Origin of the sequence: Curtobacterium sp. VKM Ac-2889 (genome assembly GCF_015350855.1) — a bacterium.
GTDB lineage: Bacteria > Actinomycetota > Actinomycetes > Actinomycetales > Microbacteriaceae > Curtobacterium > Curtobacterium poinsettiae.
The window spans coordinates 171305-225669 of sequence record NZ_JADKSC010000001.1 but is presented as its reverse complement, the minus strand read 5'-3'; the positions used below and the strand labels follow the sequence as shown (position 1 = coordinate 225669).

Annotated in this window: 63 protein-coding genes and 3 tRNA genes (2 of these 66 running past the window's edge); 24 read left to right on the top strand and 42 right to left on the bottom strand. The window is 69.2% G+C overall.

Going from position 1 to position 54365, the window contains the following annotated elements:
- From ITJ50_RS01120 to ITJ50_RS01095, 6 genes are all read left to right on the top strand, one after another.
- Positions 1–63: the end of an Rv2578c family radical SAM protein gene (locus ITJ50_RS01120; RefSeq protein ID WP_194589753.1), read on the top strand. The gene continues 1068 nt to the left of window position 1, outside the view; 63 of the gene's 1131 nt are visible here — the last part of the coding sequence; the start codon falls outside the window, past its left edge; its stop codon occupies positions 61–63.
- A gap of 170 nt (positions 64–233) precedes the next feature.
- Positions 234–1454, top strand: a complete 1221-nt coding sequence (locus ITJ50_RS01115; protein WP_194589752.1) for a sensor histidine kinase — start codon at positions 234–236, stop codon at positions 1452–1454.
- Complete coding sequence (locus ITJ50_RS01110) at positions 1451–2680, top strand: hypothetical protein (RefSeq protein WP_159556707.1); 1230 nt, start codon at positions 1451–1453, stop codon at positions 2678–2680. The genes ITJ50_RS01115 and ITJ50_RS01110 overlap by 4 nt, the downstream gene beginning before the upstream one ends.
- 61 nt (positions 2681–2741) lie before the next feature.
- Positions 2742–3368, top strand: a complete 627-nt coding sequence (locus tag ITJ50_RS01105; RefSeq protein WP_017888687.1) for a response regulator — start codon at positions 2742–2744, stop codon at positions 3366–3368.
- The gene (locus tag ITJ50_RS01100) at positions 3368–3994 is read left to right on the top strand and encodes a thymidine kinase (RefSeq protein ID WP_017888688.1); all 627 of its coding nucleotides are present in this window, start codon (positions 3368–3370) and stop codon (positions 3992–3994) included. Before ITJ50_RS01105 ends, ITJ50_RS01100 begins: the two co-directional genes overlap by 1 nt.
- Positions 3995–4443: 449 nt before the next feature.
- On the top strand, positions 4444–5505 hold the full coding sequence (locus ITJ50_RS01095; protein WP_017888689.1) for an LLM class flavin-dependent oxidoreductase: 1062 nt from the start codon (positions 4444–4446) through the stop codon (positions 5503–5505).
- An 85-nt stretch (positions 5506–5590) separates the two neighbouring features.
- On the opposite strand, the gene ITJ50_RS17715 is transcribed toward ITJ50_RS01095, so the two are convergent.
- The 5 genes from ITJ50_RS17715 to ITJ50_RS01070 form a co-directional block, all read right to left on the bottom strand.
- The gene (locus tag ITJ50_RS17715) at positions 5591–6208 is read right to left on the bottom strand and encodes a response regulator (protein WP_017888690.1); all 618 of its coding nucleotides are present in this window, start codon (positions 6206–6208) and stop codon (positions 5591–5593) included.
- Complete coding sequence (locus tag ITJ50_RS01085; protein ID WP_194589751.1) at positions 6205–7230, bottom strand: sensor histidine kinase; 1026 nt, start codon at positions 7228–7230, stop codon at positions 6205–6207. Before ITJ50_RS01085 ends, ITJ50_RS17715 begins: the two co-directional genes overlap by 4 nt.
- A gap of 270 nt (positions 7231–7500) precedes the next feature.
- Positions 7501–7574 (bottom strand) — tRNA-Pro (locus tag ITJ50_RS01080).
- 93 nt (positions 7575–7667) lie between these two features.
- Positions 7668–8624, bottom strand: a complete 957-nt coding sequence (locus ITJ50_RS01075) for a metallophosphoesterase (protein ID WP_194589750.1) — start codon at positions 8622–8624, stop codon at positions 7668–7670.
- Positions 8621–11182: a transglycosylase domain-containing protein gene (locus tag ITJ50_RS01070; protein WP_052481775.1), complete on the bottom strand. Its 2562-nt coding sequence runs from the start codon at positions 11180–11182 to the stop codon at positions 8621–8623. The genes ITJ50_RS01075 and ITJ50_RS01070 overlap by 4 nt, the downstream gene beginning before the upstream one ends.
- A gap of 50 nt (positions 11183–11232) precedes the next feature.
- Here ITJ50_RS01070 and ITJ50_RS01065 point away from each other — a divergent pair, with 50 nt between their 5' ends.
- Positions 11233–11391 carry a DUF4177 domain-containing protein gene (locus tag ITJ50_RS01065; RefSeq protein ID WP_017888699.1) on the top strand — a complete coding sequence of 53 codons (159 nt, stop codon included), beginning with the start codon at positions 11233–11235 and terminating at the stop codon, positions 11389–11391.
- Positions 11388–11849 carry a RidA family protein gene (locus tag ITJ50_RS01060; RefSeq protein WP_042538874.1) on the top strand — a complete coding sequence of 154 codons (462 nt, stop codon included), beginning with the start codon at positions 11388–11390 and terminating at the stop codon, positions 11847–11849. Before ITJ50_RS01065 ends, ITJ50_RS01060 begins: the two co-directional genes overlap by 4 nt.
- Before the next feature lie 78 nt (positions 11850–11927).
- Here ITJ50_RS01060 and acs read toward each other — a convergent pair whose 3' ends face one another.
- Entirely contained in the window at positions 11928–13880 is a 1953-nt protein-coding gene (gene acs, locus ITJ50_RS01055; RefSeq protein ID WP_194589749.1) for an acetate--CoA ligase, read from the bottom strand.
- A 765-nt stretch (positions 13881–14645) separates the two neighbouring features.
- On the opposite strand from acs, the gene ITJ50_RS01050 reads away from it, so the two are divergent.
- The 10 genes from ITJ50_RS01050 to ITJ50_RS01005 all read left to right on the top strand — a co-directional run bounded on the left by ITJ50_RS01050 (position 14646) and on the right by ITJ50_RS01005 (position 22895).
- Positions 14646–15575 (top strand): CpaF family protein, encoded by a 930-nt coding sequence (locus ITJ50_RS01050; RefSeq protein ID WP_194589748.1) that lies wholly within the window; start codon positions 14646–14648, stop codon positions 15573–15575.
- On the top strand, positions 15572–16405 hold the full coding sequence (locus ITJ50_RS01045) for a type II secretion system F family protein (RefSeq protein WP_042538868.1): 834 nt from the start codon (positions 15572–15574) through the stop codon (positions 16403–16405). Before ITJ50_RS01050 ends, ITJ50_RS01045 begins: the two co-directional genes overlap by 4 nt.
- Positions 16406–16489: 84 nt before the next feature.
- Positions 16490–16729 (top strand): DUF4244 domain-containing protein, encoded by a 240-nt coding sequence (locus ITJ50_RS01040; protein WP_071251849.1) that lies wholly within the window; start codon positions 16490–16492, stop codon positions 16727–16729.
- Between the two features lie 10 nt (positions 16730–16739).
- Positions 16740–17045, top strand: a complete 306-nt coding sequence (locus ITJ50_RS01035) for a TadE family type IV pilus minor pilin (RefSeq protein ID WP_161598126.1) — start codon at positions 16740–16742, stop codon at positions 17043–17045.
- Position 17046: 1 nt separating this feature from the next.
- Positions 17047–17526 carry an Rv3654c family TadE-like protein gene (locus ITJ50_RS01030; RefSeq protein WP_056070758.1) on the top strand — a complete coding sequence of 160 codons (480 nt, stop codon included), beginning with the start codon at positions 17047–17049 and terminating at the stop codon, positions 17524–17526.
- Positions 17502–20318, top strand: coding sequence for a type I DNA topoisomerase (gene topA, locus ITJ50_RS01025; RefSeq protein WP_194589747.1), 2817 nt, complete (start codon positions 17502–17504; stop codon positions 20316–20318). The genes ITJ50_RS01030 and topA overlap by 25 nt, the downstream gene beginning before the upstream one ends.
- Positions 20315–20950: a dTMP kinase gene (gene tmk, locus ITJ50_RS01020; RefSeq protein ID WP_017888708.1), complete on the top strand. Its 636-nt coding sequence runs from the start codon at positions 20315–20317 to the stop codon at positions 20948–20950. Before topA ends, tmk begins: the two co-directional genes overlap by 4 nt.
- Positions 20951–20975: 25 nt before the next feature.
- A complete protein-coding gene (locus tag ITJ50_RS01015) occupies positions 20976–22118 on the top strand; it encodes a DNA polymerase III subunit delta' (RefSeq protein ID WP_017888709.1) in 1143 nt (380 codons plus the stop codon).
- Positions 22119–22142: 24 nt separating this feature from the next.
- Positions 22143–22778: a TetR/AcrR family transcriptional regulator gene (locus tag ITJ50_RS01010; protein WP_017888710.1), complete on the top strand. Its 636-nt coding sequence runs from the start codon at positions 22143–22145 to the stop codon at positions 22776–22778.
- A gap of 44 nt (positions 22779–22822) precedes the next feature.
- Positions 22823–22895: transfer RNA gene (locus ITJ50_RS01005), tRNA-Thr, on the top strand.
- Positions 22896–23040: 145 nt separating this feature from the next.
- Here the strand turns inward: ITJ50_RS01005 and ITJ50_RS01000 are convergent.
- A complete protein-coding gene (locus ITJ50_RS01000; RefSeq protein WP_194589746.1) occupies positions 23041–23343 on the bottom strand; it encodes a hypothetical protein in 303 nt (100 codons plus the stop codon).
- Between the two features lie 123 nt (positions 23344–23466).
- On the opposite strand from ITJ50_RS01000, the gene ITJ50_RS00995 reads away from it, so the two are divergent.
- Together ITJ50_RS00995 and ITJ50_RS00990 are read left to right on the top strand one after the other, a co-directional pair.
- On the top strand, positions 23467–24177 hold the full coding sequence (locus ITJ50_RS00995) for an Ltp family lipoprotein (RefSeq protein ID WP_194589745.1): 711 nt from the start codon (positions 23467–23469) through the stop codon (positions 24175–24177).
- Entirely contained in the window at positions 24177–24488 is a 312-nt protein-coding gene (locus tag ITJ50_RS00990) for a hypothetical protein (RefSeq protein ID WP_194589744.1), read from the top strand. The genes ITJ50_RS00995 and ITJ50_RS00990 overlap by 1 nt, the downstream gene beginning before the upstream one ends.
- A 352-nt stretch (positions 24489–24840) precedes the next feature.
- Here the strand turns inward: ITJ50_RS00990 and ITJ50_RS00985 are convergent, their stop codons facing one another.
- The 26 genes from ITJ50_RS00985 to ITJ50_RS00860 form a co-directional block, all read right to left on the bottom strand.
- Positions 24841–25851 carry a hypothetical protein gene (locus ITJ50_RS00985; RefSeq protein ID WP_194589743.1) on the bottom strand — a complete coding sequence of 337 codons (1011 nt, stop codon included), beginning with the start codon at positions 25849–25851 and terminating at the stop codon, positions 24841–24843.
- 91 nt (positions 25852–25942) lie between these two features.
- On the bottom strand, positions 25943–27178 hold the full coding sequence (locus ITJ50_RS00980; RefSeq protein WP_194589742.1) for a GDSL-type esterase/lipase family protein: 1236 nt from the start codon (positions 27176–27178) through the stop codon (positions 25943–25945).
- A gap of 14 nt (positions 27179–27192) precedes the next feature.
- Entirely contained in the window at positions 27193–27549 is a 357-nt protein-coding gene (locus ITJ50_RS00975) for a hypothetical protein (protein ID WP_194589741.1), read from the bottom strand.
- Entirely contained in the window at positions 27549–27734 is a 186-nt protein-coding gene (locus ITJ50_RS00970) for a hypothetical protein (RefSeq protein ID WP_194589740.1), read from the bottom strand. Before ITJ50_RS00970 ends, ITJ50_RS00975 begins: the two co-directional genes overlap by 1 nt.
- Positions 27731–28156: a hypothetical protein gene (locus ITJ50_RS00965; protein ID WP_194589739.1), complete on the bottom strand. Its 426-nt coding sequence runs from the start codon at positions 28154–28156 to the stop codon at positions 27731–27733. The genes ITJ50_RS00970 and ITJ50_RS00965 overlap by 4 nt, the downstream gene beginning before the upstream one ends.
- Before the next feature lie 2 nt (positions 28157–28158).
- Complete coding sequence (locus ITJ50_RS00960; protein WP_194589738.1) at positions 28159–28524, bottom strand: hypothetical protein; 366 nt, start codon at positions 28522–28524, stop codon at positions 28159–28161.
- Positions 28525–28526: 2 nt separating this feature from the next.
- Entirely contained in the window at positions 28527–29288 is a 762-nt protein-coding gene (locus tag ITJ50_RS00955) for a hypothetical protein (RefSeq protein WP_194589737.1), read from the bottom strand.
- Positions 29289–29305: 17 nt separating this feature from the next.
- The gene (locus tag ITJ50_RS00950; protein ID WP_194589736.1) at positions 29306–30799 is read right to left on the bottom strand and encodes a hypothetical protein; all 1494 of its coding nucleotides are present in this window, start codon (positions 30797–30799) and stop codon (positions 29306–29308) included.
- Positions 30799–32385: a hypothetical protein gene (locus ITJ50_RS00945; RefSeq protein WP_194589735.1), complete on the bottom strand. Its 1587-nt coding sequence runs from the start codon at positions 32383–32385 to the stop codon at positions 30799–30801. The genes ITJ50_RS00950 and ITJ50_RS00945 overlap by 1 nt, the downstream gene beginning before the upstream one ends.
- Entirely contained in the window at positions 32385–33344 is a 960-nt protein-coding gene (locus ITJ50_RS00940) for a hypothetical protein (protein WP_194589734.1), read from the bottom strand. The genes ITJ50_RS00945 and ITJ50_RS00940 overlap by 1 nt, the downstream gene beginning before the upstream one ends.
- 15 nt (positions 33345–33359) lie before the next feature.
- Entirely contained in the window at positions 33360–34409 is a 1050-nt protein-coding gene (locus ITJ50_RS00935; RefSeq protein ID WP_194589733.1) for a hypothetical protein, read from the bottom strand.
- Positions 34406–38086 carry a tape measure protein gene (locus ITJ50_RS00930; protein WP_194589732.1) on the bottom strand — a complete coding sequence of 1227 codons (3681 nt, stop codon included), beginning with the start codon at positions 38084–38086 and terminating at the stop codon, positions 34406–34408. Before ITJ50_RS00930 ends, ITJ50_RS00935 begins: the two co-directional genes overlap by 4 nt.
- Positions 38087–38089: 3 nt before the next feature.
- Positions 38090–38506 carry a hypothetical protein gene (locus ITJ50_RS00925; RefSeq protein ID WP_194589731.1) on the bottom strand — a complete coding sequence of 139 codons (417 nt, stop codon included), beginning with the start codon at positions 38504–38506 and terminating at the stop codon, positions 38090–38092.
- Complete coding sequence (locus ITJ50_RS00920) at positions 38458–38793, bottom strand: hypothetical protein (RefSeq protein ID WP_194589730.1); 336 nt, start codon at positions 38791–38793, stop codon at positions 38458–38460. The genes ITJ50_RS00925 and ITJ50_RS00920 overlap by 49 nt, the downstream gene beginning before the upstream one ends.
- Positions 38794–38875: 82 nt before the next feature.
- A complete protein-coding gene (locus ITJ50_RS00915; RefSeq protein ID WP_194589729.1) occupies positions 38876–39073 on the bottom strand; it encodes a hypothetical protein in 198 nt (65 codons plus the stop codon).
- Between the two features lie 2 nt (positions 39074–39075).
- The gene (locus tag ITJ50_RS00910; protein WP_194589728.1) at positions 39076–39630 is read right to left on the bottom strand and encodes a hypothetical protein; all 555 of its coding nucleotides are present in this window, start codon (positions 39628–39630) and stop codon (positions 39076–39078) included.
- 109 nt (positions 39631–39739) lie between these two features.
- Positions 39740–40150, bottom strand: a complete 411-nt coding sequence (locus ITJ50_RS00905) for a hypothetical protein (RefSeq protein WP_194589727.1) — start codon at positions 40148–40150, stop codon at positions 39740–39742.
- Between the two features lie 8 nt (positions 40151–40158).
- Entirely contained in the window at positions 40159–40416 is a 258-nt protein-coding gene (locus ITJ50_RS00900) for a hypothetical protein (protein ID WP_194589726.1), read from the bottom strand.
- Complete coding sequence (locus tag ITJ50_RS00895) at positions 40409–40747, bottom strand: hypothetical protein (RefSeq protein WP_194589725.1); 339 nt, start codon at positions 40745–40747, stop codon at positions 40409–40411. Before ITJ50_RS00895 ends, ITJ50_RS00900 begins: the two co-directional genes overlap by 8 nt.
- A complete protein-coding gene (locus ITJ50_RS00890) occupies positions 40747–41310 on the bottom strand; it encodes a hypothetical protein (protein ID WP_194589724.1) in 564 nt (187 codons plus the stop codon). Before ITJ50_RS00890 ends, ITJ50_RS00895 begins: the two co-directional genes overlap by 1 nt.
- 13 nt (positions 41311–41323) lie before the next feature.
- A complete protein-coding gene (locus ITJ50_RS00885) occupies positions 41324–42301 on the bottom strand; it encodes a P22 phage major capsid protein family protein (protein WP_194589723.1) in 978 nt (325 codons plus the stop codon).
- A 59-nt stretch (positions 42302–42360) separates the two neighbouring features.
- Positions 42361–42852 (bottom strand): hypothetical protein, encoded by a 492-nt coding sequence (locus tag ITJ50_RS00880; protein ID WP_194589722.1) that lies wholly within the window; start codon positions 42850–42852, stop codon positions 42361–42363.
- A 62-nt stretch (positions 42853–42914) separates the two neighbouring features.
- Entirely contained in the window at positions 42915–43763 is an 849-nt protein-coding gene (locus tag ITJ50_RS00875) for a hypothetical protein (protein ID WP_194589721.1), read from the bottom strand.
- Entirely contained in the window at positions 43744–45084 is a 1341-nt protein-coding gene (locus tag ITJ50_RS00870) for a phage portal protein (RefSeq protein WP_194589720.1), read from the bottom strand. Before ITJ50_RS00870 ends, ITJ50_RS00875 begins: the two co-directional genes overlap by 20 nt.
- Before the next feature lie 10 nt (positions 45085–45094).
- On the bottom strand, positions 45095–46744 hold the full coding sequence (locus tag ITJ50_RS00865) for a terminase (RefSeq protein WP_194589719.1): 1650 nt from the start codon (positions 46742–46744) through the stop codon (positions 45095–45097).
- Positions 46744–47214 (bottom strand): hypothetical protein, encoded by a 471-nt coding sequence (locus tag ITJ50_RS00860; RefSeq protein WP_194589718.1) that lies wholly within the window; start codon positions 47212–47214, stop codon positions 46744–46746. The genes ITJ50_RS00865 and ITJ50_RS00860 overlap by 1 nt, the downstream gene beginning before the upstream one ends.
- Before the next feature lie 756 nt (positions 47215–47970).
- Between ITJ50_RS00860 and ITJ50_RS00855 the strand changes: the two genes are divergently transcribed.
- A complete protein-coding gene (locus ITJ50_RS00855) occupies positions 47971–48294 on the top strand; it encodes a hypothetical protein (protein WP_194589717.1) in 324 nt (107 codons plus the stop codon).
- 8 nt (positions 48295–48302) lie between these two features.
- Here ITJ50_RS00855 and ITJ50_RS00850 read toward each other — a convergent pair whose 3' ends face one another.
- Together ITJ50_RS00850 and ITJ50_RS17575 are read right to left on the bottom strand one after the other, a co-directional pair.
- Entirely contained in the window at positions 48303–48461 is a 159-nt protein-coding gene (locus ITJ50_RS00850; protein WP_194589716.1) for a hypothetical protein, read from the bottom strand.
- A 2-nt stretch (positions 48462–48463) separates the two neighbouring features.
- Positions 48464–48598, bottom strand: a complete 135-nt coding sequence (locus tag ITJ50_RS17575; protein ID WP_267237810.1) for a hypothetical protein — start codon at positions 48596–48598, stop codon at positions 48464–48466.
- A gap of 328 nt (positions 48599–48926) precedes the next feature.
- On the opposite strand from ITJ50_RS17575, the gene ITJ50_RS00845 reads away from it, so the two are divergent.
- A complete protein-coding gene (locus tag ITJ50_RS00845) occupies positions 48927–49289 on the top strand; it encodes a hypothetical protein (RefSeq protein WP_194589715.1) in 363 nt (120 codons plus the stop codon).
- Positions 49290–49291: 2 nt separating this feature from the next.
- On the opposite strand, the gene ITJ50_RS00840 is transcribed toward ITJ50_RS00845, so the two are convergent.
- Positions 49292–49363, bottom strand: a tRNA-Arg gene (locus ITJ50_RS00840).
- A 158-nt stretch (positions 49364–49521) separates the two neighbouring features.
- Here ITJ50_RS00840 and ITJ50_RS00835 point away from each other — a divergent pair.
- Positions 49522–49755 (top strand): DUF3263 domain-containing protein, encoded by a 234-nt coding sequence (locus ITJ50_RS00835; RefSeq protein ID WP_194589714.1) that lies wholly within the window; start codon positions 49522–49524, stop codon positions 49753–49755.
- On the opposite strand, the gene ITJ50_RS00830 is transcribed toward ITJ50_RS00835, so the two are convergent.
- Positions 49752–50684 (bottom strand): hypothetical protein, encoded by a 933-nt coding sequence (locus ITJ50_RS00830; RefSeq protein WP_194589713.1) that lies wholly within the window; start codon positions 50682–50684, stop codon positions 49752–49754. The two genes, ITJ50_RS00835 and ITJ50_RS00830, sit on opposite strands and share 4 nt — an antisense overlap.
- A 195-nt stretch (positions 50685–50879) precedes the next feature.
- On the opposite strand from ITJ50_RS00830, the gene ITJ50_RS00825 reads away from it, so the two are divergent.
- Entirely contained in the window at positions 50880–51440 is a 561-nt protein-coding gene (locus ITJ50_RS00825; RefSeq protein WP_194589712.1) for a hypothetical protein, read from the top strand.
- A gap of 166 nt (positions 51441–51606) precedes the next feature.
- Here the strand turns inward: ITJ50_RS00825 and ITJ50_RS00820 are convergent, their stop codons facing one another.
- The 5 genes from ITJ50_RS00820 to ITJ50_RS00800 all read right to left on the bottom strand — a co-directional run.
- Positions 51607–51789: a hypothetical protein gene (locus tag ITJ50_RS00820; RefSeq protein ID WP_194589711.1), complete on the bottom strand. Its 183-nt coding sequence runs from the start codon at positions 51787–51789 to the stop codon at positions 51607–51609.
- Between the two features lie 98 nt (positions 51790–51887).
- A complete protein-coding gene (locus tag ITJ50_RS00815; protein WP_194589710.1) occupies positions 51888–53417 on the bottom strand; it encodes an AAA family ATPase in 1530 nt (509 codons plus the stop codon).
- Positions 53410–53571, bottom strand: coding sequence for a hypothetical protein (locus ITJ50_RS00810; protein ID WP_194589709.1), 162 nt, complete (start codon positions 53569–53571; stop codon positions 53410–53412). The genes ITJ50_RS00815 and ITJ50_RS00810 overlap by 8 nt, the downstream gene beginning before the upstream one ends.
- Positions 53555–53902: a hypothetical protein gene (locus ITJ50_RS00805; RefSeq protein ID WP_194589708.1), complete on the bottom strand. Its 348-nt coding sequence runs from the start codon at positions 53900–53902 to the stop codon at positions 53555–53557. The genes ITJ50_RS00810 and ITJ50_RS00805 overlap by 17 nt, the downstream gene beginning before the upstream one ends.
- On the bottom strand, positions 53850–54365 hold the 3' portion of the coding sequence (locus ITJ50_RS00800) for a helix-turn-helix domain-containing protein (protein ID WP_194589707.1). Its footprint extends 249 nt past the window's final position; the window shows 516 of its 765 coding nt (coding positions 250–765); the start codon falls outside the window, past its right edge — the gene reads right to left on this strand; it ends in the stop codon at positions 53850–53852. Before ITJ50_RS00800 ends, ITJ50_RS00805 begins: the two co-directional genes overlap by 53 nt.

The following is a 54365-nucleotide window of genomic DNA, read 5'->3' as shown; positions in this document are numbered from 1 at the left end:
CGTGCCGACCCCGGGTTCGACCGACGGTCGCTCCGGCCCCAGGTGTCGCAGACGCTCTTCTGATCGGTGATCCGCCGGGCGCTGGCCGGTCCACGTTCGGGGGACAGCAAGACCCGGGGTCGGGTGGCTATCATCGAGCGGGTCGCCGTACGGCCCGGGTTTCGGGGTACACGGCCGCTGCTCCGGTGGTTGGATCGTGGACGGCGCCCTCGCCACCCGAAAGGACTCACCTCGTGCTCGGCATCCCCACGCACCTCGCGCCGCGAGTGAACGCGTGGTCGACCGTGCGCGCCTTCCACGCCGGCGCCGTCGGGTCCCTGGTGGCCGCGGTGATCACGCTCGTGCTCTACGGCCTGTCCGAGCCCGGGGTGCAGGTGGTCGGCACCGCGCTGGCGGTCGTCCCCATGCTCGCCATGATCGGCGTGCACGTGCAGTTCGGCACCCGGCTCTCGGCGATCGCGTTCCTGGCGGTCGGCGGCGTCTGCGCCTGGTGGTTCGCCGTCGGGGTCCAGCAGCAGGTCCCGACCGGCTGGGTGACCTCGTACCTGATGTCCCTCGCGGTGATCCCGCTCATCCTGGTCGGGGGAGCCGGTGCCGTGCCGCGCCGCGTCGTGCTGTGGTCGTTCGTGGGCTTCCTGACCGGGCGACTCGCCACCTGGATCGCCATCGCGCAGGACGGTGCGCCGCCCCGGCCGCTCATCCTGGCCTGGATCACCCTGGGCTTCGTGGTCTCGCTCGTGCTCTTCACGACCCGCAGCACGGGGCGGAGCGAACGGGTGCAGCCCGAGCTCCTGCGCTCGGCCCGTGAAGAGCACGTCTCCGCCTACCGTGCCGGGGTCGAGGCCGAGGCGTCCGCGATCCTGCACGACACGGTGCTCAACCACCTCGGCGCCATCGCGCTGGCACCGGACGGTCCGATGGACCCGCACCTCGCCGAGACCGTCGACGCCGACGTCGCGGTGCTCACCGGCAAGGGCTGGCTCGCCCCGGCCGCCCGTCCGCGCCCGGGTGCGGCGGCCGAGACGTTCGGCAGCATGGTCGACGAGCACCGTGCGCTCGGACTCGACGTCACCGTGTCCGGTGACACCTCGGCGCTCGACCGCCTCGACCAGCGCGCACTCTCGGCGATCGTCCGGGCCGTCGCGCAGTGCCTGGCGAACGTGCGGAAGCACGCCGGCACCGACGCAGCCGAGGTCAGCGTCTTCGACGACAGTGCGTCCTGCACCGTCATGGTCGTGGACGACGGTCGTGGGTTCGACGAAGACGCCACCGGCGCCGACCGGATGGGGCTCCGCGGGTCGGTCCGCGACCGCATCGGACGGGTCGGGGGTGACGTCCAGATCTGGTCGTCACCGGGTTCCGGGACGAGCGTGATGATGACGGTGCCGTACGTGCCGGCCACCGGTGCCGTCACCGTGCCGGCCGCCGCCGACGACCGAGGGGCTGTGCGGTGACCGCGGTCCGTCCGGGCCGGGCGACCCGCCCTGGTCCCCGCCGCACCGCGCAGCAGTACGACCCGCTCGGCGCGATGGGGTCCCGTCCGCTCGTCGTCGTGCTCGGGGCGGGCAGCGTCGTCTGGGCCCTGCTCGTGTCGATCTTCGACCGCGACGTCGTGGGCAGCCCCACGCTGAGCGCCCTCACGGTGCTGCTCGTCGCGGCCTCGGCGGTGGTGGTGTTCACCGCCTCGAGTCCGTTCCGCGCACCGTTCCCCCGTTGGGCCTTCATCGCACACGTCGGGTTGCTCGGCCTGGCCTCGGTCGCGAGCATCGCCGCGCAGTGGGGGCCGGACCGCAGCGCCCTGAACGACTTCATGTCCCTGCTCACCGCGACGGGCATCGTGATGGTCGCCCCGTACCGACCGTGGACGGACCTGACGATCGGCGGGCTCGTGCTGGCCGCGGTCAACGCCGTCGCCTGGGGGGCGGGCGCAGCGGAGTTCCCGCACGAGGTGCCGGTCGCCGTCGCGGCGTTCCTGGCCGCGGCCCCGACACTCGTGCTGACCGCTGCTGCGGCGGTGTTCGCACGGACCTTCACGGGGCTCGCCGAGCGGGTGCAGATCCGTGCCGGGTCGTACTCCGTCGCTCGCGCCGAGCGGGACGGCATCGCGGCGAGCGTGCAGCTGGACCGTTCGACCATCCTGTCCCGTGACGTCGCCCCGTTCTTCGCCGAGCTCCGCACGCGCGACGTCATCACCGACGCCGACCGTGCCCGTGCGCGTGCGATCGCCGACGGCATCCGGGCATCGATGGTCGCCGACGCGGACCGCACCTGGTTCGAGCTCGCCGTCCGGGTGGACGGCGGTGCAGCACCGCTGGTCGACGACCCCGACGGCCTCATCGCGACGCTCGACACCGACCAGCGGACGGTGGTCCGCACCTTCGTCCGAGCGGCCCTGCGCGCCTCGACGGTCGACCCGGCCGGGTTCCGGACGACGGTGCGACGAGCCGACGATACGTCAGGCCCCACGCCGGGCCCCGCGTCGCCGGCTGGTGCGCCGACGCCAGCCACGCCACCAGCCCGCGTGGAGGTCGACATGGAGCTCGCCGTCGCGGACTCCGACATCGGCATCCACCGCACCTTCGACCCGTACTTCGCCGTCCTCCGCGTGACGTTCCCCGACCTCGACGTCGCAGTCCGTCCTTCCGCCCTCGCACTAAGGTTCTCCTATGACCAGCACTGACCCGAACAGGCTCTCGGAGGGGTCGCCGTCCCTCCCGAACCCGGGAGCACGACGTGTTCGGTTGGCCATCCTCGACGACCACGAGGTGCTGCTGGACAGCCTGTCGAGCTGGATCGCGGTGAACGCGTTCGACTTCGACCTGGCCCTGACCGCGCACACCTGGCTCGAGATGGTCCACAGCGACAGCTTCCCGACCGACCTGGTGTTCCTCGACTTCCAGCTCAAGGAACCCGTCTCCATCGAAGCCCGCGTGCGCACCTGCCGTGCCGCCGGAGCGAAGGTGATCGTGCTCTCGAGCGTCGACAGCCGTGAGTCCCGCGACCGCGCCCTGGCCGCCGGCGCCGCGGCGTTCCTGTCGAAGTCGCTGCCGATGCGCGAGGTCATGGACGTCGCGCGCGAGATCATGGGCGTCGCCCGCGAGACCCCGCAGCCCCGCGAGTGGCGTCCGCTGCCGACGGGGGCCACCGCGCACCAGCGGCCGAAGCTCAGCGCCGGTGAGGAAGAGGCGCTGCGGCTCTACGTGTCCGGCTACTCGACGAACGAGGTCGCCGCGCAGATGAACGTGCAGTACGAGACCGCGAAGACCTACCTGCGTCGCGTGCGCGAGAAGTACAGCAAGGTGGGCCGCCCCGCCTCGAAGAAGTCCGACCTCATCCGTCGGGCCGCCGAGGACGGGTTCCTCGCGTAGTGGCGAAGCTCTACTTCCGCTACGGCGCGATGAACAGCGGCAAGAGCACGGGCTTGCTGCAGGCCGCCTACAACTACGAGGAGCGCGGGCACCGGGTGCTGCTCGCCAAGCCCGCGGTGGACACCAAGGGCGACCGTGAGATCGTCTCCCGCCTCGGCGTCACCCGGACCGTCGACATCGTGTTCTCGCCGGATGCCGACGTCCGCGACGCCGTCACCGCCGCCGGAGCCGTCGACCCCGAGTCGGACCGCCTGGACGGCATGGTGCGTCCGGTCAGCTGCGTGCTCGTCGACGAGGCGCAGTTCCTCACCCCGCGCCAGGTCGACGACCTGCTGCGCATCGCGGTCCTCGACCAGGTCCCCGTGATCACCTACGGCATCCGCACGGACTTCCGCACCGAGGCGTTCCCCGGCAGCGCCCGCCTGCTCGAGGTCGCGCACTCCCTCGAGGAACTCAAGACCATCTGCCGCTGTGGCCGCAAGGCTGTCTTCAACGCCCGCACGGTCGACGGCCGCTTCGTCTTCGACGGCTCCCAGGTCGCGATCGACGGTGTCGACGTCGCCTACGAGTCGCTCTGCGCCAACTGCTACCTGACGGAGTCCGGCGGCCGCCTCGACGGCGCCTGACCGCTCGTGCCGGCTGGCGACGACACGACGTCGGATTCGTCGAGTGGTCGCGTCCCGTCGATGATGCGCCCTGATCGTGTCCACTTGCCGGTCACGACACCCCGCTTGGGTTCGCCGCGCGGTCACGCCGCGTCGGCGGTGCGCCCGTCGAGCGACCGTCCGTGACCGGTCCGAAAGGCGCGCGCGGCACGTCGTGACCGCTCGGCGTCCGAGACGGAACCGAAGGCAGGCCGGGAGGCGCGGCGCGGCCCCGCCACGGGCCTCCCGGCCGTCGCATCGCGCGTCCAGGGCACGCCGCGTGCGTCAGCCGAGTGGTCGCGGACTGTCGGTGCCGCAACCTCCAAGCGTCACCTGGTGACCGGTCGGCGGCGGTGTGGCGGCATGTCCTGACCGGTCGAGGTCCCGGTGCCGCGTGGAATGCAGGTGCGCCGGAGCGCGTTGGTGACCACATGACCGACGACACCCTGCACCTGTCCGTCCTCGACCTGGCCACCCGCGAGTACGGCCAGTCCAACACCGAGGCCCTGCAGGGGTCCATCGACATGGCCGTGCACGCCGAGCAGCTCGGGTACGAGCGGTTCTGGGTCGCCGAGCACCACGGGATGCCGGGCATCACGTCCTCGGCCCCGGCGGTGCTGCTGAGCGCCGTGGGCGCGGCCACCTCGACGATCCGCATCGGATCCGGTGGCGTCATGCTGCCGAACCACGCGCCCCTCGTCGTCGCCGAGCAGTTCGGTACCCTCCGTGCCCTGTACGGCGACCGGGTCGACCTCGGGCTCGGGCGCGCTCCCGGCACCGACGGCGCGACCGCCATGGCGCTGCGCCGAACCGACCGACTCGACGTCGACGACTTCCCGCAGCAGCTTGCCGACCTCATCGGCTTCTTCACCGGGATGGACGAGGCGAACCCGCTGTCCCGCATCCGCGCCGTGCCCGGGTACGGGGACGTGCCGGAGTTCTGGCTGCTCGGGTCCTCCGGCTACAGCGCCCAGGTCGCGGGTGCGCTCGGCATCTCGTTCGCCTTCGCCCACCACTTCGCGTCGGACAACACCGAGGCGGCGCTCGCCCTGTACCGCGACTCGTTCCGTCCGTCGCGCTTCCGGCAGACGCCGAACGCGCTGATCGGCGTGCAGGTCGTCACCGACGAGGACCCTGCCGTGATCGAGGAGCAGAGCGCGCCGGGCATGATCTCCTTCATCCGGATGCGCTCCGGCCGGAAGCCCGAGCCGGTGTCGATGGACGAGGCGCGTGCGTACGAGTTCAACGACCTGGAGCGTCGGTTCATCGCGGCTCGCACCGAGCGTCAGGCCTACGGCAACGCCGAACAGGTCGCGGAGAAGATCAACGCGCTCGTGGCGTCGACGGGGGCGAACGGTGTGATCGTGTCGCCCGGCGCTGCGCAGGCGCGGTACCGGCACCAGGCGCTCGACGTCGTGGCCGGGCTGCACGCCGCCGGCAAGCTCGTGCCCGCGGGTGCGTCAGCTGGCGCCGGGGCGTCGTCCGTCGGCTAGTCCGGGTTCGTTCGTCGAGTGAGCAGAAGATGTCGGGCCACCGCTCGTGACTCGACTTCTTCTGCTCACTCGTTCGTGTGGTGCCTCAGGTGAGCAGGCCCAGGCGCGTGGCTGCAGCGACCGCCCCGACGCGGGACCCGACGTCGAGCTTGCGGAAGACGTTGTAGACGTGCCGCTTGACGGTGCCGATCGCGAGTTGCAGGTCGGCGGCGATCTCGGCGTTGGTGCGCGCGGCGGCGAGGAGTCGCAGGACCTCGAGCTCGCGGTCGCTCAACGGTGAGCCGGCACGGGCCTCGGTGACCAGGTCGACGGGGAACGTGACGGGTGCCGCATCGGCCTGGGCTGCCCGGGCGATGCGGTCGACGAGTTCGCGGCTCGGGGTGTCCTTCGTGACGAAGTCGACCGCACCGGCGTCGAGCAGGGTACGACGGAGAACGGCGTCGCGGTGCATCGTGAGCACCACGACGCGGATGTCCGGGCGGGTGCGGCGCACGGTGGCGATCGTGGTGCGCGCCGGCGGGCCGTCGAGCTCGACGTCGAGGAGCAGGACGTCGATGGCGGCGGCCTCGGGGGAGTCGAGGACGTCGGACGGTCGTTCGCCGTGTGCGACGACGCGGATCGTGGGGACGGCGGCCAGGATCGTGGCGAGTCCTTCGCGGAACAGCCGGTGGTCGTCGACGATGGCGACGTGGGTGACGGTCACAGGGTGCCCTTCGGGATCGTCAGGCGGACGGTGGTGCCGGTGCCCGGGGAGCTCTCGACGGCGAGCCGAGCGCCGATCACCGCGGCGCGCTCGCGCATCGTCTGCTGCCCGAGGCGACCGCCGGCGTCGCCCTGCACGTCGAAGCCCGGGCCGTCGTCGGCGACCGTCACGACCACGGCGGCGGCGGACCACGCGAAGCGCACCGAGGTCGTCGAGCCCGGGGCGTGCTTGCTGCGGTTCGTGAGCGCCTCGAGCAGGATCGTCAGCGCTTCCTCGGCCTGCCAGTTCGGCAGCGCAGCGGGCGTCCCCGTCGACTCGATGGACAGCCGGTCGTCGTCGGGGAACAGGTCGCGCACGTGCCGTCGGAGCGCGTCGTCGAGCAGCGCGTCACCGACCCGGGCGTGCAGGCTCACCGCGAGGTCCTGCACGTCGCCGAGGGCGCTCCGGAGCAGCCGTGCGGCGTCCTCGAGCTGGTCGGCGCGCTCGTCGGACGGCGGGTCCGTCAGCAGGACGAGGTCGAGGCGCTGCAACCCGGCGAGGATGCCGTGGGCGACGCGGTCGTGCAGGTCCCGCGCGATCTGGGTGCGGGAGTCCAGGTGCGCCGTGGTGAGGCGTTGGCGCAGTGCCTCCGTGTACGCGACTGCCCCGGCCGGGAACCGGCTCCAGATGCCGGCGTGCAAGGCCCTCGTGGCCCGCAGGACCTCGGCGGTGGACGTCGCACCGACCTCGTCGACGAAGACCGGCAGGTAGGCGTCGAACAGCATCTCCGCCGCGAGCATGGCACCGGCCGGGTGCTGCGCCTGCTCGGCGTGCAGACTGCCGGTCGCCAGGTGGTCCGGATCGAGGTAGGCGTTGCTCACCACGCTGGCCTCGGCTCCAGCTGCGTAGCGCTCGTGCGCCTCGGCGATCATCGACGTCACGTTCTCGACCAGGTTCTGCGTCAGCACCGGGTCGTCGGCGATGTCGGGGAACTGCGCGGCGATCTGCGCGAGGAGGGCAGTGAGTCGATCGGGGATGTCCATGACGGTCGCGAGCGTATCGGCCGTGGTGCCGCGCGGATGTGTCGCACGCCGCACGATGGGCCACCGGACACATCGCGCACTGCATGCCCGAGGCGTTGACGGACTCGTCGCCGAACGAACCCGTACCCGCCGCTCGAGGTCCGCCGCCGCACTCGCGGCGACCCGACGTCGGGACCTGGAGTGGTTCTTCGATGTCGAGGGTGTCCGGGGAAAGCAGAAGGCCCTGGTTCCGGAGAACCAGGGCCTTCTTCGTACTGTCTCAACACAGTGTCGGGGTGACAGGATTTGAACCTGCGACCTCCTCGTCCCGAACGAGGCGCGCTACCAAGCTGCGCCACACCCCGCGGTGTGGTCACCCCGTACCGGAGCAACCAGTCAATAGTATCCGATGATCCAGGGTGCTCACGACCATCCGGCGAACTCCCGGGCGCGTCGGTTCAGGAAGCCCGCGCGGTGAGGGTGACCACAACGGCCTCGGGTCGGCAGGCGAACCGGACGGGCGCGTAGATCGAAGTTCCGAGACCGGCCGAGACCTCGAGCCAAGACCAGTGGTTGCGGTGCTCCCACTTGTGCAGCCCGCTGGCGTACCGGCGGGGGAGGTCGCTGTTCGTGACGAGCGCGCCGACCCCGGGGACCGCGACCTGGCCGCCGTGGGTGTGCCCGGCGAAGATGATGTCGGCGCCCTGCGTCACGAACGCGTCGAGCACACGGCGGTATGGGGCGTGCGTGACACCGATCGCGACGGGAGCGGGGCCGTCCTCGTCCTCGGACCACGGCACGTCGCTGCGCATCTCGTCGACGTTGGTGGGCAGCAGGTCGAGGCGGTCCCAGTCGCGGTGCGCGTCCGAGGTGCCGAACAGCTCGAACCGGGAGCCGCGGAGCTCGATCGCGTGCGCCTGGTCGTTCAGGTCGAGCCAGCCGAGCGACTCGAAGAACGCCGTCTGCCGGTCGATGTCGAGACCGACGGGCTCCGCCGCCTTGTGCATCCGGCTCGGGCCCGAGAAGTACTTGAGCGGGTTGCGCGGGGACGGCCCGAAGAAGTCGTTCGACCCGTAGGCGAACACCCCGGGCACCCCGCGGAACGGCTCGAGCGCGTACTCCACGGCAGCGTTCGCGGTCGCGTGGCCGAGGTTGTCCCCGGTGTTCACGATGAAGTCCGGTTCGACCAGGCTCAGGTCGCGCAGCCACTGCTGCTTGTCGGCCTGCCACGGGGCCATGTGGATGTCGGACAGGTGCAGGACCGTCACGTCACGGGAACCCCGCGGGAGCACCGGGACGGTCTCCCACCGGATCCCGAAGCGGCGACGTTCGACGAGCGAACCCCACGCTGCCGAAGCAGCCCCGACGGCCGCGCCTGCAGCGAGGACGCCGAGTGCGGCGCGGCTGCGGGTCACTTGCAGTCCTTGGGCGCCTTGCCGTCCTTGTCGCCGTAGAGCTTGATCCGCACCTGGTCGTCCTTGTTTGCCGTGGAGCTGATCGCCGGGTCGACCGCGGCGACCTTGCAGGTCTTGCCGCCGCCGCCCTTGGCGTAGTCATCGGTGATGCTGACGTTGGTGAAGCCGGCATCGTTCAGGGCCGAGCGGGCATCCCCGAGGGAGTTGCCGCCGATCTCCGGAACGGTCGCCTGGGTGCCGTCCGACGTGTAGACGGTGACGCTCGAGCCCGAGGACAGGAGCGCACCCGCCGCCGGGGAGGTGGAGGTCACGGAACCGGGGTTCCCCGGGCCGGGGCGCGCACCGCCGTCGACGTAGGTGAACCCGGCGCCCGAGATCGCAGCGCGGGCCTCGTCCGCCGTCTTGCCCTGCAGGTTCGGCAGGGCCTTGGCGTTGCCGCGGATCGCGGTCTGCTGTGGGTCCGTGAACGGGCCAGCGGGGTAGATCGCGTTGATCGGGGTCATGGCCTCGCGCCACACCTTGGCGCGGTCTCCGGCGTACGTACCGCCGACACCGTTGCTGTAGTGACGAAGGTTGTTCTTCTTACCGTCGGTGTTGCCCTGCCAGTAGGCGGTGGCGACTCGCGAGCTCGCACCGACGAGCCAGATCTGGTCAGCCTCGTCGGTGGTACCCGTCTTGCCGAACAGCTGGGTTCCGTCGGGCGTCTGCGCGCCCACTGCCGTTCCGCTCCTGATCGTGCCCTTCATCGCGTAGATGGCCGCCTGGGCGAAGGCCGGATCGACGGCCTGCTGGCAGTCCTTCGTCTGACCGCCCAGCTTCTTGCCGGACGGGGAGGTGATCTCGTCGATGGCGATCGGCTTGCAGTAGATGCCGTTGTTCGCGACGGCGGCGTAGGCAGCTGCCATGGTCATCGGAGCGATCTCGTTCGTGCCGAGGATCGCGGAAGGGTTCTGGTACTGGAGCTCTCCGCCGTCCGCCCGGTGGACACCGAGCGACTGCGCGATGTCACGGATGTCGCAGAGGTCGAGCTTCTGGGCCATCGAGGCGAACGCACCGTTGATCGAGCCCGCGGTGGCTCCCATCACGCTCCAGTTGCCGCCCTCGCCCGGAGCGTCGTTCGACACCGGGAAGGGGGTTCCAACGGTTTCCCCACAAATGGTCCAAGGGGAAATGGTCCGTTCCGCGCCGCTCACGGTTTCGTTCAAGCCGTGTCCGGCCTTGACCCAGTCGAGCAGGGTGAACAGCTTGTACGTTGAGCCCGTCTGGAAGCCGCCCGAGCTGCCGTACTTGTAGTCGACGCTGTAGTTGATGCTGGTCGACGTGGGTGCGGACTTCAGCGACTCGTCGAAGTCCTTGTTCTGCGCCATCGTGATGATGCGCCCCGAACCGGCCTCGATCGAGTTGAGCGTCGACCCCAGGGCCAGGTTCGTCTCGGCCTTGTTGTCGTAGGTGTTCAGCAGGCGCTTCTGCTCGGCGTTCAGATCGATGTTCAGCGTCGTCTGGATCTTGTAGCCGCCGTTGCGCCACGCGGTGTCGCGGGCCTTCTGCGAGGAGCCGAGCTGCGACATCTCGAGCACGACCTTCTTGGCGTAGTCGCAGAAGAACTGCGAGCCGTCGCCGACCGAGGACCGGCACCCCTGCGAGGGCTGCGTCAGGTGCACGTAGTCCGCCGGCTTCGACAGGCGGGCCTTGCGGTACTCGGCCTCGGTGAGGTTCTTCTGGGCGTACATCGAACGGAGCACGACGTTGCGTCTGGCGACGTTGGCGTCGTACTTCTTCGGGTTCGACAGGTTGCGCGCCTCGGGGTACTGCACGATCGCGATGAGCGACGCAGCCTCGGCCGGGGTCAGGTCGGTCGCGCTCTTGTTGTAGTAGTGCTGCGCCGCGGCCTGCACGCCGTAGGTCTGGTCGCCGAAGTAGGCGATGTTCAGGTAGGCGGTGAGGATCTCCTTCTTGGAGTACTTCTTCGCCAGCCCGATCGCGAGCTTCATCTCCTCGAGCTTGCGGGGGATGGTCTGTTCGACGGCCTCGTTGTAGGCCTTCTCCTGCTCCTTCTTGGTGGGGAGGTTCAGGGCTTCGTTCATCTTGATGTTGCGGACGAGCTGCATGGTCAGCGTCGACCCACCGCCCGAGTCGCCGAGGCCGCCCGCGATGCTGCCCACACCGGCGCGGATGAGCGACGTCATGTCGACGCCGCCGTGGTCGTAGAAGCGCTTGTCCTCGCCGTCGATCGCCGCGTTCTTCAGCTGGTCGCTGATCTGGTCGAACTTCAGCTCTTGGCGGTTCTGGTCGTACAGGGTGGCGAAGTGCACGGACTTGCCGCCCGAGTACGCGTACAGCTCGTTGCGCTGCGGCAGGTCACCGATCTCGATGTACTCCGGCAGGGACTCGAACACACCGATCGTGGACGTCGTGGTGACACCGGCGACGGCGATGGCCGGCGTGACGCCGATCGTGACGAGCAGTCCGGCGAGGGCACTGAACCCGACGAATCCGATGAAGGCGCCGACTGCTGAGACGGGCTTGGTCCGCGATGCAGACGTCTTCTGGGCAGACATAGGATGCAGCCTAAACGACACCCCCGACTGAAAGGCTGGCAAGGAACCGCATGACTCGCTGGGAGTACTTCACCACGCCGCTGATGATCCACAACACCACCGCGATCCTCAACAACTACGGGGACGAGGGTTGGGAGCTGGTCCAGATCGTCACCGGACCCGAGGGTGGCCTCGTCGCCTACCTGAAGCGCCCCAAGGCCGACGCATGAGCGTCTCGGACCGACTCGCCGAACTCGGCCTGACGATCCCTGCGGTCGCCGCGCCCGTCGCCGCCTACGTGCCCGCCGTCGTGACGGGCCAGTACGTCTACACGGCGGGTCAGCTGCCCTTCGTCGACGGCACCCTGCCCGTGACCGGCAAGGTCGGTGCCGACGTCGACGCGGAGACCGCTGCCGCCCAGGCACGCGTCGCCGCGCTGAACGCCCTGGCCGCCGTGCAGTCGGTCGCCGGTTCGCTCGACCGCGTGGCCCGAGTCGTCAAGGTCACGGTCTTCGTCGCGTCGGACCCGTCGTTCACCGGCCAGCCCGGTGTCGCGAACGGCGCGTCGACCCTGGTCGGCGAGGTCTTCGGCGACGCCGGCGTCCACGCGCGGAGCGCGGTGGGCGTCGCCGTGCTCCCGCTGGACGCGCCGGTCGAGGTGGAGCTGGTGGTGGAACTCACCGCCTGACGGCAGCGACCGACGGAACGAACGTGAGCAGGGCCTCCAGTCTGTATCTGACTGGAGGCCCTGCTTCCGTCCCCGGGACTACATGAGTTCCGCGATGGTCGCCATGATCGTCGGGTCGGCCAGCGTCGTCGTGTCGCCGATGCGGCGGCCCTCGGCCGCGTCGCGGAGGAGTCGCCGCATGATCTTGCCGGAGCGTGTCTTCGGCAGCTCCGGCACGATGACGACCTGGCGCGGCTTCGCGATCGCGCCGATCCGCTTGCCGACCCAGTTGCGGAGCTCTGCGGCGGCGGTCTCGCGGTCGACGTCGGCGGCGGCCTCGGCGGTCAGGATGACGAAGGCGACGACGGCCTGCCCGGTGGTCTCGTCGGCGGCGCCGACCACGGCGGCCTCGGCGACGCCCTCGTGGCCGACCAGGGCGGACTCGATCTCAGCGGTGGACAGGCGGTGTCCGGAGACGTTCATGACGTCGTCCACGCGACCCTGCACCCAGATGTCGCCCTCGCCGTCGAGCCGCGCACCGTCGCCGGCGAAGTAGCGGCCGGGGAACCGGGACCAGTAGGTCTCGACGAAGCGGTCCGGGTCGTTCCAGATCCCGCGCGCCATCGACGGCCACGGCTCGGTGATGGTGAGGTAGCCACTCTCGCCCGGTTCGGCGCGGTTGCCGTCGTCGTCGACGATCTCGGCGACGATGCCGGGCAGTGGCGTCTGCGCGGCACCGGGCTTGAGCTTCGTGACGCCGGGCAGGGCGGAGATCATGATCGCGCCGGTCTCGGTCTGCCACCACGTGTCGACGATCGGCGTGCGGTCGTGGCCGATGACCTGCCGGTACCACTGCCACGCCTCGGGGTTGATCGGCTCGCCGACGCTGCCGAGCAGGCGGAGGGTCTCGAGGCTGCGGGCCTCCGGGATCTGCCGGCCGGCCTTCATCGCCGCACGGACCGCGGTGGGCGCGGTGTACAGGACGGTGACGCCGTACGCGTCGACCAGGTCCCACCAGCGGCCGGGCTTCGGCTCGTCCGGCGTGCCCTCGTAGAGCACCTGGGTGACGCCGTTGGCGAGCGGGCCGTAGACGACGTAGGAGTGGCCGGTGATCCAGCCGATGTCGGCGGTGCACCAGTAGACGTCCTTCTCCGGGTGCATGTCGAACACGTTCTTGTGCGTGTACGCCGCCTGGGTCAGGTAGCCGCCGGAGGTGTGCACGATGCCCTTCGGCTTCCCGGTCGTGCCCGAGGTGTACAGGATGAACAGCGGGGTCTCGGCGGGGAACGCCTGGGCCTCGTGGGTCGGCGCCGCCTTCGCCAGCTCGTCGTGCCACCAGACGTCGCGGTCGTTCCACGCGATGTCGTTGCCGCCGCGCTTGACGACCAGGACGTGCTCCACCGTGTCGGTGCCCTCGCCGGTCAGCGCCTCGTCGACTGCGGGCTTGAGCGGTGAGACGGCGCCGCGCCGCCAGCCACCGTCGGCGGTGACGACGAGCTTCGCGCCGGCGTCCTCGATCCGGGCACGGAGGCTCTCGGCGCTGAACCCACCGAAGACGACCGAGTGCACGGCGCCGATGCGGGCGACGGCGAGCATCGTCACGACGGCCTCGGGGATGAGCGGCAGGTAGACGACCACGCGGTCGCCCTTGCCGACACCGAGGTCGGTGAGCATGTTCGCGGCGCGCTGCACCTCGGCGGTGAGCTCGGCGTAGGTGATCCGGCGCGTGTCGCCCGGGGCACCCTCGAAGTGGATCGCGACACGGTCGCCGTTGCCCGCCCGCACGTGCCGGTCGAGGCAGTTCTCGGCGACGTTGAGCGTGCCGTCGGCGAACCACTTCGCGAACGGGGCGCCGGACCAGTCCAGGGTCTGCGTGAACGGGGTGCGCCAGTCGAGCAGGGACCGGGACTGCTCGGCCCAGAAGGCCTCGCGGTCCGCTGCGGCTGCGTGGTGGAGGTCCTCGCCGGCGACCGCGTCGGCCACGAACTCGGGTGGCGGCGCGAACGTCGCTCCGTCGTCGCCTCGGGGGTCGGTCTGGGTCGGAGTGGACATCGATGTCCTTTCGCGTCGTTGCGGCCTCTGGTGGCATCCGTCGCCGGTGCCTGCGTGCATCCGGAGACTACCCCTCGGCCGGGTCGGGGTGCGGCACGCCCGGAGGTCGTGTCCGGGGTTGCCCCGGAGGGGTGATCGTGGGGTACAGTAGTTCTCGCTGGACTCGTTTCCGGCGGCATCGAATCGGATTCCCCCCAATCCCTCGATGTCAAGGCGGCACCTGTTCCCCCCAACCGGTGCCGCCTCTTCTGTTTCCCGGGGTCTGACTCGAGCATCGGCCGCTCGTCGGGCTCTGGCATGTGCCCCGATCCGCACAGGGACGCCGGTCGCGTGGACAGACCGGTCCATGCTCGTGCATGCATTCTGCATGTTCTTGCGTAGCAGGTGCTACGTCCAGTCCGGACGCCGGGAGCAGGGGTGGTGGGTGATCCCGGTGGCATCCGTGTCCGATCATCGACCGGGGTACGGCTTTCCGTTTCGGGGGACAAACCGGTCCGTTGGTGGGGTAGCTCGGTGTTGTCCACAAAGTGGGGACCGGCCGATCGGCGCCCTCGAGCGTTCCCTACCGTCGGCGGTATGCCACTCCACCGTGCTCCTCCGCTTTCTTCGCTTGCTCGTGGTTCGTCCGCGTCCACGTCGGCGTCGCACGCGCTGACGTCGTCTGCGTCTGCGTCTGCGTCCGCGTCGGCAGCGCTCGCGCCACCGCCCCCTCCTTCCGCCCCGTTCCTGCCCGGCGCCGCACCGCCGGCACGTCGCCGTGCGGCCGTGGTCGTCGAGTTCGAGGAACTCGCGGCCCTGGTGGCGGACGCCGCTGTGACGGACGTCCTGGTGCTCGGCGGCGTGGGGACGTGGGTCGACCGCGGCACCGGACTCGAAGCCGTCCAGCCTCGGCTGACCGAGACGCGTGCCCGCGAACTCGCGACCCGCCTCGTCGCGCTCGGTGGTCGTCACGTCGACGAGACCACGCCGTGCGCGGACGTCCGGCACGGTGACGGTGTCCGGGTCCACGTCGTCCTGGCCCCGGTGTCGGTCGGGGGCACCGCGGTGTCGATCCGACTGCCACAGGTCCACCGGCCATCGCTCGCCGCCCTCGAACGCGGCGGGACCTTCGCGTTCGTTCCGCGGTCGGTCGTCGAGGACGCCGTCGCCGCGCGCCGGAACGTCCTGGTCACCGGTGCGACCGGCAGCGGCAAGACCACCCTGCTCGCGGCGATGCTCGGGAGCGTCCCCGTCGACGAGCGCATCGTGACGGTGGAGGACGTCGCAGAGCTCCGGATCGCCCACCCGCACGTCGTCGCGCTCGAGGCGCGGCAGGCGAACGCCGAGGGGGTCGGCGCGCTCGGTCTCGACCGACTCGTGCGGGAAGCGCTCCGGATGCGACCCGACCGGATCGTCGTGGGGGAGTGCCGTGGCGCCGAGGTCCGCGAACTCCTCTCCGCCCTGAACACCGGGCACGACGGCGGAGCGGGCACGGTGCACGCCAACGGCATCGCCGACGTCGCTGCGCGCCTCGAAGCACTCGGAGCGCTCGCCGGCCTCGGTGCCGAGGTGCTGGCCCGGCAGGCCGTCAGCGCCTTCGACCTGGTCCTGCACGTGGAGCGACGAGCCGGACAGCGGCGGCTCGGCGGCGTGGGCACGTTGCACGTCGGTCCGGACGGGAGGCTCGAGGTGCGCCCGGTGGACGGGCTGCGGTGAGCCGACACACCGCTGACGGCCCCGCTCGGGTGGCGGGGGTGCTCGACCGGGTGGCGACGCTGGTCGCGGCGGGTGTCCCGCCGCCGCGAGCGTGGCAGCTCGTCGGCGGGCTGCCCGGCGCCGGCGGACCGGCCCAGCAGGACGTCGCCGTCGTCCTGCGCGTCGCGGACCGGACGGGAGCACCCGTCGCCGAGACCCTCCGCGGGCTCGCCGGCGCGCTCCGGCGCGCCGCCGCCTCGGACCGCGCGATCCGGGTCGCCCTGGCCGGTCCGCGGACGAGCGCCCGCGTCGTCCTCGCGCTGCCGCTCTTCGGGTTGGGCCTCGGGGCGGCCTGGGGTGCGGGCGCCGTCGAGGTCCTGGTCGGTTCGCCGGCCGGCTGGGTGTGCTCGGGCACAGCCGCAGCCCTCGTCCTCGCCGGACGACGGTGGACGGCGCGGCTGGTCCGTTCCGCGACGCCCGACGGCCACGTCCCCGGGGTGCTCCTCGACGCCTGGGCCGTGGCGGTGGCCGGAGGCGGATCGTGGACCACCGCCGGGCAGGCCGTCGCCGAGGCGTCCGCCGCAGCCGTCCCACCCGCGGGGGACGTCGATCGTCTGCGGGAGGTGCTCGACCTCGCCCGGCGCGCTGGGGTCCCCGCCGCGGGGCTGCTCCGACGCGCTGCCGAGGACGTCCGCGACGAAGCCGCTGCCGACGGGCTCGTGGCGGCGGAACGCCTGGCCGTGCGCCTGGTGCTGCCGCTCGGGGTGTGCGTCCTGCCGGCGTTCGTGCTCGTGGGGGTCGTGCCCGTGGTGGTGGGGGTCCTCTCCTCCACGGTGGGCGGACCGGGGTGACCTCTCCACAGATGCGGTCGGGACACCGTCGTCGCCACCGCAGCCCGGACAGGCTGGTCCCACCGAACAGAAAGGACGGACTCCATGAGCACCACGTCACCTCCCGACCACCGCATCCGTCGGGCCATCCGCCACCGTCGCCACCGTTCCCTCGTCGCACGGTGGCGCGCCCGACTGCGCGACGACCGGGGATCGGCCACCGCCGAGTACGCGGTCGTCATCCTCGCCGCCGTGGCCTTCGCCGGAGTGCTCGTCGCGGTGATGCGCTCGGGCGAGGTCCAGACCATCCTCACCGACCTCGTCCGTGGCGCGCTCTCGCTGTGAGCGTGGCTCGGTGACGGTCGAGTTCGCGGTCGCGCTGCCCGTGGTGGCCCTCGTGCTGACCGCGCTCGTCGCGGCGGTGCTCGTCGTCGATGCGCAGGGTCGGCTGCAACTCGCCGCCGCCACCGCAGCGCGGGCGATCGGTCGCGACGACGACTCCCAGGGGCGGTCCGCGGCCGAACGGATCGCCCCGGGGGCCTCGATCGTCGTCCGGGCCGACGGCGACCTGGTGTGCGTCGACGCCACGCGCGGCGGGACCGGTCCCTTCGCGGCGCTCCCGCTGACCGCGACGGGGTGCGCCGTGGCCCGAGGGGGCTGACGTGGTGCGTCCCGACGGTCAACGGGGCTCGGCGACCGTGCTGCTCGTGGCGGTCCTCGGCGTGGGGGTCCTCGTCGGGTCGACGGCGCTCGCCGCAGCCGGCCACCGCACGCAGGCCCTCCGCGCACAGGGTGCCGCCGACGCCGCGGCCGTCGGGACCGCTGCGGCCGCCACCGGGCTCGTGTCGGGGGAGCCGTGCGCGGTCGCCACCCGGATCGCGACGGCGAACGGGGCCACCCTCGACACCTGCGAACTCCTCGCGACCACGGCCCGGGTCCGCGTGGTCGTGGGCACCGGTCCGTTCGTCACCGGCGCGCTCGCGGTGGCCGGTCCGGCAGGCAACCCGCCCGAACACTATGTGTATGGTGTGCCTGTCGGCCCGCGGTCACCGATGTCCCGGTCGACCCGGACACGCTCGTGGACAGGGCCGATCAGCACCATCGATCAAGGAGACACGTGCCAGGCACGAAGAAGCTCGTGATCGTCGAGAGCCCTGCGAAGGCGAAGACGATCGCGCAATACCTCGGTGACGGATACGAAGTCCAGGCCTCTGTCGGACACATCCGCGACCTCGTCGAGCCGAAGAACCTGCCGCCCGAGCTCAAGAAGGGCTCCCTCGGCAAGTTCTCGGTGGACGTCGACAACGGCTTCGAGCCGTACTACGTCGTGTCCGACGCCAAGAAGAAGACCGTCTCCGAGCTGAAGCGCGCCCTGAAGGACGCCGACGAGCTCTACCTCGCAACAGATGAAGACCGCGAGGGCGAAGCCATCGCATGGCACCTGCTGCAGGTCCTGAAGCCGAAGGTCCCCGTCAAGCGGATGGTCTTCCACGAGATCACGAAGGAGGCGATCCAGCGCGCGCAGGAAGCCACCCGTGAGCTCGACACCGCCCTCGTCGACGCACAGGAGACCCGCCGCATCCTCGACCGTCTCTACGGGTACGAGGTCTCGCCGGTCCTGTGGCGCAAGGTCGCCCCCGGACTGTCGGCCGGCCGTGTGCAGTCCGCCGCCACCCGTCTCGTGGTCGACCGTGAGCGCGAGCGCCTGGCGTTCGTGTCCGCCAACTACTGGGACCTGTCCGCCCGGTTCGAGAAGGCCGGAGAGTCCTCCTTCTCCGCGCGACTCGCCCGGATCCACGGCACCCGCGTCGCCTCCGGCCGTGACTTCGACGACCGCGGCACGCTCAGCGGCGACGTCGTCCGCCTCGATGAGGCCGCTGCCGCGTCGCTGACGACCGTCCTCGAGCGCGCCGGTGACGCCACCGTCCGCAGCGTCGACTCGAAGCCCTACACGCGACGCCCGGCCGCTCCGTTCACCACGTCGACGCTCCAGCAGGAAGCCGCGCGCAAGCTCCGTCTGTCGCCGCGACAGACCGCCCGTGCCGCGCAGACGCTGTACGAGAACGGGTACATCACCTACATCCGTACCGACTCGGTCTCGCTCTCGAAGCAGGCGATCGACGCGGCCCGCAAGCAGGCGGCCGACCTCTACGGCTCGGCCACCGTCCCCGACAAGCCCCGCCTGTACGCGAGCAAGAGCAAGAACGCGCAAGAGGCGCACGAGGCGATCCGTCCAGCCGGCGACTCCTTCCGCACCCCGCAGGACCTCCAGGGCACCCTGACCGGTGTCGAGTGGCGTCTCTACGACCTCATCTGGAAGCGCACCATCGCGTCGCAGATGGCCGACGCCAAGGGTTCGACCGCGTCGATCGTGCTCGGCATCGCCTCCACCGAGTCGGTGGAGGGCATCGCGTCGACCGCGAACGGCACCGACGCCGAGTTCACCGCCTCCGGCACCGTCATCACCTTCCGCGGCTTCCTCAGCGCGTACGAAGAAGGCCGCGACGAGGACCGCCACGAGTCCAGCGATCGCGCCGGCCAGGACGTCGCCCTGCCGAACGTGGCCCAGGGCGAGCACCTCGCGGTCACCGACGTCGAGGCGAAGGGGCACGACACCACCCCGCCGCCGCGCTTCACCGAGGCGAGCCTGATCAAGACGCTGGAAGAGCTGGGGATCGGACGCCCGTCGACCTACCCCACGATCAGCCCGACGATCATCGACCGCGGCTACGTCTCGCTCCGCGGCACGCAGCTCGTGCCGAACTGGATCGCCTTCAGCGTGGTGCGCCTGCTCGAGGAGTACTTCGGCGAGCTCGTGGAGTACGACTTCACCGCCGAGATGGAAGAAGACCTCGACCGCATCGCCCGCGGCGACGCCGACCGGGTGGACTGGCTCAAGGGCTTCTACTTCGGTGGCGGCGACGACGACCAGCGCGGCCTGCGGACGGTCATCGACAACCTCGGTGAGATCGACGCTCGCGAGATCAACTCGGTCGAGCTCGCTCCGGGCCTCACGCTCCGGATCGGTCGGTACGGTCCCTATATCGAGGTGCCGAGCGACGACCCCGAGAAGCCCCGGCGCGTCAACGTCCCCGAGGACCTCGCTCCCGACGAACTGACCGTCGCGAAGGCGAAGGAACTCGTCGACGCTCCGGTGATCGGCGACCGCGTCGTCGGCATCAACCCGGAGACCGGCAAGGAAGTCCTGGCGAAGGACGGCCGCTTCGGTCCGTACGTCACCGAGCGCGCCCCGGAGCCCGAGCCCACCGTGGACCCGAAGACCGGCGAGGTCGTCGAGTCGCCTGCACCGGCAGAGGCCCCGGCGGACGAGGCGGCTGCTGCGACCGCGACGAGCGAGACGGCGGCGGCGAAGAAGGCCCCCGCGAAGAAGGCCCCCGCGAAGAAGACGACGAAGAAGGCCGCGGCTCCGAAGGAACGCACCGCTTCGCTCTTCAAGTCGATGGACCCGCAGACGGTCGACCTCGAGACCGCGCTGAAGCTCCTCGACCTGCCCCGCGTCGTCGGTCAGGACCCGGAGACCGGCAACGACATCACGGCGCAGAACGGCCGGTACGGTCCGTACCTGAAGAAGGGGACCGACACCCGGACCCTGCCCGGCGAGGACGCGATCTTCGACATCGACCTGCCCGGCGCACTCGAGCTGTTCGCACAGCCGAAGTACGGCGGCCGCACCGCCAGTGCCGCGCTCAAGGAGTTCGACGCCGACCCGGTGTCCGGCAAGGCGATCAAGATGAAGGACGGCCGGTTCGGTCCGTACGTCACCGACGGCGAGACGAACGCGACCATCCCGAAGGGCGAGGACGTCGAGGCCGTCGACCACGCCCGCGCCGTCCAGCTCATCGCGGACAAGCGCGCCAAGGGGCCCGTCAAGAAGAAGACCCCGGCTCGTCGGACGGCGGCCAAGAAGAAGTGACCGGTCGCTTCATCACGCTCGAGGGCGGCGACGGCGCGGGCAAGACGACCCAGGCGGAGCTGCTCTCGGCGTGGCTCGGTGCGCACGGCCGGACGGTGGTGCGCACCCGCGAGCCCGGTGGCACCGACCTCGGCGTCCGGATCCGCCAGATGGTCCTGCACGAGCGGGGCCACATCGCGCCCCGGGCCGAGGCGCTGCTGTACGCGGCTGATCGCGCCCAGCACGTCGAGACCGTCGTCCGTCCGGCGATCGCACGCGGTGACGTCGTGCTGCAGGACCGCTACATCGACTCGTCCGTCGCCTACCAGGGTGTCGCGCGGGGGCTCGGCGCCGAGCAGGTCCGCTCGGTCTCGGAATGGGCCGCCGACGGCCTGGCACCGGACCTCACGATCCTGCTCGACCTCGACGTCACGCTCGGGCGTGCCCGGGTGGCCGCGGCACGGGGGGACACCTTCGACCGCCTCGAATCCGAGGCCGCGGCGTTCCACGAGTCCGTCCGGCAGGCGTTCCTCGCCATGGCGGACGCCGAGCCCGCACGCTTCCTCGTGGTCGACGCCGCAGCTCCGACCGATGCCGTGCAGGACGCAGTCCGTCGCGCGGTCGCCCCGCTCGTCGGGATCGACGCAGCGTGACGGTGGTCACTGACAGGATGGTCCCGTGAGCGTGTGGGACGGCCTGACCGGGCAGGAAGAAGCGGTCGCATCGCTGCGCAATGCAGCCGAGTCGACCGACGGTACCGGCGGCATGACCCACTCGTGGCTCATCACCGGCCCGCCCGGGTCCGGTCGGTCGAACGTGGCGACCGCCTTCGCGGCTGCGCTCGTGGGCAACGGCCCCGACGACGACCACACCCTGCGGCAGATCACCGCGAAGACCCACCCCGACGTCTCGGTGCTCACGACCCAGCGCGTGATCATCACGATCGACGAGATCCGGCAGCTCGTCACCTCGTCGTACTACTCGCCGTCGGTCGGGCGCTACCGCGTCGTCATCATCGAGGACGCCGACCGCATGACCGAGCGGACCTCGAACCTGCTGCTCAAGGCGCTCGAGGAACCACCGGAGCGCACGGTGTGGATCCTCTGCGCGCCCAGTGAAGCCGACCTGCTGCCGACGATCCGGTCGCGCGTCCGTTCGGTCCGCCTGCGTGTGCCCGGCATCGAGTCCGTCGCCGACCTGCTCGTGGCCCGGACCGGTGTCGACCGTGCTCTCGCGATGGACGCCGCTCGTCAGGCGCAGAGCCACATCGGCATGGCGCAGCGCCTGGCCACGAGCGAGCCGGCCCGTGATCGTCGACGCCGGACCCTGACCACCGTGCTCGGTGTGCGGAGCGTCGGTGACGCCGTCATGGCTGCCGCCGAGCTCCTCGCCGTCGCCGACGAAGACGCCAAGTCCATCACCGAGCAGCGCGACTCGGAAGAACGCGACGCGGCCCTGCGCTCGCTCGGTGTCGAGCCGGGCGGGACGATCCCGCCGGCACTCCGGTCGCAGCTCCGTGCGCTCGAGGACGACCAGAAACGCCGAGCGACCCGGAGCCTGCGCGACGGGCTCGACCGGATCCTGGTGGACGTCTCGTCCCTGTACCGCGACCTGCTCCTGATGGGGCTCGGTGCTCCGGCGGAACCGGTCAACCTGGCCATGCGTGAGCAGCTCGAGCACGCACTGCCGACGACCCCGCCCGCCGCCGCGCTCCAGGTGCTGGACGCCGTGGCCCTGGCGCGTCAGCGCATCGCTGCGAACGTCGCGGCACTGCTGGCCCTCGAAGCGCTGCTCGTCACGATCGCACGCGCCCGCCGCTGAGGCCGGGCATGCGAGAATCACGGCATGCCCGACGCTGAACCCGGCCTGCGCGAACGGAAGCGCCGCGCCACCCGGCGCGCCATCCAGCAGGCTGCGCTCCGGATCGCCATCGAGGACGGCCTCGGCGCGGTGACGGTGGACGAGATCTCCCGCCGTGCCGACGTCTCGCCCCGGACGTTCTTCAACTACTTCCCGAGCAAGGAACAGGCGATCCTCGGCGACGACCCGCAGCTGCCGGACGACCAGGCGTTGCAGACGTTCGTCGCCGGGGGGCCGAACGGTGAACTGCTCGCTGACATCGGCACCCTGCTCGTGCACTCCACGCGCGAACTGATCGAGGAACGTGGACTCATCGAGGAGCGGCAGCAGGTCCTCCGCGCCAACCCGGAGCTGTTCAGCCGGCGGATGGCGTCGATGAAGGAGTTCCAGGCGGAACTGCAGGCTGCCGTCGCACGTCGGCTCGAGCGCGCCGACCCCGAGCTCGCCGCGGACGCCGATGCGCTCCGTCGCCGCGCCGGTCTCGCGGCCATCGTCGCCCTCGCCGCCCTGCGCCACGCGTGGTGGGAGTGGTCGGGTTCCGAGGCCGGAACCCACCTGGTCGACGAACTCGAACGGTCCTTCTCCGAGCTCGGCGTGCTGGTTTCGCGTTCACTCGTCTGAACCTGTATAGTCATTGCTCGTGCCACTCCGGACATGGAGTGTGCGCCGCCTTAGCTCAGTCGGTAGAGCGATTCACTCGTAATGAATAGGTCGTCGGTTCGATTCCGACAGGCGGCTCCGAAGGAAATCCCCGGTCATCCCCGTCTTTTGGATGGTATGACCGGGGTTCTCGCGTTTCTAGGTGCACACAGCGGTGCACACAGCGAGCAAGGTGCCCCCCGGTTCGAGGCGCTGGAGCCGTGCACACTGCCGCTGGCGCTTGTCAGTCTGCTTCGGGGAAGTTCGTGACCGCAATCCGTCCGAACTTGACTGCTCGTGCGACGGAGAGCAGCTCACCAGCCAGCGAGGCGACGGCGTCGGAGAGGCTGCGGACGGCTTCCTCAAGTGTGTCCGATCGGTCCTTGCCCGACATCTCTTGCAGACGATCGAGTTCCGACGGCACCGCGGAAATCGCAAGGTCGATGGCCGCGCGGACCCGGTCGTAGTCGATGACGGCGACGTTGTCTGGCCGACCGGCAATCTGCACCGCTGGCGCTTCGTGGATGATTTCGAGATTCTGAGTCATGCTCGCACGATACCTCCCAGGAAGACGTTAGTGCCAACGTCAGAGGCCCCCGGACGCGGGTCGCGCTGGACCTCATTCTGGCCATATGCTCAGCCGGTCCACAGGAACAACAAGGGGAACCCGATGACCGAGTACCAGCCCGCACCCACCGCGCCGCCTGGGCCGCAGAAGCGCTCCAACCCGCTCGGCCTGACAGCCTTGATCATCGGCATCGTCGCCATCATCGGCTGCGCGATCCCGATCGTGAACTTCGTGTCGATCTTCCTCGGCTTCGTCGCCGTCGTCCTCGGCATCATCGGGCTCATCCAGAAGAACCGTGCCCGCGGTCTCGCCATCGCCGGCACGATCCTTGGTGCCATCGCACTCATCGTCGGCATCACGACGGCATCGATTTACTCGGCGGCGGTCAGCAGCGTCTCGGACGCCCTCGAGTCGTCCGCGCCGGCCGCGACAGAGGACGCCGCATCGGCGGCCCCCTCGGAGGAGCCGTCCGAGGAAGCGTCGAAGGACACGTCAGACTCCGACGTTCCTGCCGATTACGCCTCGGCGCTGACCTCCGCGCAGAACTACTCCGACATGATGCACATGTCGAAGGAGGGCCTCCGTGCCCAGCTGACTTCCGAGGCTGGCGACAAGTTCTCCGCCGAGGCAGCCGACTACGCCGTCGAGAACGTGAAGGCTGACTGGAACGCGAACGCCCTCGCCACGGCGAAGAACTACCAGGACACGATGAGCATGTCGCCTGAAGCGATCCGCGACCAGCTCACCAGCGACGTCGCCGACAAATTCACTCAAGCCGAGGCCGATTACGCCATCGCGCACCTCAACGACTGATGGCCGGCACCATCGGGCAGATCTCTGACGCCCTCATCGACCTGCACCACATCGACGATCCAGAAGCTGACCTGGCAACTAAGGACCGCGTGTTCCAGGCCGTCCTCACTCGCCTCAACGAACTTGAGGTGTTCGAAGGCACGGTCAACGACGAGACCGGAGACCACCAGCTCGACCCCACACAGCTGCTCGTCGCAGTCATGGGCATGCAGCACTACCTCATTGATCGCCTCGCTTCGGCGCGACAGGTTGATCCGGAAGCCATCCGGTTCGAGCTCCGCGAGTTCACCTCTGGTCTCGACGACGACTGAAGCACCCCGGAAACGACGAAAGAGCCCCGCAGGCCGTGAAGGTCTGCGGGGCTCTCGTTCGTACACGTGGCGCTCGCCGCGGGTCAGTGTCGGCGGTCGACGGGCGGGACCGGCGCAGGATCAGCACTGCGCTCGTCGCCTCCGATTCGCCAATCACCTCGGCCTGGCGCGTGACCGCCATGTCCGCCGGCGGCTTCGACGAGGTTGAGGCGAGCGCTTCCTGAGGCCTTCCGCAACGATGCAGTGCACCCGCAGGCCTTCGAGGGTGCAATGCTCGTGGAGTGAATTAGGCCGAAGGCGCGTGGCGGCGGCGGGCTGCTGCGTGCGCTCGAAGCGTGCTTTCGGAGTTGATTCAGCCGTTCTCGGTCGGGAGCATCAGTTCAGGGTCGACGTTGAAATACTCCGCCACTCCGAGTAGGAGGATGTGTTGAGTTCCATCTGACGAAAAGGGGAAGTCGGCACCGAGCCGTTCGGCGGCGCGCAACACGGTGGCGGTGTCAAGCGCTTTCGCTTTCGCTTCAACGATCGCCGGCACAGGACCTTCAGGTATGAAGACGTCGTCGGGCCATGGTTCGTCGAAGAACCGCCGGAACTTAGGGAGCAGGACCCCGCGAACGAAGCGGAGCAGGTAGTCAAAGTCATTCACGATGGATGGCATCGTCAAGCTGTCGCCCTCCAAGGTGACAACGGATGAGATCGTCGACTCCACGACTACTTCTGCGTCCGCTGGCAGTGGGAAGCAGGGCTTCACAGCCCACTCGCCGTCTCTCAACCAACGGGCAAGAGGCGAGATAATGCCGACGGGGTCCGCCTCTACCGTGCGGATGATGAACGCAGCAGGAGAGGCGGTGCCGCCAGCAGTGACGAGTGGCGCGTGATGCTTGTCTTCGTTGTTCAGCGCGCCGAGCACAGCGAGCGGATGTCGCGAGCTGGCACCATCTGGTCCCGGTTGCACGGACCGGACAACGTCCATTGCTTCCGCTTCAACGCCACCGTGAATCGTCAGCTTCGTGAGGTCCGACCAGTTGACGATCGGGAACTGGGTCTTTTGCCTGCCGGTATCGATTGGCTCGCCACCATTGGTCACGACCAGCGCTCGCGCGAGGTATTCGAGGCTCGAGCGCAGGTTGTGGGCAATGTCACCAGCTACTGCCGCGACCTCCCTCGGGGGCTGCTTCACGACCCTAGCTCGCACGCCCCAGATGTCGTTTCCGGGTATGTCGCTTGTTGGCAGCCTTTCCGCGACTAGCTCGATCGGCCTTGACTCATCGTAGATCTGGCACATTTGATCTAGTTCGCGAACCAAGTGCTCCGCACGTTCTACCTTCGTGACGATCGATTCTGGCAGTGCGATGCGAGACATACGGGTCACCATAATGCCGATCCCGGCAGCGCAATGACCACAGCCGAAACTGCTCCGGGCTCCTTTGGGAGTTTGAGGATCTCGGCTCCCGCTACACGATGCCGAGCGCCGTGAGGTCATAGAGCGCGACCTGCGCGATCTTCATCGTGCCGACCATGCCTGAGTTGATCTGGAACATGACCTGCTGCGCGGTCGCCCCATCCGGACAGACGTACTCGGTGAAGAACACCCCATCCGGGATCACCACGGGGATGTTGTTCATCGGCATCATGTCGACTGCGCCAGACGCGGTCGTGATCCGGTTCCGGACGAGGAACCCGCTCGTGCCACTGGTGACGGATGTCTGCACACGGCCGACCAGCATGTAGCGGTGTCCCGGCACCGGGGCGGTCTGGACGTTCTGGTAGATCGTCCCGGACGCGGAGCCGTCGGCGGTCAGGTTCATCCAGTTACCGACCGCGGGTGCGGCTGCCGCGGACACACTCTGCGGTGAGCCCGTCCACGGCGAACCCACACCAGGGAACAGCCCATTGGCCAGCAGGTTGTTCGACTGCGCGTTCGTCGTCGGGAGGGAGGGCGAAAACGGCGGCAGTAGCGGACCTACCGTGGAGGCGAACGCCTGAGCCATCGCGCCGAATCCCGCGCTCGACGGATGTATGCCGTCGCCGAGGTATGCGGGCAGGAAGCTGCCCGTAGCCGGGTCGACGAGCGGTGTGTGGTAGTCGACCAGCGCGATGCCCTGCGCGAGCGCGTACCGGCGGATCGCCATGTTCCACTGGGTCACCTTCGCGGGACTCGTCGCAGAGGGCGGCAGGAGGCCGAGAATCGGCACTGCACCAATGCGTCGGATCTTCGCGACGAGCTTCACTATGTTGTCGATCGAGGTGCCGAGCGGAACGCTGTTGCCGATGTCGTTGGTGCCTGCGAGGAGGTGCACGACGTTGGGCGCGTAGGGCATGACGTCGGCATCGAACCGGGCGAGCATCTGCGCCGTGGTGTTCCCGCCGATGCCGGCGTTGTTGACGTACAGGGCGCGCTGGCCGGTCATGATCGACGCGAGGTTCCCGAGACTGACTCGCTGCGAGTGGGAGACCGACGAGGTCGCGGTGTTCGCTGGCGTCGCAGCGTCCTGCCACTGGGTCAGGGAGTCCCCGAGCCACACCATCCGATTGCCTGGACGAGCAGCACAGACCGAAGCGGACCGCGAGAACAACGCAACGCCTTCGGGAGTGCCAGGGTCCTCGATGTTCGCGGCGATCCGCGCGCGGACGTCGTCGCGCAGCTGCTTGGTGTCTGAGTCGATAGACGGGACGAGGTTCGTGCCCATGATGGCCTTTCAGGTCAGGAGCGGGGCCGGCCGACCGGCGGGACAGGGACGGGCGTCGTGCGCCGCTCCCGGATGATGGTGAGGAACACGGACACCCACACGACGGCCGCGAAGGTGTAGATCAGGAACGCGAGCAGGCCGAAGCCGTCGCCCGAGCTCGAGGGGCCGCCGTTGGCGATCGTCGCCGCGACACGGCGCACGAGGACCAGGAGGAACACCGGGATCGTCCCGATGAACAGGCCGAAGAACACGGTCCCCAGCAGCGACCGGTACCAGCCCGACCCGATGCCGTACAGCAGGGCGGTCAGTAGTGCGAAGGTGCCGGCGATGGTGGCCGGCACGGTGGCCCAAGTGTTGAACCACGCGTCCATCAGTTCTCCCCTCGGATGATCGCGCGCATCTTCTGCGCGAAGTGGTTCTGCTCGCGGCTCTCCCGGAGCTGAGCGAGCGGCCCGTTGCGGACGCTGTCGAGGACAGAGTCGAATCGGTACTTGGCGGACCGGGCCTCGTCGCGAGCGCGGCGGGCTTCGTCGCGTCCGGCTGTCTGCTCGTTCATGACGGTCCTCCAGCGGCTTGCTCGATGGAGCCGAGGAGGTGGTTGGAGAGCTTCGCGTACTCGTCGGCGAACTCGCGGACGCCGTCTTCGGCTTTCTCGGCTCGGGCGCGCTGGTCGTTGTGTGCCTCGCGCCAGTAGCTCTTCGACTCGCGCAGCTCCTCGTACCGGGCGTCCTTCTCGGACAGGCGCGCTTCGTAGAACTTCTCGAGGTCGGCGACGCGCGCCCGGTGATCGCCGATGGTGATGATCTTCCGGGTGGCGAAGAGGCCGACGATGAAAGCGAGGCCGCTGCCGGAGATGATGTCCGACACCGACAGGGACCCGCTCAACCACTCCCACCAGCCGGGGACAGTGGAGTCGGGGGCGGCCGTCGCGAACCATTGGAGCAGCTGCACGGCGACCGCCCCCGTTCCGTTGTTCATGCTCAGCTGTTCGCGGCGTGCTTCGGCTGCCCGTTGTCGCCGAGCCCGTCACCGGGCACGAGTGCGTCGTCGGTGGTCGGCTCGTCGACATCGGCCGGGGGCTCGTCGCTCGAGCGGGTGGTGGTCGTGCTCCCGTTGCTGGGGAGCCAGGCGGTGACGAAGCCGAGGACGAAGCCGCCGACGACGGCCGAGATGATGACGCCGGTCTCAGCGCCGTCGAGCTTGCCGTCCGCGAATACGCCGGCGAGGGACACGGTGCCCGCGCCGGTGATCGCGCCGCCGATGCCGGCGCTCCACGCCTTCTTCGCGTGCTGCAGGCTGAACTGCTCCTTCAGCGTCTCTCCGACGCTCAAGTCGATGATGCTCACCGTCACGCCCCCTTCGCGATCTTCATGGCGGCGTTGTAGGAGCCGCGGAACAGCGGCACCCGGTCGGACGCCTTGAGCTTGATGCCCCACACCCAGTCGAGCGCGTTGAAGAACGCGTCCCGCTCGGTCTGGTTGGTGAACGTCTTCGCGATGCCCGACCCGGGCTCGCCGACGATGCCCTGCCTGGCACCCTTCGACTTCGACTCGTCGATCCACTTGATCTTCATGGCCTGCTCCTTCGTGATGTTGGGGGTGACGTGGTCCAGCACGACGCTGGGGTTGGGGGCGAGCACCTGCGCTCGGTCGGGGTAGATGTTGAAGTGCCAGATCTCGCGCCGACTGAAGTTCCACCCGGTGTTGCGGAGGCCGTACTTCCGGCCGATGACGCCGTCCGGGTGGTTGCCGTCGAGGAGGTCCCGGGCGCGGTCGCTGATGACCGCGCCGCCCGGGCCGCCGAGGTCCGCGGCGTTGCCGTAGTTCAGCGGGTCGTGCGTGGACGTGAACTGCGGGGGTGGGCCCCAGGTGCAGAACGCGGCGAGGGGTGCCCACGGGCCGCCGTTGAGGAACCCGATGTAGTCCTGGCGGACTCCGATCTGGTCCTCGCGCGACCGGTCGGCCTCGTTTACGGTGACGATGAGTCCGTGGTCACGCCGGAGCTCGGCGAGGGCGGCGATGAGGTTCCACCCGGCCTGCACGTTCGACATGACCTGGGGCTTCCCGAACGTGCGACCGGGCAGCTCCGATGTTCCGACGATGACCGACATGCTGGTTCTCCTTCGGGTCAGGCGATCTGGTAGTGGCCGAGCAGCAGGAGCCGGTCGGTGTCGATGGCGAGGTTGGGCAGCGAGCCAGTGAGGCGTGTACCGGTGTCGGTGCTGAGGTACGCGATGCGGTCGAGGTTGCCGCCGTCGGTGTCGCCGTAGACGGCGAAACCGCTGGCGTTCGACCCGTTGCGGTCGTACCGGCCGGTGAGGATCGGCGTGTAGTTCACGCCAGCCGGCATCACTGCGGGGATGGGGAGCTCGAGGTACCAGCGGCCAGACCCCGGGGCTGGGGTGCCGCGGAAGTAGATCGAGTACTTCACCTCGCAGGTCGCCCCGACGATCTGCCACGTGCAGGTCGCGTAGCCGAGCTGTCCGAGGACCGGGTTGCCCGACATCGCCTTGAGGACGTTCTGGGTCACTCCGGTTGCCTGACCGACGACGACGCGGCCGGTCTTGGGGTCACGGATCTCGTTCACGTAGACCGTGTCGAAGAGCGCACCCGGAGCCTGCATCTGCACGGACGCTGGTCCGGTGCCCGGGTTGGCGATCGTGACGTCGCCGATGAACAGCGAGTCGCCGGCGAACGACAGCCCGTTCTGCCGGGCGGATGCGCCTTCCGGCGGGTCGTCGGGCGCGGGTACGCCCTGAATGTCGCCGGCGAGTGCGTCGTTCGAGTCGTAGAAGTAGACGTGGCCGCGGTCGCTGCTGTCATTGCGGATCTCGACGCGGGTGCCGGACTGGGAGGTCTGCACCACTTCGGCGACGATCTGCTTTGCCTGCACGACCTTCGCGAAGAGGTAGTCGATGACCGCCTGCGGCATCGTCGCGCCTTCGGTGACGAAGAGGTTCCCGACGTTGACGGTCTGCAGGTTCGCCGTCGAGGCCGCGATCTTCATGGCGACGAGGTCGAGGATCGCAGCCTGGCCTGCCGTGAGCTTGCCGACGTCGACGTTCGCGAACACCTCCGACGCGATCCGCCGCGGCGTCCACACCGGTGCTTCGTAGGTTCCGGTCTGCTGCCACTGACCGACGATGTCCTCGGCGGCGTTGATCATGAACCACGTCGAGCCCGTCGGGGCAGTGCCCTCCGGCTCCTCGTCGGAGTAGAGCAGCAGCGTGATGCCGGCCCCGACGATGACGTTGTCGACCCGGTCGGACAGGCCGGTGATGTCCTCGCCGAACGCTGCAGCGATGTCCTGCAGCGAGTCCAGGATCTCGGCCGCGGCGTCCTCCCGGTCGGCGGCGGCGTCCTCGAAGCGGGCGATGAGGTCGTCGTCGCTGGCTGAGCTGATCGCCTGCAGGTCCGAGACACCCTCGTTGCCGTCGGCGGCATCGCCCTGCACGTCCGGCATCGCGTCGTTCGTGACCACCGCCTCGCCGACGACGTCAGTGACGCCCACGGCAGCGTCACCGCCGATTGTGGTGTTCCCGAGCTGAGACGATCGGCCGAGCCGCTCGAGCTGCACCTGGATGGCGTACAGGCGACGCGCGACCTTCTCGGATGCGTCCATCACTCGACTCCTGATCCGTAGGTGAACGAGTCCGTCAGCTGCAGGCTGATCTCAGTCGTCCCATTCGTGTTCTCGGTGATGCCGACGATGCGGTGCCACAGGCCGAAGTCCCCGTAGTGCGGGACCTTCCCCTGGACGAAGATGTCGTCGCCGAGCGCGTAGGAGCCGCGGGGGCTGTTCACGTGCTCGGTCACGACGATCGAATCGACAGCGAGGGTTTCCTGACGTGCGACGAGTTCCGCCTGCAGTCGGGTGACCATGTCCTGCTTCGACTTGATGTCCTTCGACTGCAGCGTCGCGACGCGGCGGAGCCGGCCGTCCCGCTTCGAGATCAGCCGACGGATGGACCCGGCCCCCTCGCCCGCGCCGATGCCGAACACGGTGTTCGCGAAGTCACCCCCGGACGAGGCGGGCTGCAGCCGCACGGCGATGTTCACGCCCTGCTGGAACGTGGGCGCTCCGTCACCCTCGAGGCGGCGGCCGGTGCGCGGGTACGCGATCCGGATCCGTGTCGCTGGCACGTCGCCGGACCAGTAGTGCTCCTCGACCCAGTCGAACGGGGCGTCCTTCGCGAGGTCGTCGATGAGTCGCCCGCAGTCCGGTGCCTCCCACGCCTCGAGCGCGTACGCACCGCCGTCCTCGGACTCCTGCTGCTGCGCGGCGCTCTTCAGCTCCGACGCCTTGTCCTTCCGCTCCTTCATCGTCGCGACGATCGCGGCCTGCGCGTCGACGTCGGCCTGCTGAGCCTTGATGCGAGCGTTCGTGGTGTCGAGGTTGCCGTCGCGGCCGTTCAGGGCGGCCTGGCGGTCGTTGACGACCCCGGTGGCGTCCGTCACGCCGGTCTGGGCGTTCCGGACGGCGGTCTGGGCCGCGGCGATCTTCGCCGGGTCCTTCGTCTTCTGCGCCGCCGTGAGCGCGCTCTTCGCCGCGGTGAGGGCCCGCTTCGCAGCGGTGAGTGCCTTCTTCGCGGCGGTGAGGTCCTTCGACGCGTTCGCGCGGCTGGTGCGCTGCGTGGCGGCCGTCTTCCGGGTGGTCGCGACGATCTTGCGGAGCGCCTGCAGGGTCTTGTTCTCGGCCTTGTAGTCGCGGACCTTCTCGTCGTAGTACGCGACGGCTTCGATGCGTCGCTGTGTGGAGAACGAGCCGACGCGGACCGGGGTGGTCCCGACGACGGTGAGGCCGATGTCGGAGTCCGGGAACGACTGCACGTGCGCGACGAGCTTCCGGACGATGGACGCCGGGTCGACCTCGGCCCCGTAGTAGGGCTCGTCGCCGTAGGGGCAGCCGTAGAGGACCGTCGGGAGAGCAGACAGAGTCAGCTTCCACTCGGGGCCGGCGTACGAGACGTCGGTGACGATGCCGCGGAACCGGATCTGGTCATCGTCGGCGACGGTGACGATGGTGCCCCACTCGTCGAAGAAGGGTTCACCGTCGGACGCGTTGCTGTTCGCCTGCGCGGCGGGGACCGTGATCGGCATCGTCCCGACCGCGGAGAGCTCCCGAGTGGGCGCGCCGGCGGTCATGCCGCGGAAGTCGTACGAGAGCACTTCTCCGGTGACGGCGCGCTGGATGATGAACCGCTCCATCAGGCCAGCCGTTCCACGAACTGCACGTCCGCGAGGTAGTACGTCGAGTCGACGGTGAACAGGTAGCCGTCGCCGTCCGAGCGGAGACCGGAGATCCGGAGCGGCTGCTTCGTGCCCTTCACCGCGGCCGGCAGCTTGAGCTCACCAGCGACGACGACCATCTGCCGCGCCTGCCCGTTTTGGGCGGCGTAGTTGTAGTCGTACTGCCCGAACGCGGTCGAGCTGCCGAGGATGAGTCGCAGCGACCCGGCGGCCTTCGCCGCGCTCTGGCCACCCATGAACTCGAGGCGCGCGATGATGTGCGTCGCCCACGGCGGCACGTCCACCTCGTACGTGTTCGTGGTGGGCCACGCGGTGAACGTCGACGAGGTGAGGCGGGCCCCGGGCTCGGCGGATCCGAAGAGCGTCTGCGGCTCCGACCGCGGGTTCGCCAGCGACCGGAGGTCGGTGATCATCGCGTTCGTGACGGTGCCGGTGGACTTCGGCAGGTCGACGCGGGCGAGCTCGATCGCGGACAGGCCCTTGTACTGGTTGAGCTCCTGCAGCGACCGGGTGCCGGCGGGCACGTCGGGGATGATGTCGAACTTCACGTAGGGTCCGTTGCGGGGATCCGCGGGAGCCTGGGCGTTGCCGTCGATGTAGGGGTTGTCGACGCGGCAGATCACCAGGTCGGAGCGGCCCGATGCCGACCCCGTCGGGGTGAATTTCACGCTGCTTGTGTCAGCGACGCCGTTGCGGACGGAGTAGGCCTCCTGCGCGGCGACCCGGTTGAGGACCGCGCCGTTGCCGGACGCGACCTTCACGCCGGCACCGGGCACGTCGAGCTGGGTGACCTTGAGGTCGCCGGGGGCTGCGACACCCTGCCGGCCGCCGGTGGCGAGGTACACCAGCTGGCGGACGGAGCTCGGGCTGTGCTCGGCGTCGCCGCCGATTGCGAGTGGGACACCATCAAGAGCCATGCGGGGTCGCCCTCCTTAGGGGGTTGGGTACGCGGCGCGCCAGACGATCCGCGCGGTGGGTGCGCCGGACGAGGACGAGCCGGAGAGAGTGAAGGTGTGCGAGCCCGGCGGCAGCGCCGCGGCGGGCAGCAGCGTCGACGTGCGGGTCAGTGACGCGATCTGCGTGCCGTTGCGGAGCACGCTCTGCCGGCCAGGTCGGGTGTCGATCGTGAGCTGCTCGTCGTAGCGGAGCGACGTCGCCGCGGTGAACCGGAACTGGCCGGCGACCTCGACGGTGGGGTTGAGGATCGGACCGTTGATCGTGATGATCGGCCAGGTGGGAACGTCTCCGAGGACGGTGAAGGTGTTCTCGGCGGTCGTGTACCCGCGTGCCACGAGCGGGAACCGGAGCCCCTCGGCAGTGGTGACCCGCGACGTCGTCGCGTACAGGCCGGAACCCGGCGGCGACTCGATCAGTCCGTCGGGCGAGTACAGGCCGGAACCCGGCGGTTCCTCGGTGAGCCCCGTCGTGAGGTAGAGCCCGGACCCGGGCGAGGACTCGGCGAGGGTGAGGCCCTCGACGTTGCTGTACTCCCGGAAGACGAAGCCACCCGACTGGGACAGCGCGAACGGCACCTGCAGGTAGTCCTCGGGGCCGTACCAGAGGTCGTCCTGGGTGGCGAAGTCGGCAGTGACGCCTACCGCGCCGGAACCGATCGGCATGTACGCGGGAGTGATCCGCCGCGGTCGACCGAACGTCGACCGGCCCGACGGGGCCGTCAGTGTCGCGGTCGCGCCTGGCGTGCGGCGGACGCTGTCCGCTCGCCAGGCCTTCCGGAACGCTGCGTACAGCGCCTCAGCTTCGGCGTCGGTCTCGCCGAGTGCGTTGAGTCCGAACGCGACCGTCTGTCCCGCGGTGGTGTCGTCGCCGAAGAAGTTCCCGTCGATACCCGGGAGGGAGCTGTCCTGGTTCTCCCGCTCGGCGTCGCTGATCTCCGGTGCCTTGTCGAACGGGTACCGCGACGACTGCGAGCCGAACAGGATGACCCCGTCCGGCCCGCAGTCGAGCTTCCAGTCGGTGCTCACTTGTGACGTCCTCCCCGCTCGAGCGAGCTCAGGTAGTGGTCGACCTCGGCGAGGTCTTCCTTGATGACCCCGGTCGACTGCAGGGTGAGGCTCCCGACGAGCGGGCCCCGCTGGACGGTGCGCCGATCGCCAGCGAGGGCGTCGCTGATGCGCGGAGTGAGTGGCACCACGGCCTCGTCGTACCGGCCTTCGCCGACGTTGACGAGCGTCCCGCCCGGGCGGCGGCCGACGAGGGCACCGGCGGCGAGCTGCGGGACGTTCTGGGACATGCCCTTGAACTCGAAGTGCCACGGCTCCCGCTGCGAGAACCCGAGACCGGTGTTCGCCCAGCCGTACTTCGCGCCGTTCGCGCGAAGCCACGACTGCCCGCCTGCGACGTCGGCAGCACGGCCGAGACCGTGCACCGACGTGCCGACGGGAGCAGCGAGGTTGCCGCCGTTCTTGAACAGCGACCACCGGTACGCCTGTGCCTTGAGGTCGCGGTAGCCCTCCGTGAGCCGGAGGATGCCACCCGATGCCTTGTTGGCGAGGTTCCACGCGGCGGCGGCTCCCTTCTGCAGGAGTCCGCCGGTCGCGCCGACACCGGAGCCGGGAGCGAAGCCGCTGGCCTTGGCGAGCGCTGACGACGGGAGCTGCCCGTTCGCGCCGTTGCCGCCGAAGGCACCGACGTCGGAGGCGATCCCCTTGATCTTGTCGATGACGCTCGAGAGGACCTTGCCACCGACGCCCTTCGCCATGTCGAGCATCGCGCCGGCACCGGGGACCTTGCCGATGAGGCCCTTGACGAGCTTGCCGAGGGTGCCCATCGGGTCGGAGACGACCGACTGTGCGGTCTCGGCGGCATTCTTCGTCCAGTCCCACGCCTTGCCGGCCTTGCCAGCAATCCAGTCCCACCCGGCGGCGATGTTCTTCTTCGCGTCGGTGACGAGGCCGCCCTTGGCGTAGCCGTTGCGGGCGATGTCGTGGAGCCGGCCGACGCCGAGGCGGGCGGTCTGCTCCTTGGTGAAGACGAACTCGCCTGCGTGGACGATGCCGGCGGGGTCGTACTTGCCGCCGGGCCCCGTGTAGCCACCCGTCGCGAATCCCTTGGGGAGGGACACGTTCGGCAACGGCTTGGTGTGGAAGACCTTCGCGAGCTTGTTGAAGTTCCCGATGATCCCGTCACGGATGACGGTCTCGACGATGAACTTGATCGGGGCCTTCACGACCGACTTGACCAGGTCCCAGGCCTTGCCGATCCCGTCCTTCATGGCGGTGAACGCCTTCGGAACGGTGTTCTTCGCGATGTCGACGATCTTGTCGAAGACCGGCTTGATCCAGGAGTTCCAGACCCCGCGGACGACCGTGCCGATCGCGGAGAAGACCGGCCGGATGATCGTGTCGCGGAGCCAGGTGAACACCGGGCCGAGGGTGTTGCGAAGGAACCCGACCACGGCCGAGAAGATCGGCATGACGAGCCCGTTCCACCACGCGGAGAACATGGCACCGATCCAGGTGAAGACCGGCGAGATCACGCCCGACCGCAGCCACGAGAAAGCCGCACCGAGGGTGCCCCGGACGAAGCCAACGACGAAGCCGAAGATCGACGACACCGTGGTCCACCAGACCGAGATCGCTGCACCGATCCAGGTAAAGACCGGCTGGATGACACCGGTCCACAGCCAGGAGAACGTCGCACCGAGGGTGTTGACGATCAGCCCGACGATGCCGGAGACGGCCGAGGCGAAGATGCCACCTGCCCAGACGACGATCGCGCCGATCAGCTGGAAGATCGGGAAGATCCAGCTGTTCCAGAGATAGCCGACGGCGTTGCCGATCGCGGTGAGCGGCGGGGCGATGTAGTTCGTCCACAGGGCGACGAAGAACCCGCCGACGGTCTGCACGGCGAGGCCGATGCCGGCGAAGGCGGGCTGCAGGATGGTCTGCCACAGCCAGGTTGCCCGAGCGGCGATCCCGTCCCATGCGGGCTTGATCGCGTTCTCCCAGAGCCACACGAAGGCGTCGCCGACCGCTGCGACCGCGACCTTGATCGCGGCGAAGACGGTCTGCACGATGGCTTGGCCGAGCTTCGTCTGCGTGAAGAACCAGACGAGCCCAGCGACGAGCGCGCCGACGATGGCGATGATGATGCCGATCGGACCCATCGCGACCTTCACGGCAGCGCCGAAGATGCGAAGCGCGCCAGCACCGATGAGCGTCGCGACGGTGCCGACCGTCGTCGCCGTGGTCGAGATCCGCTGCGCGAGGGTGAGGCGGCCGAGCGCCGAGGCGTTCTGGTTGGTGACGCCGGTGTTGGCGGCGGTCGCGGCAGCGGAGACGCCCATGCCGCGGGCGGTCGCGTACTCGAGGCGCGCGGCCTCGAGGCGGAGGATGTTCCGCTTGATCTGCACCGGCAGGGCCAGGAGCTCGGCAGTACGGAGCACGACCGACGCCGCCGCCGTCGCCCGGGAGGCGAGCTGCCAGGCGATGAAGCCGGCAACGATCAGCGGCATGTACTTGACGATCGTGTCGACGTGATCGGCGAGGAACCCGAGGACACCCGCGAGGACGGTGATCCCGGCCGCGGCGAGCTTGCCGGCGGAGTCGCCGAGCTCCGGGAGCTGGTCGCGGAACGTGGTGAAGGCCGAAGTGAGCTTGGACAGGGACGCACCGACGCTGCCGAGGGCGGTGTCGGTGTCGCCGCTGCTCAGCGAGGAGAAGACGTCACGGACCTTGCCGACGAACTCGGAGGCCCCGGCGATGACCTTGCCGAAGTCGACCCGGTCGATCCACCCGGCGAGGGCTGCCATCCCCTTCGTGACCTTCTCGTTGAGGACGTCGGCGAAGGGCTGCAGGGCGACGCCGGCGCGGTCGACGGCGTTCATGACGGAGGTGAAGAGCGCGGGTGCGCCAGCGACGGCTCCGTAGAGGAACATCGCGCCGAGGCGGCCAAGGGCGGCACCCATGTTTGCGGCAGCGCCGCGGACGGTCTGCCCGGACGCGAGGGCAGCGCCGCCGATGTTCTTCTCGATGACCTTGCGGAAGGTCTCCGAGTCGACCTCACCCTTGCGGACCATGTCGGACAGGTCGTCGGCGGAGACCTTGTACTCGTCCTGCAGCCACTGGAAGATCGGGATGCCCCGGTCGGCAAGCTGGTTGAGGTTGTCGGTGTAGACCTTGCCGCTGGTGGTGGTCTTGTTGATGATCGAGCCCATCTCGCCCAGCGACGAGCCCGCGATGGTGGCTGCGTCAGCGGTGAGGGAGAGGTACTTCGTGAGGTCGCGGCCGGGCTTGATGCCCGCGGCGACAGCGGACGCGGCAACGCCTGCAGCGTCGCCGAGTCCGAACGCGGTCCCCTTCACGGACGCGAGAGCGCTGTCCATGATGGTCGCGATGCCGTCGACGTCGTGGCCGAGGCCCTTGAGCTTGCCCTTGGCGGAGTCGATGTCGAGGAGCCGGTCGAGGCCCTTCTTCGCGGCGACGCCGGCGATGGTCGCGCCGATGGCGGTGACGGCCCCACCGACGACCGCAGTGGTCTTCAGGGCCATCGACCCGACGGACTTCAGGAAGCTGCCGGACATCTTGCTGCCGACCGAGGTGCCGAGCGCCTGCGGGTTGATCTCCCGCTCGATGGCGCGCCCGGCACCCTTCGCCTGCGGGACGACGGAGACGTACGCGATCGCGGATTCGGTCGACATCGGTCAGCCCCTGTTCTTTCGCAGCACCTCCCGTGCTTCTGCAGGGGAGAGATCGGTCTTGCCGAGTCGGCTCGTGTTGTTGTCCTGCCAGGGACGCGGGTACGGCTTCGGCCGCCGGCCGTTGCTGTTCGCCGCATAGAAGGCGTCGATGAAGTCCGCCATCTGGACCCACTCGCGCGAGACGGGGAAGTCCCAGCCGTGCGTCGCGGCGAACAGCACGGACGACGTGTCGCGGGTGGCGACACGCAGAAGGCGGTCGACCAGTACGTGGTCGACCGCCTTCCGGTCTGGGGTGTCGTCGCCGCCGATGTCGTCGATGTCGATGCGGAGCTGGTGCAGCTCCCAGACGAGTTCGTCGGGGTAGGACTCCGCTAGTTCCCGGAGCCCTTGAATTCCCCCAGGCCGACGTGCTCCGACCATGCCTCGAAGACCGGGCCGAGGTCTTCCATGTCGAGTGCCCCCTTGAAGTCGGCGGGTACGACGTGGTCGTAGAAGGCGTCGACGAGGGCGACGCCGACCTCGCGCTGCCACTGCTCCTGCACGTCCTTCGCCGGGTTCTTCGGCTTCTTGTTCTGCGCCTGTGCGGTGAGGATCTCGGACGGGATGCGTCCGGGCAGCGTGTACTCCGTGCCGTCGTACTCGACGACGAGCGGCGGGCGGCTCTTGGCCTTGATCTGCAGTGCCTTCACGGCGGTGGTCTCGGTCATGCGTATCTCCTGGCTCGGTTGAGAGTGCTCGGGTGTGGGTGGGAGGCGTGCCGGGGCCCGAGCGCCCCGGCACGCCGGTGGTTCACTCCTTGGGCGAGGCCGCCTTGGGAGTGGTCTTCGGGTCCGGCGTCGGTGCGTCGGTGACGGGCTGCGTGGCCTTGACGTCGTCGCCGGTGACACGGACCCAGTAGTTCTTGTCCTGTGCCTCGCGCTGCTCCGGAGTGACCTGCTTGATCTCGCCGGTGTGGACGTGGCGGACGAACATGCTCTTGGCGCTCATGCTCAGGCTCCCGTCGTGTCGAGGGACGCGTACCACTTGATGGCCGAGTAGGACTCGTCGCCGTCGGTGATGGCGTAGCCGGTGACCGTGAGCTCGTACCCGATGGGGTCGCCGTTCACGTACACCTGGTCGCCGACCTCGGTGACCTCGCCGGACGGGACCGAGACACGGATGACCTCGTCGCCGTCGATGACGTCGAAGGTGTACTGCTTCCGGCCGCCGGTCTGCCCCGGGTCGATCTTGATCGAACCGTCCGCGGCGACCTTGACGCCGTAGTACTCCTCGATCGTCTCCTTCTTCGTCTCGATCAGCACGAACTGGTACTTGATCGAGGACTCGGTGACGGGCTCGCGGACGAGCGCGGCGTTCTGCCAGGCCCGGATCTGGTTCGTCGAGCGGTCGCGGGTCTCGGTGAGACCGCCATCGCTGATGTAGCCGAGATCCTTGTGGTCGACGCCGAGTGCGCTGGTCGCGCTGGTCGGCTTGTCCGCGGTCGTCGGGGCGACGTACGCCGCACCGGTGACCGCGACGCGGACGTTCTCTGAGTTCAGGGACACGTGGACCCTTCCTTCCAGTTGTGATGTGGCGGGCGTGTGCCCCTGGCATCCCTGCTCGGTGGGAGGAATGAGAGAAGCCCCGCCAGTGGCAGGGCTTCGAGATGGTGGGTCAGAGGTTGCGACCGCGATGTCGCAGCTCGAGCTGCGCGGTCTGCTTGAAGTAGCCGTCCGCCGCGGGATCCGCGTTCGGCCCGCCGTTGACCTCGGCGAACGTGATCGGTGAGCCGTCGACCATGCCGCCGGCACCGCGCGAGGTCGCCAGCGCGAGGACGAGGTTGATCAGGTCGACCGTGTCGCCCTGATCGTCTGTGATGACGTCGACCGTGACGTAGGAGGTTCGAACGGTGTTGCTGGTGCCGCCGCCCGGACTCGTCGTCAGCACGACCGCGCGGCGGCTGTCCGGCGACTTCCGGTCGGAGACCTCGACGCCGGCCGCGTACGGCTCGGTGCGGGCCGTGAGGAGGGCGTCGGTGCGCCGGATGAGGTGGGCGAGGAAGTCGTCGTAGACGATGCCGTGCACGGGTCCTCCTAGCGGGACTGGGCGTTGCTGAGGACCTGGCGCATCGCGGAGATGAGCCGGGCACGTTCCCACACCACGGCCTCGACGCGGAGGCGGACGCGGGAGTTCGAGGTGCCGACACCCGTGCGGATCGCGGTGACGGTCGCGCCGCCGGGGATCTGCGCGGCGATGTCGTCGGCGAGGGGGCGCAGCTGGTCCTCGATGCCCTTGGACGCGAGGACGGCTCCGAAGCCGCGGCGGTTGAGGACGACGCGCGACTTAGGCACTGACGTAGTCCTTCCGCTCGAGCTGCACGACGGAGCCGGGCTTCCAGTCGCTCATGCCGGTCGACCAGTCGGCCTCGTCGGCGAGGACCTTGTAGCGGGTGCCGCGGACGGTGAGCTCGTCGTCGGAGCCGATACCCGCAACGGCGGGGAGGTAGAGGGTGATCCGGGTACTCGAGGTGTTCTCGGCGGTCCCGGTGACCTCGTCGCCGAGGTTCGGCGCGATGAGGACGTCGGTGAGCGGGGTGTCGGCGTCGGTGAGGATCGGCTTGTTGTACCGGTCGCGCTGGCCGGTGTCGGTGCGGTGGTGCCAGGTGACGGTCTCGCCGGTCATCAGTACCCCTGCACGATCAGGCCGTACGACTTCACCCGGTACGACTGCGCGGTGCGGAGGTCGTCGGGGGCGAGCCGCGGGGCCGCGCCCTGCGCCCAGGCGGCGTACGTCTCCTGCGAGCTGAACGGGCCGCGGGTCTCCCCGCGCTGCGAGACGCCGGCGCGGGCGCGCGGGTCCGCCTCGAACAGCTGCGCGACGACGCCGGCGACGGTGAGCGTGACCAGGTCGGGGACCTCGTCGGAGCCGTGCTCGTAGTCGACCACGACGGTCGTGCCGGTGGGCACCGGCACCTCGAGCCGCTGCCCGATGAGGGTGAACCGGTCGGCGGGTTCACCGTCGACCGTGAGGACCGCGCGCACGGGGCGCTGCGGGAGGGTGAGCGCGCCGGCAGTCACCCGGAGCCGGTTGGTGGACCGGCCCAGGGTGAACTGCTGGCGCGCTTCCTTGCGGAACAGCTCCGACACCTTCAGCAGGTGCACGTCGACCTGCTTTGTCTCGGAGGCGGTGAGGTCACGGCCGAGCGCCTTGACGACGTCTTCCTTCGTTGCCAGCGCTTCGGCCATGACCTCACTCCTCTCAGGACGCCGCGGGGGCGGTGGTGCTGAACGTCACCTTGACGGCGCGCACGAACTGCAGGGTCGGCTTGTTGTCGCCGTCGAGGACGAGCGAGCCGTCCGCGTTCGTCTTCGGGTCCGTGACCGGGGCCGCGCCGGCGAAGGCGTGGACCACGGAGCGGTCCTTCAGGTGGTCGCTGTCGTAGTCCCACAGCTGGGTGACGGCGAGACCGTTGCCGGCCGCGACGCCGCCGCCCTTGGCGACACCGTTCGGGACGACCGGGGCCACGACGACCCAGGCGACGGCCGACTCGTGCACGAAGTACGAGGCGGTCGGGTCGAGCTCGTCGAGCTCGACGATGGTGAAGCCGCCGAGCCGACCGACGACGCCGTCACGCAGTGCCTCCGGCAGGCCCGAGGTGTCGACCTCGAGCAGCTTGTCGTTCGACGCGATCGCCTCGGAGACGTCCGCACCGACGAGCCAGTACCGGCCGGTGGCCGGCACGTGCGCCTTCTGGAACAGCTTCCGGGCGCGGACCGCGACCTTGCGCGGGTCCGACTCCATCGGGTCGGCGGAGTTCGGGTTGAACTTCACCGAGTTGACGAACGTCGCACCGGTGAGCGCGGTGACGACCGTCGCCGCGACCGCCTCGGCGACCGCGCTGACCTGCGGTGCCTGGATGTCGCGGACGTAGTCGACCTCGTCCAGCGTCTCCTCCTCGGGGGAGAGCTGCACCGCGCTGTAGATGTGCTGGTCCAGGGTGAGCTGGATCTTCGTGTTCACCAGCTTGTCGATGACGATCGCGTCGTCGCCGCGCCACTCCTTCTTGCGAGCGACGAGCACGGCGGGGCGCTTGATGCCGATGGTGTCGCCCTCGGCACCCTTGAAGTCGGCGACGCCGTACTTCGTGGTGAAGAGCCCGGGGGCCTTGATGTTCTTCCGGAGCAGTGCCAGGGCGGTTGCCGCCAGCTTGGTGCCCTTCGTGAAGATGTTCGCCACGATTCCTCCTTGGTTGGTTGAGATGGCCGCGTGGGGTTCGTGGCGAACACCAGCGGGGGTTACCTGGCGGTTGCTGCCGCCACGACGTCGTCGACCGACAGCTCGCCTTCACCGATCTGCTGACCGGCCTGTCCCTGTCCATCGGCCGAGGGGCCGGCGGGCGGGGCGGGGATCAGCTCGAGCAGTTCGTCGGCGTGCGCTTCGAGCTCTTCGCGAGTGGTGCCGCGGAGGGCGGACGCCTTGATCTTGCGATCGGCGAACTTCTTCTCCGTGGCGATCTCCTCGCGGAGCTTGACGGCTGCCTCCTTGGCGTCGCGTTCCGCGACAGCCTTCTCAGCGGCCTCGGCGCGTGCCTGGACCTTCTCGAGCTCGGTGCGGTTGGCCTCTTCGTGCTCGTCGAACTTCTTCGCCTTGTCGGCGTTGTCCTTCGCGCGCTGCTCGTTCTGCCGGGAGAGCGTCTTCCACTTCTCGGCTTCGGCCTGTGCTGCCTGCAGCTGCTCCTCGAGCGTTGCGCCCTCGTCCTGCTGCTTCTTCTTGTCGTCTTCCGACATCGGTATCTCCCGTTTCGGGTTGATGGTTGACCGTTCCGGTCACTTCCCACGGATGCGGGGAGTCAGGTGAGCGCTGCGATGTCCGCAGCGCTGGTGAACTTGTCGGACCGCCACGCGAGGGTCGGTCCGAGCTCGCCGTGCTCGTTGACCACGACGAGGTCCGTGTAGTCGCTCAGCGGCTTGCCGGTGGACGACGTCTTCTCGATGCCGAGGTCACGTGCGCCGCGGTCGGACGGGCCGCCGAGCTTCTGGTCGATGAGCGCGTGGGTGCGCTCGAGCAGGTCCGGGTCGAGGATCGTGCCGGGCCCGTCGGCCTCCTTGACCGGCTGCACCCCGCAGTCACAGCCGGGGTGGATCGGCATGAGCTCGTGCTTGGAGTACTTCTGCGTCGAGGCGATGGCGCACAGCGCGCAGTTCTCGAGGCCGGTGAGTACCCGGCGGTAGCCGTAGAACCCGGACGCCTCGAGCGCGCGCTGCGCCTGCCGGTTCTTCGCCTGCTGCAGCTCGGTCGCGACGATGGTGAGCATCCGGTCGAGGCCGTACGCGATCGCAGCGTCGAACGGGGAACCGTTCGACAGCGCCGTGTACAGCGTGACCGCGCCGCGTCGGTAGACGTCGGCCGAGGGCGTGCCCCGGTAGCCGAGGATCGCGTCCCGGTCGACGCTCGCGCCGGCGGTGGTGCCGGCGACGAGGGCCGCCTGCCCGATGTAGGCGTTAGTTAGGGTCGCCGTGGCGAGCTGGCCGGCCTGCACCTGCGGCAGGATCTGCGTGATCAGCCGGTCGATGTCCGCGTCCCGGTAGTCCGGCGACGCGTCCCACCGGGCCGCCGTCAGGGCGAGGGTCCGGTCGCGGATCTGTTTCGTCGTCGTCTGGTGGGCCGCGGTCAGCTGGTCAAGCGTTGCCAGTGCCACCGGCTGCTCCGATCAGGGTCGCGGCGAGCAGCTGGTCGGTGGCCGCGTCGGCTTCGTCCTGCGCGATCTCGTCCGGCGACATGCCCATGATGTTCTGCTTGATCCACCGGGCCGACATGCCGGCCGCCTTCGCCTGCGTGGCGGCCTGGGTCTTCTCGGTGAACGAGACGTGCTCGGGCGGCATCCACAGCAGCTCGATGGTCTCGCCGTCGTCGACCCCCAGGATCCGGAGTGCTTCGAGGAGAGCGCCTTCCCCAGGGGAGGAGGCACGCGCGATGCGGTCCTTCGCCTTCTGGATCTCGCCCTCCTTCGCGTTCGCTGCGCCCTCGGCGGACTGGTTCTCACCCGACGGGATGAACACCGAGATCGGCGTGCGGATGACGCCGGCGAAGTCTCGGGCGTCGGTCTTCTCGCCCTCGAGCAGCGGACGGATGTCGGTCGCTTCCGACTCCCACACGTCGATGCCTTCGGGGAGATCCAGCAGCGCGCCGGGCGCGGCCTCGAGGATCTTCGCCCAGTCGATGTCGTTGCCGTCTTCGTCCTGCTTTTCGAGGCCACCCTTGAGCGCACGGACCTTGAACGCCTGCATCGCGGTGGTGACCAGGCGCTGCAGCTTGCCGAGGTTGATGCGGTCGATGACGTCGGTGTGCGGCTCGAACTCCGCGACGCCGTCCTTGTTCTCGAGGACGTACACCGGGACGCCGCCGGTGAAGGTCTCCGGCTCGCCGTCGGGCTCCCAGTCGCCGGCGACCTGCGGGTGGGGGGTGCCGTTGTCGCTGTTCGACTTGCGGGAGAACCGCTGTCGCATGCCGGGTACCCAGACCAGGGCGTAGTCGTTGCCGGAGTCCGGGTCGCGCCACGCCTTCAGTGCTGCGCGGGCCCGCCAGGGCTGCGTCGGGTCGGGCGCGGTGATGACCTGCTCGGGCTTCTCCGACGTGATGATCGGCTGGCCGTCGCGGACGCCGGTGATGAGGTAGCCGACGCTCGTGGTGAGCATGTTCGAGATCGCGTCGCCGAACACCACGTCGAGGCGGTTGTCGCGCCACACTCGACGTGCGGCGACGGCAGCGGGGCTCGTCGTCGATGCGCCGACGCGGACCCCGTTCGGGACCATGCGACCGCCGAGGGATTCGCAGGCGAGACCGCCGTAGTTCGTGCGGGCCTTCTGCTGGAACGCCTTCCACGTCTCCTTGGTGTTCTTGCTCATCTCGGGCAGCGGCGCGTTCCCGTTCGCGTAGGAACGGTTCTTCGCGATGCGCGCCTGACGGGCGTCGAGGCGCTTCGCCAGGATCGGGAGCCATTCGGCGGGTGTGGTAGCCACAGGGTCCCTCTCAGTAGATGCGGCGGGCGGCGGTCTTCTTCTTCGTGAGCTTCGCGCCGAGGGCGTCGATGCCGGCCGCGTAGGCGAACATCGCGCCCCAGGTCGCGTCGATCTTCGAGCCGTCCTGGTCCTCGTCCGGCTTCTTCAGCACGTAGCCGGACCGGCGAGGGTCGCGGCGCGCGTTGAGGAAGTGGGAGGTGAGCTCAGGCGAGCCGTCGTAGGTGATGTCGCCGGCGCTGATGGCCGACTCGAGCTGGTCGAAGGTGCCCGTCGTGCGAGCGAGGTCCTTCTGCCGCCACCGGATCGGTTCGTCGCGGGACATCCGGACCTTGAGCCGCTTCGCGTACTCGGCCTCCCACGTCTTCACGTGGCCGGCCCAGCCAGCGGACGGGTCCGCGTAGAACCCGACGACGTTGTAGTCCTTGAACGCCTGCCGGACGGCCGCCTCGACCTCGAGGACGGGCGGTCGCCAGTTCTCGCCCTTGGGTCCGTCGGGCTGCTCCCAGATGCCGATCTTGAAGAGGTGCTTCTGGGTGACGGAGTAGCCGACCAGGACCGTCGAGTCGGCGGTGCCGCGGCCGGGCTTGCGCCCTTCCGAGCCGTCGAAGCCGAGCGTGACCGGTTCGGTCTTCGTGATGACCTTGTCGAGGTTCTGGATCGCGCGCAGCTCGGGCTGCGAGACGAACGAGTTCGTCGCGTGGGTGATCTGGTTGAGGAAGTTCGCGCGGAGCGACTGCGGGTCGTTCGACGTGTCGAGGAACGCCAGCATCTGGCGATCGATCGGGGCCCAGCCGGGTTCGCAGGGCGGCTCGTGGAGCACACAGCCGTCAGCGTGATCCGAGCTGTCGCCGTACGCGTACCGGAGGCCGTACTCGAGCGACACCGGGTCGGTGACGTCGGTGTCGGCCGGTGCTTCGCGGTGGTCGTAGAGCAGCTGCCGAGCATCGCTGAGGTCGACGTACTTCTTGCTCTTGATCAGGTCCCAGTCGCGTGCGGACGCCTCGGCGACCGAGCTCTCGCCCGGGGTGAACGCGTTCGGCGACTCGATGACGACGCCGCGGGCCTTGGTCGAGTTGTCGCGGATGTTCTGCGCGAGGCGGATGCCGCCGTTGCCGCGGACCCACTCCTCGGTCTGGTCCATGATCGCCGCGACCTGACCAGGCAGGCCCTTGATCGAGCGTCCCGACGAGGTGCGGGGCTCGATCTTGCCGCCGGGGATCCCGATGAAGGTGTCCATCGGGTCGACGTCGAACTCGTTGACGAGCGCGTCGGTGCGTGCCATCTCGAGCATCGGGGCCCAGGTGTTGCCCACCTGGTCGTCGCTGGTGGCGGTGATCGGGACGTTAATGATGCTTTTGAAGTCGATCCACGGCCGGGCGACGGGCTGACCGTCCGCGTCCCAGCCGTCGGGGACAACCTCGAAGAGCGCTTCGCTGATACCGATCGACGCGAGCAGTGGTGACTTGCCCCAACCGCGCGGTCGCTGGATCACGGCGCGCAGCTTCACGCGCTTGCCGGTCGCCGGGTCGATCTCGTAGAGGCGGACCAGGAACTCGAGCTGCTCGCGGGAGACGACGTACTCCAGGAACTCGGCCATCTGGTCGGCGACGTGGTAGCCGAGGGTCGGGAACACCTCGCCGTCGAGCGGTCGCCACGGCATCAGTTCGCCGTCGCTTCCGGGGGTAGCGCGATGCCACCGAAGCGGTCACGCGAGCTCGTGCGGCGGGCGGTGGTCTTCGTCTCAGCCTCCTCGGCCTGCGCGAACGTGATCCGGAGCCGGGCGCGGTCCTCGGGGGTCGCGCCGAACTTCGCGGTGCGCAGCCGGAGCTCGGCGGCGAGCTTGATGTCGCCGTTCCAGTACCGGGCGTGGAGCAGCGCGGTGTCGCGGAGCTCGGACCAGTCCGTCGCGGTGAAGTCGAGCGACAGCGGCGAGGTCGCCCACATGTCCCACCACTGCCGGGTGATCGCCGGCCACGTGAACTCGCGGAGCTCGCCGTCCTCCTCGACGGAGATGGTCGGCAGGTCGGGCTGCGCGACCACGGCGCGCGGCAGGATGCGGACGACGGTGGGGTCGGAGTTGCGCCGTGCGCGCTTCTTCGGGTCCTTCGGTGCAGGGCCGTGACCAGGCATGGTGAGCTCCCGTTTCGGGTAGAGCCCGCGTGTCCGTTCCGGTCAGGGGGCGTGTTGGTTCGTATGCGATATGCACAGCGTGGCGCGCCGGACCCCGAAATCCCCAGACCCGTACACGGCCTCAGCCACAGCACCTCTACGACCAGGACGGCCCCGGGGGGAGGGGGTGGACGGGGGCCTCTGTGCGCCCGCGTGCGAGACGTTCATCGCGGCTGTGTCTACCTGAGTCCGGGGTGCTTCTCGAGTGGCTTACGGGCGGACGGGACGCGCGTGAATCGTCGTGCTTCGAGTGCTTCGCGTGCGGTCTTCTTGTCGTGGTGCCATGAGCAGAGCCACTGCAGGTTCGAGAGTGCGTGGTTGTCGCCGTGCACGATGTGATCGCAGTCTGTGCCGACCTCGACGCAGCGTGTGCCGTCGCGCATGGTGGCTTGGCATCGGCCGCCTGCTCGATCGCGGACGGTGGTGCGTCGCTCGACCCAGTCGCGCGGGAGTCGCTGCTTGCGTGTGCTGCCTGACCACTCCTCGCCCACGTTGTGCTCCTGTCGTCAGCGCTCGTCGTCGCGCTGCCATGCGTACAGCGGCGCACCTGCGCCGTCCTAGCCGATGGGCTCGAGCGAGGTGCTGGTGTTCGTCCTGGTTCGGTGTGCGGTCACCGAGTCGGGTGGCTCGACCGCGGTGACCGGGGGAGCGGTACCCAGCCGGGTATCCGGGTGGTCCCCGGTTCCGAGACGAAGGGCCTCCGGTATCGTCCGCGTCATGAGTGTCTTCCCCGAAAGCGGCCGCCAGGTCGCACACGTCTTGCTTGACGCAGTTGCCGCCTATGACCCCAATGGTGCCGAGATTCCTGCGGGCATGTCGTCGCCGACTGAGCTGGCGTACCAGCGCATCAGCGCAATCCCCGGCGCTGTTGATGTGGACGTGTGGGAGGCCGGTGATGACACGAACGTCACGGTGGACCTGTCGAATGTCTTGGGGGCGTCGCTAATTCTCCTGAACCAAGCCGCGTCCGTAATCGCCGAGCAGCGCGGTGTCGCTCGCGAAGTTGTCATCGCTGAGCTTCGGGAGTACGTCGACCTCTGACGGCTGGTTCAGCTCGCCGTCGGCAGGTAGGTGACGGTGCCATCGGTGAGCATGATGTCGACGCCGATGACCGCGCCGGCCGCGCGCTTGACGTCGAACCGATCGATCTCGAGGGTCGTCTTGTAGCCGTTCGCTGAGAGGAGCGCGCGGATCTTCGTGAGCGTCACGTTCAGCCCTTGAGGAACGCCAGGTACGCCTCGGCGCGCTTGACGGTGTCCTCGGTGCTGTCGTTCCCGCCAGTCGAGAGGTTGACGCGCACCGAGCGGTCGAGCGCTTCGAGGCGAAGCTGCTGGTCAGTCTCCATGGTGTTCTCCATCTCCCCGGGCTGTCCCCGGAGTTCAGTAGCCGGCGGTCGCCGGACAAAAGTGCCGCTCGCGTCTCGGGTCCGCGTGGGGTCAGCGGATAGCCGAGGGGTGACGGCGCAGTAAGACCCGCGTCGTGCCCAACCCGAGTGGGCGCGACGTGGGAGTGAGATCCCCGCTCATTCGACGCAGCAGCGGTCAATGTGGTCTGCGGACGAGCGGGGAAGCGAGCGGGCTCTGGCCGGATTCGAACCGACGACGGCTCCGTTTTGCGGGAGCACTCATTGCCTCAGCAGCGGAGTCAGTGCTGCGCCCAGCTAGGCTCAGACGGTGATCACGACTCTCACTGCGGAGACCATCGGGGGAGAATCCTTCGACGTCCGCGTTTCTTCGCCCGATGATGGCCCTCAGATCATCGCTGTCAAACAGACCGTGGTGAACGGCGGCGTCGAGAGCAGTCTCGGTTTTGACCTGATGCTCGATCCGTCCGGAGTGCAGGTCCACGCTCCGTCCGGGTCGGTCGGATTTCAGATGCGAGTTGAGTTCCAGTCGCTAGGGAAGCGCCGAATGAGCTCGGACGGCGTCACTTTCTACGAGGGCGACGTCATCCCGCTGTGGCTTCAGCTGCGAACCGAGATACCGGTGCACGTGCCGTTCGAGGACGTGTCCATCGAACTGTGGCTGTCGAAGTAGAGAGCGCCCCGGCAGATTCGAACTGCCGGCCTTCGAGGTAGAAGCTCGTTGCTCTTCCGCTGAGCTAGGGGCGCGAGATCCTCGTCGCAAGGCGAAGAGGAAGTGTGGGTACAAGTAATGCCCGCCGGTTCCCCGGGCGGGCATGCGATGTCACGGACACACTAACCCACGGATGAACAGGCGCACAACTACGCGGTTCCGCGTGTCGGTGGTACCCGCGACGATGGGTCGCATGACGGATGACGAGCGCAAGCTGCTCGACTTCGAGGAATCGAATCCTCGGAACGACCGCCACAAGGAAGCGGCGATCCGCGCGGAGCTCGCGATGTCGTGGGTTCGGTACCAGCAGGTGTTGATCCGTCTCGTTCAGCGTCATGACGTCCTCGCGGAGTACGCGACGGTCGCGCACCGCGTCGCGAGGATGACGGCGGCGGCGGTTGCCCGCCGCGCCGCCCGCCGCGTCTAGACCTCCGTCCCGGTCGTCGGAGCCGGCTCCACGCCGACCGGACGGCGCATGTTCGTCGCGAGCCTGCGGGCCTGCTTCTCCCGCCAGAGATCCCGGACGCCCTCCGCCCGGACCCACACGACTCCGTCCTTCGTGTGCGTCGCCAGGCCCTCGTACTGGATGTACCGGTTCAGGGTCTGCGGGGTGATCCGCATCTCGTCGACCGCCTGCTGCTTCGTCCACCACTCGGCGGGCTGCGGTGCCTCCTCGACGCGGATGTCTCCGAGAAGGGACCTCACGTTCGGCTCCTTCATGAGCGCCTTCGCGTCGCCCTCGAACCCGCAGTAGCCGCACACGATCGCGATGTCCGTGACCGCGTCCGACCGCCACTCGATCCGCATCTTCGGTTCGCTGCACACGGGGCATGCGCGCGGCAGGACCGGACGAGCCTGCGGTGCCGTCGTCGGGAACCGCCCCTGCAGCTGCCCCAGCACTTCGTCGAGCTGCGCGAAGTACTGGCCGGCGTCGGGCTGCCGGCGGATCGCGTCGTGGTGCAGTAGGAGCCATGTCGCCAGCGTCGCGGTGAGGCCGTGCGCGCCCTCGGGGGTGACGGTGGACCGGAACCCCTGGGGGCCGCCGTGGGTCGCCCAGGCGTACGTCGCGGTTACCGGGGGCTGGATCTGCAGCTCGGTGGACCAGTAGCGCACCCAGTTCAGCAGGTGCGCGTACGTCCAGTCGGACGCCTCGAGCGGGTCGACGCGGATGGGGAAGGGGGCCTCCGAGCTGGATGCTCGGGGCTGGCCGTCCGACGGCTGCGCGCCGCCCGGGACGACGAGCCCCCGGACGTACGCGACGAGGTCTGCGACGGTGGTGAGCTTCGCGCGGACGTGCGTCGCTGCGAGGGCGGCGACTGCCGCAGGGTCGACATCGGTGGTTGCGTCGATGGTCAAGGGCGCTCCTTGGGGGTACTGCGGCGAGCGCTTCGGTGTCGGAGCGCTCGCCGTGGGGGTGTGGGTGTGTTGGCAGGGCACTTGGGTGCCGTCTTGCAGTCGGGGGTGCAGAGTTCTGCTCATGGGAACGATCACGGCGAGCGACCCCTGGTTGGGGTGCTCGCCCTGTTGTTTCGGGGTGGGTAGGGTCCAGGCGTGCATGACTGGTACGACTGGATGAAGGACATCGTGCTGCCGACGATGATTGGCGTTAGCTCGATCGCGGTGGGTGCTGTTGCGATCGTGATCGCGCGTCAATCGCACAGGCTCGCGGAGGATGTGCGTTCTGACGAAGCAAGCCGGGACGCTGAGGCTGCGCGGGTGCGGTACCGCGATCAGTTGGTACGTGCGGTGGAGGCCACGGTGGCGGCCGTGCTTGCGCACCGGGGGACGCTTTGGATCTCTCGCGACCTCGATGGGCCGGAGGACCGTGTGGTCGGAGGTACGACGGTCACCAGGTTCGAGTTGCTGGCTGCGGTAGCGGATGAGGCCGACCTGCCGGCGGTTCGGTCGATGAATAAGGCGTTCATCGATGCGAACGGGACGGGGGACGTGAGGGTCGTGCTTGCTGTGCTCGGCGAGCTGGCGCTGGCGCTGCCGAGACTGCTTACCGAGCCAAGCGAGGTCGACGACATCGTCAAGCGTTCCGACGAATGGATCCCGAAGGCCATGGGGAAGGTCCATGCGTCTCGAAGAGTCGTTCCGCCTTCCGAGTAGGCAGGGTTGACCCTCGTCGTCGAGGAGCCTGGCGGCGACCCGGTACGTGGTACGCGTCAGCAGAAGTTCTCTTTTCCCGGGGTGAGGTTGGCGGCGTGCTCGAGTCGGTCGAGCCGCGCGAGGGTCGAGAGCATGAACACGCTGAGGATGACCGCGGTGCTCCACGTCATGACGTCTTGCCTTTCGTCTGATCCCGCTCGTGTTGCACGGCGCGGCCGTAGTTGACGAGGAAGTCGAGCTCGGTGTCGTCGATGCCGTGCCGGTCGGCGCGGTAGACCGTTGACTGCAGCAGGGGGAGGCAGTCGCCGCCATTGAGTTTCGAGAGCAGCTGGGTCTGCTTGTCGGTCATCCTCATGCCATGCCTTTCTGATCGGTTCTGCGGCGAGTGCCGCGGGTAGTGGCGAGCGGACCCGGGGTTGGGTCGGCGCTCGCCGTGGGGGTGTGAGGTCAGGCGGGCATCCACGGCATCTCGCCGGCGATGCCGCGGCGGAGGCGGTGGGGCCAGTCGCGGGGGTCGCGGTCGCCGCGCCAGCGGACGACGGTGACCATCGAGTCGTCGTCTTCGAGGGTGCGGAGCCCCAGGCCGAACTCGGGCCAGCCGAGCAGTGCTGCGGAGCCGCGGGGGCGCAGGTCTCGTTCGCCGCCGAGGGACTTGCCGTGTCCGGCGTGCGCTTCCATGAGCATCGCGACGCCGCGTTCCCGGAACCCGTCGAGCGCGACGATGAGTGGGGCTGCGTCGTCGTCGTTGTTGATGGCCTGAGGGACGAGCTTGTACAGCGGGCCGATGAGGAGCATGTCGGGCCGGTGACGGTCGATGAGCCGGTGGACCTGGTCGACGTCGGCCTGGCGGGTGAGGTCGAGCCGGATGCCCGCCGAGACGAGCACCTGCCGGCCAGGGTCGACGCGGCCGTACGTGCGGGCCATGTTCGCGACGTATCGGGTGTTCCGCGACCACTGCAGGACGGTGTTCTCGGCGTCGATCGCGAGGACGCGGACCGGTTCGATCTGGCGGCCGTCGAACGGGTGCAGTCCGGATGCCGCAGCGATCGCGACCTGGCGGGTGAAGTAGCTCTTCCCGGACCCCTCGGAGCCGGTGAGAACGAGCCGGTCGCGACGCTCGAGCAGGCCGGGGATGAGCCAGTTCTGGGAGTCGGGCACGGCGAGGACTTCGTCGAGGTACAGCGGCTGCAGGACGGCCGCGCCGACTGCGGACCTGCGCCGGCGCACCTCGTCCTTCACCTCGAGGCGTTCCATCTCGTACGCGACCTGACGCTCGAACTCCTCGTTCACCGGCTCCGGTTCGACCTCGGGCTCCGGCAGACGGGCCAGGCGGAACTCCTGCCAGGTGTGGCCTGCAGCGATGTGGTCCGCGGCGTCCTTCCCGACGATCGGTTCGAGGACGACGACTTCCGACTTCCCCTCGAGGAGGTCCCGGACCTGCAGCGCGTGCTTCATGCCGGGCTCGTCCATGTCGCGGACGAGGAGCACCTTCTTGCTGTGCAGCGGGGCGAGGTCGAACATCGCCGCCTTGCCAGCACCCATCGCCGTGCAGACGGCGACGAGGCCCAGCGATTCGAGTGCGTGGACGTCCTTCTCGCCCTCGGCCATCCACACCGGGTCGGCCTGACCGACCCGCTCGACGCGGTACAGGTCCCGGCCCTTCGTGTTGCCGGACTGCCGGAACCGCTTGTCGGGGGACCGGTGTACGACCCGGCCGTCGTGGTACTTGTACTCGACGCCCTTCTGCTCGTCGAACAGGTCCTGCATGGACAGGTTGAGCTCGGCGAGGACGTCCGGGGTGGGGTCAGAGTGCGAGTGGATGAGGGTCTGCCCCTCGACCGAGCGGATCGACACCGATCGGTCCTTCGCCGAGTGCCCGGGGGCCTGCGCCTCGGCCGCCTCGTTGCCGCGCATCTGCACGATGAGGCCCCGGTCGTGGAACGCGCCGACGACTCGGTCGAATGATGCCCTACCCATCGGTCTCCTTCCCGACCTCGCCGTACTCGTCCGCGGTGAACGAGCCGGTCACGTACATCAGCCGCTCGCGCAGCTGGTTGGCTTCCTGGCGGTGCTCGGCGGCGCGGGCCCGTGCGTCGTCCCGCTGCCGGCGGAGCTCAGCCCGCGTCGTCATGGCTCGCCTCGAGCACCCCGCCCGGTGCGGAGTACTCGGAGTCGTTCTCGATCGCGTCGACTGCCCACCGTTGCCCTGCCGGCGGCAGCGGGTGCGGTCCACGGCCTTCCCTGGTCCGAGCGAGGCGGATCCGCTTCTGCCGCTGCAGGTGGCCGGGCTCGAGGTAGACGCCGGGGTTGTCGCGGCGGAACTCGTTCATCAGGTCCGCGGCCTCGTCGTACGACATGTCCGGCAGCGTCTCCGCCCAGACGATCGCGGCGAGCTGCGTGACCTTGCGGTTATCGACCGCCGACGCCCGGCCCAAGAGCCGGAACGCTTCCTGCTGATCCATCGGGACCTCCGTAGAGTCGCTGGTATTCGAGGGCGGCGATCTCAGCGTTGCTGAGCTGCCGCGGTGGGGCTGACGGGTGCGGCTCGGGTAGCGAGTTCTCCCACCCGTCGCCGCTGAGCCACGTCTTGAGGTACGGCACGAACCGCTGCGGGGTGCCCGCCGCGACGTGCGCGTCGCCGTGCGTGATGATCGCGGCGGTCAGGTCGAGGCTGGGGTGCTTCTTCCGCACCGCCTGCCACTGCTGCAGCGCCCGCGCCTTGTCGTTCTTCCGGGGCCAGTGCGCCCACGCTTCCTCGAACGCTTCGGGGTAGATGCGCTTCTCTGGTGATTCCTCTGGGGGTTCATTACTGGAGGATTCATAAGCGCGGTCATGCTGAACGGTTGAGCGCGACCCAGATGATCGGTTGGGCGCATCAGGTTGACCTGTGGTCAATTTGACCGGTTGTGCGCCGACGACCAGGCG

What these genes read in the sequence shown, in the direction of transcription:
- ITJ50_RS00950 (WP_194589736.1), bottom strand. Translation starts at nt 30,799, where the DNA reads ATGGACGCATCCGAGAAGGTCGCGCGTCGCCTGTACGCCATCCAGGTG.
- acs (WP_194589749.1), bottom strand. Translation starts at nt 13,880, where the DNA reads ATGTCCACTCCGACCCAGACCGACCCCCGAGGCGACGACGGAGCGACG.
- ITJ50_RS00865 (WP_194589719.1), bottom strand. Translation starts at nt 46,744, where the DNA reads ATGCCGTGGCGACCGCTCGACGGCGAGGTGTTCCCGACCCTCGGCTAC.
- ITJ50_RS00925 (WP_194589731.1), bottom strand. Translation starts at nt 38,506, where the DNA reads ATGGTCGGAGCACGTCGGCCTGGGGGAATTCAAGGGCTCCGGGAACTA.
- ITJ50_RS00820 (WP_194589711.1), bottom strand. Translation starts at nt 51,789, where the DNA reads ATGACCGACAAGCAGACCCAGCTGCTCTCGAAACTCAATGGCGGCGAC.
- ITJ50_RS00930 (WP_194589732.1), bottom strand. Translation starts at nt 38,086, where the DNA reads ATGTCGACCGAATCCGCGATCGCGTACGTCTCCGTCGTCCCGCAGGCG.
- ITJ50_RS00985 (WP_194589743.1), bottom strand. Translation starts at nt 25,851, where the DNA reads ATGTCTCGCATCGCACTGCCAGAATCGATCGTCACGAAGGTAGAACGT.
- ITJ50_RS00980 (WP_194589742.1), bottom strand. Translation starts at nt 27,178, where the DNA reads ATGGGCACGAACCTCGTCCCGTCTATCGACTCAGACACCAAGCAGCTG.
- ITJ50_RS01095 (WP_017888689.1), top strand. Translation starts at nt 4,444, where the DNA reads ATGACCGACGACACCCTGCACCTGTCCGTCCTCGACCTGGCCACCCGC.
- ITJ50_RS01040 (WP_071251849.1), top strand. Translation starts at nt 16,490, where the DNA reads ATGAGCACCACGTCACCTCCCGACCACCGCATCCGTCGGGCCATCCGC.
- ITJ50_RS00945 (WP_194589735.1), bottom strand. Translation starts at nt 32,385, where the DNA reads ATGGAGCGGTTCATCATCCAGCGCGCCGTCACCGGAGAAGTGCTCTCG.
- ITJ50_RS00920 (WP_194589730.1), bottom strand. Translation starts at nt 38,793, where the DNA reads ATGACCGAGACCACCGCCGTGAAGGCACTGCAGATCAAGGCCAAGAGC.
- ITJ50_RS00995 (WP_194589745.1), top strand. Translation starts at nt 23,467, where the DNA reads ATGACCGAGTACCAGCCCGCACCCACCGCGCCGCCTGGGCCGCAGAAG.
- ITJ50_RS00990 (WP_194589744.1), top strand. Translation starts at nt 24,177, where the DNA reads ATGGCCGGCACCATCGGGCAGATCTCTGACGCCCTCATCGACCTGCAC.
- ITJ50_RS00955 (WP_194589737.1), bottom strand. Translation starts at nt 29,288, where the DNA reads ATGTCGGTCATCGTCGGAACATCGGAGCTGCCCGGTCGCACGTTCGGG.
- ITJ50_RS00975 (WP_194589741.1), bottom strand. Translation starts at nt 27,549, where the DNA reads ATGGACGCGTGGTTCAACACTTGGGCCACCGTGCCGGCCACCATCGCC.
- ITJ50_RS00880 (WP_194589722.1), bottom strand. Translation starts at nt 42,852, where the DNA reads ATGTCGGAAGACGACAAGAAGAAGCAGCAGGACGAGGGCGCAACGCTC.
- ITJ50_RS00805 (WP_194589708.1), bottom strand. Translation starts at nt 53,902, where the DNA reads ATGGATCAGCAGGAAGCGTTCCGGCTCTTGGGCCGGGCGTCGGCGGTC.
- ITJ50_RS00965 (WP_194589739.1), bottom strand. Translation starts at nt 28,156, where the DNA reads ATGAACAACGGAACGGGGGCGGTCGCCGTGCAGCTGCTCCAATGGTTC.
- ITJ50_RS00835 (WP_194589714.1), top strand. Translation starts at nt 49,522, where the DNA reads ATGACGGATGACGAGCGCAAGCTGCTCGACTTCGAGGAATCGAATCCT.
- ITJ50_RS17575 (WP_267237810.1), bottom strand. Translation starts at nt 48,598, where the DNA reads ATGGAGACTGACCAGCAGCTTCGCCTCGAAGCGCTCGACCGCTCGGTG.
- ITJ50_RS00895 (WP_194589725.1), bottom strand. Translation starts at nt 40,747, where the DNA reads ATGACCGGCGAGACCGTCACCTGGCACCACCGCACCGACACCGGCCAG.
- ITJ50_RS00855 (WP_194589717.1), top strand. Translation starts at nt 47,971, where the DNA reads ATGAGTGTCTTCCCCGAAAGCGGCCGCCAGGTCGCACACGTCTTGCTT.
- ITJ50_RS01065 (WP_017888699.1), top strand. Translation starts at nt 11,233, where the DNA reads ATGACTCGCTGGGAGTACTTCACCACGCCGCTGATGATCCACAACACC.
- ITJ50_RS00915 (WP_194589729.1), bottom strand. Translation starts at nt 39,073, where the DNA reads ATGAGCGCCAAGAGCATGTTCGTCCGCCACGTCCACACCGGCGAGATC.
- ITJ50_RS00940 (WP_194589734.1), bottom strand. Translation starts at nt 33,344, where the DNA reads ATGGCTCTTGATGGTGTCCCACTCGCAATCGGCGGCGACGCCGAGCAC.
- ITJ50_RS00810 (WP_194589709.1), bottom strand. Translation starts at nt 53,571, where the DNA reads ATGACGACGCGGGCTGAGCTCCGCCGGCAGCGGGACGACGCACGGGCC.
- ITJ50_RS01085 (WP_194589751.1), bottom strand. Translation starts at nt 7,230, where the DNA reads ATGGACATCCCCGATCGACTCACTGCCCTCCTCGCGCAGATCGCCGCG.
- ITJ50_RS01070 (WP_052481775.1), bottom strand. Translation starts at nt 11,182, where the DNA reads ATGTCTGCCCAGAAGACGTCTGCATCGCGGACCAAGCCCGTCTCAGCA.
- ITJ50_RS01010 (WP_017888710.1), top strand. Translation starts at nt 22,143, where the DNA reads ATGCCCGACGCTGAACCCGGCCTGCGCGAACGGAAGCGCCGCGCCACC.
- ITJ50_RS00890 (WP_194589724.1), bottom strand. Translation starts at nt 41,310, where the DNA reads ATGGCCGAAGCGCTGGCAACGAAGGAAGACGTCGTCAAGGCGCTCGGC.
- ITJ50_RS00970 (WP_194589740.1), bottom strand. Translation starts at nt 27,734, where the DNA reads ATGAACGAGCAGACAGCCGGACGCGACGAAGCCCGCCGCGCTCGCGAC.
- ITJ50_RS01060 (WP_042538874.1), top strand. Translation starts at nt 11,388, where the DNA reads ATGAGCGTCTCGGACCGACTCGCCGAACTCGGCCTGACGATCCCTGCG.
- ITJ50_RS00860 (WP_194589718.1), bottom strand. Translation starts at nt 47,214, where the DNA reads ATGCCTGGTCACGGCCCTGCACCGAAGGACCCGAAGAAGCGCGCACGG.
- ITJ50_RS01000 (WP_194589746.1), bottom strand. Translation starts at nt 23,343, where the DNA reads ATGACTCAGAATCTCGAAATCATCCACGAAGCGCCAGCGGTGCAGATT.
- ITJ50_RS00815 (WP_194589710.1), bottom strand. Translation starts at nt 53,417, where the DNA reads ATGGGTAGGGCATCATTCGACCGAGTCGTCGGCGCGTTCCACGACCGG.